Origin of the sequence: Brachybacterium paraconglomeratum, assembly GCF_039541415.1 — a bacterium.
GTDB lineage: Bacteria > Actinomycetota > Actinomycetes > Actinomycetales > Dermabacteraceae > Brachybacterium > Brachybacterium paraconglomeratum_A.
Window position 1 is genome coordinate 115,344 of the sequence record NZ_BAABGE010000010.1, and the last position, 55,906, is coordinate 171,249.

The window sequence follows — 55,906 nt, forward strand, 5'->3', positions numbered from 1 at the left end:
GGGCAGGGGATAGGTGCCCTCGTGCTCGATGGGGTTCGCGGTGGCGAGCACATGGAACGGGTTCGGCAGCATCCGAGTGGTGCCCTCGACGGAGACCTGCCGCTCCTGCATCGCTTCCAGCAGCGCGGACTGGGTCTTCGGCGGGGTGCGGTTGATCTCGTCGGCCAGCAGCAGTCCGGTGAACACCGGGCCGGGCCGGAACACGAACTCGCCGGTGCGCTGGTCGAACACCTCGGCGCCGGTGAGGTCCGCCGGCAGCAGGTCGGGGGTGAACTGGGCACGCTTGAAGGGCAGCCCGAGCGCCTGCGCGAAGGAGCGGGCGGCGAGGGTCTTGCCCAGGCCCGGCAGGTCCTCGAGCAGCACGTGCCCGCCGGCGAGGATGCCGGTGAGCACCAGCTCGAGGGACTCACGCTTGCCGACCACGGCGGTCTCGACGGCGTCCAGCACAGAGGCGGCGGCAGCGGTGGCCTCCTGGGGCGACATCGCCCGGGGAGTCACAGCAGCGGGGGAAATCAGGGTGGGGTCGGTCATCGGTCCCTCTCCTCGCGCGAGGCGAGCTCGGTCAGGCAGCGGTGCAGGGCACGTCGGTCGATGGGGCCGACGGGATGGCTCTCGGCATCGGGATGACGGGCGGTCTCGAGCAGCCGCTCCAGCCCGTTGCTGAGTGCCGGGGCGTCGGGGTCGCGGGCTCGTTCCACGGCGATCTCGTCGAGTGTGCGGGCGAGGCCGCGGCTGGTCATACGGCGGCTGGGCTGGGCGCCATGGGCGAGATCCTCGAGCCGGCGCACGCGCGTGTCCTGGGCATGGGGCAGTGCGTAGTCGGCGTCGAGATCGAGGGCGGGAGCGTGCAGCTGGTCGGCGCGGTCAGCGCCCTCATCGATGATCCACCAGATGGCGCCGCAGGCCAGGCCCACGGAGACCAGGATCGGCAGCGGCAGGTACAGCCCGAACAGGGTGCAGACGAAGTACAGCGCCAGGGCGAGCACCACGCCGATCGCCAGCTTCACCAGCAGCGGCAGCCAGGGGCGGATCATCGCGGATCCTCCCCGATGGTGTCCTGGCTCGACACGCCGACCTCGAGGTCCGTGGTCAGCCCGTCGAGCAGGATGAGCGCCTCGTCGCGGTCCGACTCCACCAGCGGCTGGGGGTCGAACAGCGCCCGCCGGTACAGATGCGAGAGCCGGTCCAGCGACGAACGGTCCAGGTCCAGGGCGCCGAGCACGGCCACGACGAACTCGAGCGTGGTCTGGGAGGGGTCGCGTCGCACCCCGGCCTCGGCGATCGCGCGCTCCAGCGCCAGCCAGGCCGCGATCACCGCGTCATGGGCGTCGACCACCGTGGACAGACTGGCGCGGGCATCCTCGAGTGCGGCCATCGCCTGCTCGGCGGTGAGCTCATCCTCCTCAGCGAATCCGGCGAGCGCGGGTGCTGGGCGGGCGAGCTTCCGCATCCGGTATGCCACCCAGACGGCGAGGGCGAGGAGGACCACGCCGAGCACCACCAGGGTGAGGATCAGCGCGGTGTTCGGGCCGTCGGGCTTCGGCGGCTGGGTGGGCAGGTCCTCGGTGGCCCAGTCCGGTTCGTAGTAGTCCTCGCGAGCGGGGGCGAACTGGTACTCGCCGTCGGTCTCACCCGTGTACACCGCGCCGGGTCCGCGGTCCGCGGCGGCACCGAGGGCGACCAGGCCGATCGCGCCGAGGGAGACCACCAGCAGCAGCACCGCGACCAGGCGCCGGGGGGCATCGGCGCGGGTGGTGCCCTCCGGGGCGCGGGCAGCGTCGGTGCTGGTGTCCGTGCTCATCGGAGGTCCTTCTGGGCCGCGGCCTCACCGGCAGGGCTCGCATGCGGGGAGGCGACGATCACGGACTGCTCGCCGCCGATGCGGGTGAGGATCAGGGTCGCGGATTCGTCGCCGAAGCGGCGCGGGCGCAGCTTGCGGCGCAGCTCCTCGGGCTCCACGGCGGTGCCGCGCTTCTTGATCTCCAGCACCCCCAGGCGATGCTCCCGCAGGTAGGCGGTGAGCCGCTTGAGGCCGAAGGGCATCACATCGTGCACGGTGTAGCCGCGGGCGAAGGGGGTGCTCACCAGGCGGTCACCGGTCAGATACGCGATCGTCTCATCCACGGTATGGGCTCCGAGATGCTCGGCGAGGGCGCCGATCAGGCCCGCCCGGATCACGGCGCCGTCGGGCTCATAGAAGTGATCGCCGAGCGGGCCCGGAGTCGGATCGGGGGCGGAGTCGACGCCTCGGTCCAGGCGATGCGTGCCAGCGTGGTCGATGAGCAGGGCGGAGGAGAGCACGCCCTCGCGGGCGAGCGGCCCGCACCAGGCGGCCGCCTCGAGCACCTGCCCGTGGAAGGACAGCCACTGCACCTCGACCTCGCGCGGCAGGGCCTCCCGCGCCACGGCAGGACCGAGCTTCGCACCGAGCGGTCCCAGCCCGTCGGCGCTGCCGAGCCGGCGAGCCAGGTCCAGCACGGCGGACAGCGGCGGTTCATATTCCTCGGGGTCGTGCAGGCGCCGGGTGCCGCCGCGGGAGGAGGCCCGGCGTGCGGGATCCAGCCAGATGCCGTCCGTGGAGGCGGGGTCGTGGGCCGCGGCGTCGCCCAGCTGGGCACGGGCGTTCGGGAAGGGACGCAGGTTCACGGTGGCCACGGCGACCGCCGCGGGATCGCGATCCACCGCCGTCACCTCGAGCCCGAGGCCCGCCATCGCCATCGCATCGCCGCCGATGCCGCAGCCGAGGTCTGCGACGCTGCCCACTCCGGCCTGCTGGAAGCGCTTGGCGTGCCGCGCCGCGATCGGCAGGCGCGTGGCCTGCTCGAGGCCGTGCGGGGTGAAGAGCATGGAGGAGGCGAACTCTCCGAACTTCTCCGCAGCCCGTGCCCGCAGCCGTGACTGGGTCAGCACCGAGGAGACCAGCTCGGGGGAGTGGCCGGCCTCGCGCAGCTGCGTCGAGGCCCGCAGCACGTCATCCTCGCGATAGGGAGGCAGAGAATTCAGCAGCGCCCAACCGCTGGGATGCAGCACCGGCTCCAGAGCACGGAGGGCGGCGTCGGCATCATCGGCGGAAGGTACAGGCATGAGAAAAGGGTACCCGCTGGACATGTGTCCGGTCTCACCGTGGGGAGCCTGCGGGCACCCGACGGGTCAGGCGCCGACCTCGAGCACCAGCTTCCCGCGGGTGTGGCCCTCCTGGAGCCGCGCATGCGCCTGGTCGATCTGGCTCATCGGCAGCACCTCGGAGACCTCGAGCGGATAGCGTCCCGCGCGGATGCCCTGAGCCAGGCGGTCCAGCCGCTCCCGGCTCTGCACGATCGACGGCACCCGTGCCTCGATGCCCCGCTCGAGCGCCGGGGTGAGGTCCGCGAGCGTGGGCAGGGCGACGATCCGGCCGCCGGGGGCGAGCTGGTCGAGGCTGGGCAGGAAGGTCGCGTGGTAGTGGGTATCGAGCACGACGTCGACCCCGCGACCGTCGGTGAGGCGCTGCAGCTCGACACCCCAGTCAGCCGTGTCATAGGGGATGGGCGTCGCGCCGAGCTCGCGGATCCGCTCGGCGTTCGTGGACCGCCCGGTGGCGTAGACGGTGGAGGCCCCGGCTTCGAGCGCCATCGGGATCAGCAGCTGTCCCACTCCGCCGCTGCCGCCGTGGATCAGCACGGTCTCACCCTCCCCGATCCCGGCAGTGTCCCGCACGGTGGCGATCGCGGTGAGTCCCACCAGCGCCAGTCCCGCCCAGCGCGGCAGGTCCTCCTCGGGGATCTCCCCGGGCACGGGGGCGAGGTCGTCGGCCGAGATCGCGATGACCTCGGCGGCGACCCCGCGGTGATCGCCGGGGCCGCGCATCCCGAACACCCGGGTGCCCTCGGTGAGGCCGCGGGAGCCCAGTTCGGCCTGGTCGAGCCCAGAGCCGGCCCCGATCACGGTGCCGACCATCTCCCGGCCGGTGCCCGCGGGCAACGGCAGATCCTTCGCGCGCCCCGAGGAGCCGTCGCGGATCTTGAAGTCCAGCGGGTTCAGCCCTGCGAACAGGACCTTCACCAGCACCTCGTCAGGTGCGGGCTCGGGGGTGGGGGCATCGGTGTGCAGGGTCAGGACTTCTGGGCCGCCGAAGCGGTCGAAACGAATCTCACGCATGGACCCATCATGCACCCCGCACCTGGCAGTGGCCACGGCAGAAGGTCGAAGGTCGGGCAGAGGGAGGCCGACGATGGGGGATCATGGAGCGATCGCCTGCCCGGACACTTCCCCTGGAGGACCATGAGCGCCCACAGTCTCTCGCCGTGGCAGTGGCGTGCGCTCCTGACCCGCGAGATCACGTTGCCGCTCGAGACCGAGCAGGTGCCGCTCCAGCAGGCGAGAGGCAGGTATCTCGCCGCTGAGGTTCGCAGCCCCGAGGCGATGCCGGCCCTGCCCATCGCCGCGATGGACGGCTTCGCCGTGCGTCGTGCGGATCTGAAGGCGCCGGGCGCCACCACCCTGCCGGTGAGTTCCGAGATCCCCGCCCGGCCCGGCCAGGTCCCGGCGCTGCTGCCCGGAACCGCCGCCCGGATCATGACCGGCGGCGCGGTCCCCGCCGGGGCCGACGCGGTGGTCGAGGTCGAGGCGACGGACGCCGACCCCTTCGGGCCCGTCCCGGCCGCCGTGACCCTCACCCTCGCGGCCCTGCCGGCCGCTGGACGTCACGTGCGCTTCCCCGGCGAGGAGGTCGCGGAGGGCGAGCTGCTCGCCGCCGGCGGCGACCAGGTGGGGGCAGGACTGGTGGGCCTGGCCCGTGCGCTCGGTATCGCCCAGCTGCCGGTGCGCCGCCGATACCGGGTGACCGTGGTGGTCACCGGGGATGAGCTCGCGGACGCGGCGACCGCGATCGGCAGCGTGCGCGAATCCAACGGCACGATGCTCGCCGCGGCGGTCGAGGCCGACGGCGCACAGGCGCTGCCCTCCCTGCACAGCGGGGACGACCACACTCAGCTGCGCGAGACGCTCGCCCGGGCCGCGGCGGAGTCGGACCTCGTGCTCACCACCGGCGGGATCGGCCACGGCGCCTTCGACGTGGTCAAGACCCTGCTCGGCGAGCGCGGCAGCAACACCTCCCGCTTCGAGCATCTCGCGCTGCGCCCCGGCGGACCGCAGGGGTGGGGAGTGCTGGACGGTGGGGTGCCCGTCGTCCACCTGCCCGGCACCCCGGTCGGGGCGCTGGTCGGCTATCACCTGTTCCTCCGACCGCTGCTGGTGCGGGAGAGTGCCGCTCCGCGCCGGATGCTGCTCGGCGACACCTCCGCGGACCGGGGACAGCGCCGACCCGGCACCGTGCATGCGCTGCCCGGGAGGCTGCGCCTGGAGGCCGACGGCCGAGAGGTGGTCGACCTGCTGCCCGGGCGGCGCCTGGCCCCCTTCGGGCGGGCTGACGCGATCGTGCTGCGCGGAGATGCGAGTGCTGCGGGTGCTGGAGCTGTGGCAGGAGCCGACGCCGCGGACGGCACGGTCGCTGTGCTCAGGATCTGAGCTGCACCTGCACTACCGTGGCTGCATGCCTGCCACCAGCCCAGCTCCCGTCCACGACCCGGGAGGCATCCTCCACCTGCGCCCGCACGGGGCGACCGTGCTCTGCGCGGTCGTCGGGCTGCTCGGCCTCGGCCTCGCCGTCGATGCGGTGGTGCGCGCAGGCTGGCAGGGCGCGCTGACGCTGCCGGTGCTGCTGCTGATCTTGGCACTGGTATGGATGGTGCTGTGGGCACCGCGGGTGGTGCTCCATGAGGACTCCGTCGAGGTGCGCAACATCGTGGTCACCCACCTGATCCCCTTCGCGGTGATCGAGGAGGTGCGGGTCGGCGCGATGCTGCGCCTCGAGGTCGCGGGCCGTGGCAGCACGACGAAGACCATCACCGCCTGGAACGCACCGGCGCTGAGCAGGGACGCACCCTGGCGCCGGCAGGCACAGATCCATGAACAGGATCTGCGCGGCCGCCGGCTCACCCCTCAGGAGCGTCTCGTCAACGACCAGCAGTCCAGCCGTTCCGCAGTGATCAAGCTGCGCTGGGAGCGCTGGCAGGATTGCAAGGAAGGGCAGCCGGGACGTCCCCCGCAGGGCAGCGCAGAGGACACCAGCGCGGTGATGACCACCCGGCCGAACACCGTGCAGCTCGTGGTGGTGGCGGTGTGCGCGGCGCTCGCCGTGGCGCGCATCGTGCTGTGAGCTCGGCGCGGCTGTGAGTACTGCAGTGCTGTGAGTACAGCGGTGGTGTGAGTACTGCGGACTGCAGACTCGGGTAGGCCGAGAACGGCAGCGAACGCAGTCAGGACAGAAACGCAGTCAGGACAGAACAGAGGAAGGGCCGGACCGCCGTAGTGGTCCGGCCCTTCTGCGTGAGGCTCAGGTAATCAGGCTGCTACTGCTGCCTGATCTCCTTTCCCTCGCAAGCTCGCGATACGTCGATCAGGCCTTGATACCGACCTGGGTCCAGTCGGTGGTCTCGAACTGCGAGGCACCGGTGTTCACGACGCCGTTCTTCACCGCGAAGATGATCGGAGTCGCGTAGAAGGGGATGACCACGAAGGACTCGGCGATGATCGTCGAGATCTCATTGGCGACCTTGCGACGCTCCTCCTCATCGAAGGCACCCTTGATCTGCTCATTGAGCGGCCCGAGGCGATCGTCGGCGAAGCCGGTGTAGTTCTGACCCGACTCGAGCGGGTACATGAGGTTCACCGAGGAGGTCTCGGGGAAGGCGGTGCCCACCCACGAGAAGGTCACCATGTCGAAGGACTTCGGCATGACGTAGTCGGGGAAGTAGCCGTCGGACGGCACCGTCTGCAGCTCGACGTTGAAGCCGATCGCATTGAGGTTCGTCTGCACCTGGCGGGCACGGTCGGAGTTCGACTTGGTGTCCGCCGGGATGATGACGCTGAGGTCCAGCCCCTTGCCGTCCTTGGTGCGCTTGTCGCCCTCGAGCGCCCAACCGGCCTCGTCGAGGATCTTGCCCGCAGCCTCGGGGTCGAAGGTGAGGCTGCCCATGGACTCGTAGGAGTCCTGGTAGCCGTCCTGGCCGGGCATGTAGACGAAGTTGTCGACCAGCACGATCGGGGCCTCGAGCGGGCCCACCACGGCGCGGCCGATGGCGTCGCGGTCGATGCCACGAGCCATCGCCTCGCGGACCTTGACGTCCTCGAGGAGGCCGTCGCCGCCATTGACGTTGATCGTCAGGTGCGTCCAGGTCAGGCCGTTGGTGGCCTGGATGGTTGCATCCGAACGGGTCTTCGCCTGGCTGAGCACGTCGCCGGTGCCGACTTCGAGCCAGTCGATCTCGCCGTTGGCGAAGGACTGGGGCTGGGTGGTCTGGTCGACGACCTGGAAGATCACCGTCTCCAGCTTCGGAGCTCGACCCCACCAGTTCTCGTTGCGCTCGAGGGTGACCACGCCGCCGCCCTGATCCAGGGTGCCGACCTTGAAGGGGCCCTTGCCCGGGGCTGGGGCGTCGGCGTAGCCGGTGTTGAAGTTCTCCGGGTCTGCGAACACCGAGGCCGGGGCCTCGGGGTGCAGGACGGTGATCCAGTCGATGAACGGGCTGGCGTAGACGATCTCCGCGGAGTACTCGTCATCGGTCTGGGTGATCGACTCGATCTGGTCCCAGCCCACGGTGGAGACGACGAGGAACTCCTCGTTGGTGCCGTTCAGCGCCTTCCACTGCGCGATGAGGTCCTCGACCACGATCGGGGTGCCGTCGTCCCACTTCCCGTTCGGGTTGAACTTGACGGCGATGGTCTGCGGGTCCTCGGAGGTCATCTCTGCGGACTCGATGTAGTCCGGGTTCAGCGACTTCTCACCGGTCTCGGAGAGGATGAGCTCGCCGCCACCTCCGCAGGGGTCGGCGATGTCGGAGGTGTCGGCGTTGTTGCCGTCGACCTGGCTGCGGTTCCAGTTGGCCGGGAAGGTGAGGATGGCCTTGCGCAGGGATCCACCGTCGGGGACCTGGTCGTACTCCATGCGCTCCCAGGCGGTCGAAGGCAGCTCCCCCTGTTCCTCCGCAGCCTTGTCGTTCTCCTCAGCAGCCTGTGACTGCTGCTCCTCCTCAGTGGCCTGACCGCCGCACGCGGCAAGGGCCGCGGCGGAGCCGATGACGCCGGTTCCGGCGAGGAAAAGACGACGAGTGCTCGTGATCTTCATGGGTTTCTCTCTTCCTGGGTGAGATGTGCTGCTCGGCACGGGGTCTCGGGTTCGTGGGATGGGTACTGCGGTTCTGGGGGCGGTGGACGCGGTGCGTCAGTCGCCGGGGGCGGGGGACAGGGCGGAAATGTCTGCATCATCGAGGCGATAGATCTCATCGACGTGATGGCAGGCCACCTTGGACTTCCCGTGCACGGTCGCCACCGGATCCTCGCCGAGGCACCGTGCCTGGCGGGTCTCGTCGAGCATCCGGAACAACGGGCAGCGCGAGGCGAAGTTGCAGCCGGGGATGTCCTCGGTGGGGCTGGGGAGATCACCGGTGAGCAGGATCCGTCGGCGCTCACGCTCGATCGTCGGATCCGGCACCGGCACCGCGCTCATGAGTGCGCGCGTGTAGGGGTGACGAGGACTCTCGTACACCTCCTGCACCGGGCCGTACTCGACGATCCTGCCCAGGTACATCACCGCGATCTTGTCGGCGATCTCCCGGACGATCGCGAGGTCGTGCGCGACGAACAGATAGGACAGCCCCATCCGGTCGCGCAGATCCTCGAGCAGGTTGACGACTCCGGCCTGGACCGAGACGTCGAGCGCGGAGACCGGCTCGTCGAGCACCAGCACCTTGGGGTTGGTGATCAGCGAGCGGGCGATGCCGATGCGCTGGCGCTGACCGCCGGAGAACTCGTGCGGGTAGCGGTCGGTCATCTCCGGATCCAGGCCCACCAGCTCGAGCATCTCCACCACTCGGCGGTCGCGCTCGGCGCGGGGAACCCTGTGGACCGTGAGCGGCTCCGCGATGATGTCGCCGACGGGCATGCGCGGGTCGACTGCGGCCATCGGGTCCTGGAAGACGATCTGCACGTCCTGGCGCATCGCCAGCCGTTCAGCGCGCGAGAGAGTGCTGACGTCCCTGCCGGTCACCTCGAGGCTGCCGCGCTGCGGGCTGACCAGCTCCATGATCTCGAGCGCGGTGGTGGACTTGCCCGAACCGGACTCGCCCACCAGGCCGAGGGTCTCGCCCGGCAGGACCTCGAAGTCCACGCCGTCGACCGCCTTGACCTTGCCGACCACGCGGCGGAACACCGAGCCCTTGTACAGCGGGAAGTGGCGGATCAGATCCTCTGCCCGGACCACCGGCTCCAGGCCGGTGGAGTCCTTGACCGCACGCTCCTCGTGCGCGGGGCGCGGGAAGATGTCCGAGGGCTTCAGGGTGCCCGCCGCGATCTCGTCGGACCGGTGGCAGGCGACCTCGCGGCCGTCGCCGAGATCCGCGAGGAGCTCCGGCTCGGTGGTGCGGCAGCGATCCTGAGCAGCGGGGCAGCGATCCGCGAAGGGGCAGCCCACGGGCAGGTTCGCGAGGTTCGGCGGTCGCCCCTCGAGAGGCACCAGCCTCTCCTTGCCGGCGGTGAGCATATTCGGCACCGAGCGCAGCAGGCCCATGGTGTACGGCATCCGCGGGGAGTGGAAGACCTCCTCGACAGGACCCTTCTCGACGAGCTTGCCCGCGTACATCACCGCCACCCGGTCCACATTGCCGGCGACCACGCCGAGGTCGTGGGTGATCAGCACGACGGCAGCGCCGGTGACCTCCTTCGCCTTCTGCAGCACTTCGAGGATCTGCGCCTGGATGGTGACATCTAGTGCGGTGGTCGGCTCGTCGGCGACGATCAGCGTGGGGTCGTTCGCCATCGCGATCGCGATCATCGCGCGCTGTCGCATGCCGCCGGAGAACTCATGGGGGAAGGCCTTGACGCGGCGCTCCGCCGCAGGGATCCCGACGATCTTCAGCAGCTCGACGGCGCGCTTCTCGGCGCTGCGCTGGGGGAGGCTCTTGTCGTGGAGGGTCAGCGCCTCCACGATCTGCTGGCCCACCGTGTACACGGGGGTGAGCGCCGAGAGCGGGTCCTGGAAGATCATCGCCATCTCACGGCCACGTAGCTTCGACAGCGCACGGTCGCTCATCCCCAGCAGTGACTCGCCGCGGAAGGTGATGTCGCCGGTGATCTTCGCGGAGGAGGGGAGCAGCCCCATCACCGCGAGGGAGGAGACGGATTTGCCGGAGCCGGATTCGCCGACGATCCCGAGGAACTCGCCCTCGTCCACGGTGTAGTCGACGCCGCGCACCGCGCGGACACCGCCCTTGGCATTGGGGAAGGTGACGGTCAGGTCCTTGACCTGGAGCAGTGGCTCAGGCACGGTTCACCTCACTGGTGGGGTCGATGGCGTCGCGCAGGGCGTCTCCCACGAGCGCGACACCGGTCAGCAGAGCGACCAGGAAGGACGCGGGGATGATGAACAGCCACGGCCGGGAGACTGCAGCGCCGGTGCCGTCCTGCAGCAGGGTGCCCAGAGAGACGTCCGGAGCCTGGATGCCCAGGCCGAAGAAGGACAGCGAGGTCTCGGCGAGGATCGCGCCGGCGACGCCGAGGGCACCATCGATGATCAGCAGCGAGGCGACGTTGGGGATGATGTGGCGACGCAGGATGGTCGGAGTGCTCACACCCATGTAGCGGGCGGCCTTGACGTACTCGCGCTCCTTGAGCGACTTGGTCTGGTTCTTCACGATCTGGGCCATGATCATCCAGCTGAACAGGCCGATCGCGATGACCAGCAGGCCCCAGGCGGGCATGAAGCCGAGCCACTGGATCGCGCCGGGAAGGTTGCTCGGATCAGCGATCGCGGGGGAGACGATCATCAGCACGTAGAAGACCGGCAGCACCAGCAGCAGGTTGATCAGCCAGTTCGTGAACATCTCGAACGGCCCGCCGAGGTAACCGGCCAGCGAGCCCATGACCGCCGCCACCAGCGTGGCAGTGGGGGCGGCGAGGAAGCCGATCAGCAGCGAGGTGCGCAGCGCCGAGGTCATCGAGGCGTACAGGTCCACTCCGATCGCATCGGTCCCGAAGAAGTGCTGCCCGCTCGGCGGGGAGTTGAAGTTGTAGGAGTCCTGCTGGCCCTGGGTGTAGATGTTGAAGAAGTCGCCGAAGAGGGCGAAAGCCACGATCGCGGCCACGATCGCGCCGCCGATGTAGAAGTTCGGCTTGGTCTTCAGGCGGCGCCAGACCAGGCGGCCACGGGAGATCGGGCGGTGCGGCTTCTGGGCCGAGCCGTCGGGCGCATCGGCGATCAGGCTCGCCGTGGGCTCGATGTCCTTGGCGAGATCGGCGCTGGAATCAGCGGGCTGCTGTGCGTTCATCGACATGTCAGACCCTCACTCTCGGGTCGAGCGCCGCGTACAGCACTTCGGACAGGGTGGAGCTGAACAGCAGCAGGATCGCGGTGAAGCAGACGTTGCCGGCCAGCGCATTGACGTCGGAGGTCTGCACGGCGACGATGCCGTACTTCCCCATGCCCTCCCACGAGAAGATGATCTCGAGGAAGGCGGAACCGGCCACCAGCGTGCCGAAGCTGTAGGCGAAGTAAGTGGACATCGGGATCAGTGCGACGCGCACGCCGTGCTTGATCAGGGCGTGGCTGCGGGTGGCACCCTTCGCCCGGGCGGTGCGGATGAAGTCGCTGCCCAGCACGTCCAGCATCAGCGAGCGCTGGTAGCGGGAGTAGCTGGCCGCACCGAACAGCATCAGCGCGATCGTGGGCAGGAGCAGGTGCACGAACCCATCCCACACCTGCGGGAAGAACCCTGTGATGCCCGGCGTGTAGGACCCCGTGAAGCGGATCACCTGGACGCCCAGCAGCTGGTTGAGGTTCGTCGCCAGGATCATCAGGATCACGCCGCCGACGAAGGTCGGGGTCGAGATCAGGACGAAGGAGGCGTAAGAGACGAACTGGTCGGACGCCTTGTACTGGCGCACCGCACCCCAGACGCCGAGCGAGACACCGAGGATCGCCGCCAGCAGCGCGCCCAGCAGGAGCAGGCGGAGGCTGGTGCCAGCGCGACCGATGATCTCGTTGATGACCCAGTTGCCCTGGAGGTCCTGACCCAGCTTCTGCGAGAGTGGCTCGAACAGGACGCGTTCGATCCACCACCAGGTGCGCAGCAGCACCGGGTCCTTGTCGTTGACGCCATAGGCGCTGAGGATCCCGTCGATCGACTCCTCGGGGATCGGAGGGTTGACCCCGAGGTAGCGCCGGCGCGGGAAGAAGAAGAGGCTCGCGGCGATGTACGAGAACACGGTCGCGATCACCGTGAGGATCAGGTAGTTGACGAACCGCCGCAGAATGTACTGGGTCATGCACGCACTCCCGAGATGTGAATCGGGACCGTCGCACAGGAGACCTCGAGCGGCTGGGTGCCCTGACGGCGGCTCAGATGGCTCCAGGCAGACGAAGGTGATCGCATCGTCAGGATTCCTCACATGATCGGTGCTCGGTCCGCAACTGTGCGGATCCTCTGAGCAGGTTTCTGCACTGTAGGTCACTCGGACGCGCATCTTCGCGCTGAGATCGGCTCCATGGCCGAATCGTTATCCGCCTGCCACAGTGCGTGGCCGTGGGGGAGACTACCTCACATGGTGGAAAGACATGGAGTTTTCGAGAGGTCTGTGCATGCCTCAGGTTCCCAGGGAGTCACTTCGGCCGGGTCAGTGGCCGGAGCGGAGCCAGGACGCCGAAGCGGTCTGCCGGATATCGGTGACCGGGCGGTCGCACCGGCACCGGAGGGGGCGGCGGGGCTCTCGGAACGCTACGTCCGCCAGATCCGGCTGCCGCAGCTCGGCGCTCTCGGGCAGCGCCGACTGGCCGCGTCGCGCGTGGCGGTGATCGGTGCCGGCGGCCTCGGGGCGCCGGTGCTGTCGTATCTGGCCGCGGCCGGGATCGGGGAGATCACGGTGTTCGATCCGGATACCGTCGACGCGACCAACCTGCACCGGCAGGTGCTCTTCGGTGACGCGGATGTGGGCCGTTCCAAAGCGGTCGCCGCGGCGGAACGGCTGCAGGAGCTGAATCCGGAGATCTCGGTGCGGGCCGCCGTCGACACCGTCACCCCCGCCAATGCGCTCCAGCTGCTGGCCGGGCACGATCTCGTGCTCGATGGCACCGACAACTTCCCCACCCGCTATATGGCCTCCGACGCCTGCGAGATCCTCGACCTCCCCCTGGTGTGGGGATCGATCCTGGCGTTCTCCGGGCAGGTCAGCGTCTTCTGGGGAGCGGAGGGCCGAGGGGTGACCTACCGGGACGTGCATCCGGTGCCGCCCCGGCCCGGGGAGGTGCCCAGCTGCTCCGAGGCCGGGGTGCTGGGGATGCTGTGCGGGGTGATCGGCGCGACCATGGCGATGGAGGCGGTCAAGGTCCTGGCCGGGCTCGGGGACGTGCTCTTCGGTCGCCTCGCTCTTTACGACGCGCTCCGTGCCCGCTGGGACGAGCTGCCGCTGGCCCGGAACCCTGAGCGTCCGGCGGTGCGGGAGATCGAGGACGTGATGGTGACCTGTGGGCTGCCGGGGCCGACAGGTCCCGCGACCGATGAGCTCGCGGTCGCTGAGCTGCCGGCGCTGCTGGCGGCCGGGGTGCGGGTGATCGACATCCGGGAGGCGCACGAGCTGGAGGGCGGGATGGTGGCTGGCGCCGAGCATGTGCCGATGGCCGAGCTGCTGGCGCAGGAGGAGTCCTCAGGCGGTGCAGGAGCGCTCGATGGTGCGGTGCTCTACTGCGCGGCCGGGTCGCGCTCGGCGAGCGCGCAGCGGGTGCTGGCCGGCAGGGGAGTCTCTGTGCGTTCGCTGAGCGGCGGCTTCGGGGCCGTGGCGGGCAGCGAGATCGAGGTGACGGTGCCGGGCTGAGCGTGAGCGGGCTCAGCCGCCGGCGAAGGGCGGGAGCACGTCCATCCGGTCGCCGTCGGCGAGGAGCTGGTTGCGGTCAGTGCAGGCTACGGCGTTGATCAGGAAGCTCGAGCGGTCGATCACCCGGGCCGCCTCGGCGGAGACGCCGACGAGCAGGGCGTCCACGGCGCCCTGCACCGACGCTGCCTGCACGGTGGTGGCGTCGGCCCCATATTCGGCGGCAGCGCCCGCGAACAGTCGCACCGCGATGCGCGGGGCGGGGGAGTCCTCGGCGATGCGCTCCGGGTTCCCGTCGGTGTCGATGTCGATGCTGGTCATCTCGTCCTCTCTCAGCCGCCGATGGCGCTCATCGGGCGCTCCGGCTGCACGAAGTCCTCGCGGTCCATGCCGTGACCGGCCTTCTTGCCCCATTGGGCGGCGCGCCAGATCCTGGCGATGGTCTCGTCCTCGGCGCCGGAGCGCAGCGCGCCGCGCAGGTCCGTCTCCTCGCGGGAGAACAGGCAGGTGCGCACGCGTCCCTCGGCGGTGAGTCGGGTGCGGCGGCAGTCGGCGCAGAAGGGGCGGGTGACCGAGGCGATGATCCCTACCCGGCCGCGGTGGCGGCCGGTCGCGCGGTCCTCGACCTCGAACAGCTCCGCCGGGGCGCCGTCCCGGGCCTCGGCCACCGGGGTGAGGACGTAGCGGGGTGCGAGCAGCGCGTGCATGTCGCCCGCGGTGAGCATCGAGCTGCGATCCCAGATGTGGTCCGCATCCAGCGGCATCTGCTCGATCACGCGCAGCTGCAAGTCCCGGTCCAGGCACCAGTCCAGCAGATCGGGCAGCTCATGGTCGTTGACGCCGGGCAGCAGCACGGCATTGACCTTGATCGGATCGAGCCCGGCCTGCCGGGCGCCGTCGATACCCGCCAGCACCCGGTGCAAGAGCGGGCGCCGGGTCAGCCGCTCGAAGGTCTCGGAGACCACGGAGTCCAGGGAGACGTTGATCCGGTCCAGACCCGCCTCGCGGAGGGACGCGGCGCGATGGTCCAGGCCGATCGCATTGGTGGTCAGCGAGATATTCGGACGCTGCGGGAGCGCGGCGACGCCCGCGATGATCTGCTCGAGATCGGGGCGGGTCAGCGGCTCGCCGCCGGTGAAGCGCACCTGGTCGATGCCCAGGCGCTCCACCCCGATCCGCACCAGGCGCACCACCTCGTCCACGCTCAACAGCTGATCCTTCTTCAGGAACGTCATCCCGGACTCGGGCATGCAGTAGGTGCAGCGCAGGTTGCAGAAATCCGTGAGCGAGAGGCGGAGGTCCGTCGCCTCCCGACCGAAGCGGTCGGCGAGGGCGGGAGTGTCGGGACGGTCCGAGACATCGGGCAGCTCGGTCGCGGTCTCGTCGGTCCTGCGCGGTGTCGGCATCCCGAGCGAGATGCGGCGCGATGCCATCTGCTCACCCCTTTCCGGCATGGCCCGGCGACGCCGGGATCTCGCTCCAGGATAGGGGGCGCACCTGCACGGTGGTAGGGACCCCCGGCGCACTCCGGCATGCCTTGGCGCGCCCGGCGAGTTCAGCGGCACCGGGCCGAGACTCTGAGCGCCATACTGGAGGGGCGTCACGCAGACGCTCGAACGTGCTGACGGGAGCGAGAACGAGATGTCCGGTGCCCAGCGGATCACCCTGGTCGATCATGTGGCGGATGCTGTCGCCCTGCTCGGCGCCGTCCGCACCACCGAGGTGATCCCGGTGGACGGTCGCGCGGTGGGGAGGGTGGCCGTCCGCGAGCAGCGCGCGCTCGTGGACGTTCCCGGTCATGACAACTCTCAGATGGACGGCTTCGCGCTCGCGGCGCGGGATCTCCAGAGCCCCGGTGCGCGCGTGATGCTCCCGCTGGGGCCGACGATCGCCGCCGGCGATGAGCCTGCTGAGCTCGCCCCCGGCACCGCGCGGGCGATCATGACCGGCGCCCCCATCCCGGCCGGCGCGGAGCTGGTGATCCCGGTCGAGGAGAGCGCCGAGGGGCGCTTCACCGCTGCCGACGAGGTCTCCGAGACCGGTTCAGCACACACCGTCACGCTCACCCCCACCTCCGTTGCGGCCGGGCGCTTCGTGCGCCGCCGCGGATCCGACACCCGCCGCGGGGACACGGTGCTGCGGGAAGGCCGGCTGCTGACCCCCGCTCGGATCGCCCACCTGGCCGCCTGCGGAGTGGGGGAGGTGGAGGTGGACGTCCCGCTGCGCGCGGTGGTGCTCTCCACCGGCTCCGAGGTGCAGTCCCGAGCTTCTCTGGCCGGCGCAGCTCCTGCCCCCGGCAGCCTCTTCGACGCCAACGGTCCCGGGCTGGCCGCCGCGCTCACCGAGGCGGGCGCCGAGGTGGTCCACGTCGGTGCGGTGCCGGATGACGCCGGTGCCCTGCTCGCGCATCTGCGCCGGGTGATCCAGACGCTGAATGTCGACCTCGTGGTCACCAGCGGAGGGGTGAGCATGGGCGCCTTCGAGGTGGTGCGCCACGCGGCCGACCATGACGGCGTCACCCTCGCCTTCCCCACGGTCGCCTTGCAGCCGGGCGGGCCGCAGGGCATCGGCTTCGTGGAGGTGGACGGACGCCGGGTTCCCTGGCTGGCCTTCCCCGGCAATCCGGTCTCCGCGCTGCTGAGCTGCGAGCTCATCGCCCGGCCCGCGCTCGGCGCTCCCGCTCGCCGCCGGTTGCACCTGCCGGTCCAGCTCGAGGCGGAGGAGTCCTCACCGGCTGCGCTGGATCAGTACCGTCGGGCCCGGGTGCTGCCCTCCGGCCGGGTGCGCCTGGTGGGCGGGGCCTCCTCCCACCTGATCGGAGGCTATGCGGCCGCCGATGCGCTGGTGCTGATTCCGAGCGGCACTGCGGCGGTGCGCGACGGCGACCTCCTCGAGACCCTGCTGATCCCTGGAGGAGACTCATGAACGCCAGCGCTGTGAACGGTCCCGCGGTGAATGACGGACCCGCAACTCATGACCTCCCTGCGGATGGTGCCGCGGGCGATCTGTCCCATGTGCGAGCAGACGGCTCCGCCCACATGGTCGACGTGACCGACAAGGCCATCACCTCCCGCGAGGCGAGTGCCCGCGCCGTGCTGCGCACCCGGCCCGATGTGGTCGCCCGCATCGCCGAGGGGGACCTGCCCAAGGGAGAAGCCCTGGCCACATCCCGGATCGCCGGGATCATGGGCGCCAAGCGCACCCACGAGCTGATCCCGCTGTGCCACCCGCTGCCGCTGTCCGGGGTGGAGCTGGACCTGGTGCCCCGCGAGGACCGGGTCGAGATCACCGCACGCGTGCGCACCAAGGGCGTCACCGGGGTCGAGATGGAGGCGCTCACCGCAGCGACAGTGGCCGCGCTGACGCTCTACGACATGATCAAGGCTGTGGACCATCTGGCGACGATCGAGGGCATCCAGGTGCTCGCGAAGTCCGGTGGCAAGAGCGGGGACTGGACGCGGGAGACGGCGACGAGATCAGGGACGGACCACTGATGGTGAAGCAGATCCCGGCCCGCCGCACCGATGAGGACTGCACGGCGCGCGAGGAGGACGAGGCGGCGCCGCTGCTGACCGGCAGCGCCCGCGTGATCATCGCGTCCACTCGGGCGGCCGACGGCACCTATGAGGACCGCACCGGTCCGCTGCTGAAGCAGTGGCTCAGCGAACGGGGTCTCCAGCAGGTCCAGGTGCGCATCGTCAGCGACGGGCCCGACGTCGGCGCTGCGCTCGCCGAGGCGATCGCGGAGGGGATCGACATCATCGTCACCTCCGGCGGCACCGGCATCAGCCCCACCGACGTCACCCCGGAGCAGACCGCCCCGCTGATCGAGCGGGAGATGCCCGGCATCCTCGAAGCAGTGCGCCGGCTCGGCGCACAGAAGGTCCCGACTGCGCTGCTCAGCCGCGGCCTGGCCGGCATGGCCGGGCGCAGCTTCGTGGTGAACCTGCCCGGTTCCCGCGGGGGAGTGCAGGACGGCATCGAGGTGCTCGACCCGATCCTCGACCATCTGCTCGAACAGCGCGACGGAGGCGATCACGCATGACTCCTGAGAACGGCATCGAACCCAGCCTCCCCGCGAGCGACCCGACCACCTCGGCCGATCCGACCCGCGGCCTGACGCCATTCGACACCGCGCGTCTCGTTGCTGCGCTCGACGGTGCAGAGGCGGAGCCGCTGCGCATCGCCGGGGACCCCGCGATGGGTGACGGCGCTGAACGGGCCCGGCTCGCCGAGATCCGCCAGGAGCAGATCACGGTGACCCAGATGATCCAGGCTGTCTCCGATCCGCGCTGCGGCGCCGTGGTCACCTTCGATGGAGTGGTGCGCGACCACGACGGCGGTCGGGGGGTGGAGCGGCTGGAATACTCCGCCCATCCCACCGCTGGTGCGGTGATCGCCGAGGTGACCCGCGAGATCGCGGAGCGCTATCCCGACACCCTCATCGCCGTCGCCCACCGCGTCGGCCCGCTCGAGATCGGCGACTCCGCGCTCGTCTGCGCCGTCGCCGCACCGCACCGCAAGCAGGCCTTCGTCGCCTGCGATGAGCTGGTCGACACCGTCAAGCAACGGGTCCCGATCTGGAAGCACCAGCTCTTCGACGACGGCGAGAGCGAATGGGTCGGCGCACTGGGCTGAGCCCGGCCAGCAGGATGGGCCCGTCGGCGCATCCCCCGGGCTTCACCTGCCGGACACTCGCGATGGTTACCGTGCTCCCATGCGCATCCTGCACCTGACCGACACCCATCTCTACGGCGACCCGTCGGCGCGCCATTACGACCGCATCGACACCACCGCCGCCCTGCGGGGTGTGCTGACCCGCCTCGAGGGCCTGCGCGACATCGACGTGGTGATCCACACCGGGGACGCCTCCGAGGACGGCACCGCCGAGAGCTACCGCCTGCTGCACGAGCTCCTGGATCCCTTCGCGGCATCGCTCGGGGCACCGCTCGCCGTGGTGATGGGAAACCACGACGTCTCCAGCGTCTACAGCGACGAGATCGACCCCGGCCAGCACGTCGCCGCCCGCCAGGACCGGGTGGTGCCCCTGAGCGGGGGAGGGCGCGTGGTGGTGCTGGACTCGAGCGTCCCCGGCGCCGGGTACGGGCATCTCGAGGCGGCACAGCTCGACTGGCTGCGGGACGTGCTGGCCGACCCTGCCGAGGCCGGGACGGTGCTCGCGGTCCATCATCCGCCGCTGGTGGGTGCGACTGCCCTGCTGCGCGGACTGGACCTCGAGGGACTCGACGAGCTCGCCGCCGTACTCGAAGGGACCGACGTGCGCATCGTGCTCTCCGGCCACTATCACCACGCGATGAACGGGGCGATCGCCGGGATCCCGGTCCACGTCGCCCCGGGGATCACCAACGTGGTGGACCCGGTCACCGCCGCCACCAGCGAACAGGCGCTGGCGCTGTCCGGGGCGAGCGTGATCGAACTCGACGAGGGAGCACCCCGGGTGTTCAGCTCCGTCTTTCCGAACCAGGGGGACACGGCGGGGGACGCTGAACTCCCGGTCTACCGCTTCAGTCCTGAGCAGGTCGCGAAGATCGTGGAGGCCGCCGGGCGCTGAGGCTCAGCGACCGGAGCCGCCTCCAGCGCCGGCCACAGGCATGCGAAAGCCCCTGCAGACTCGTTCTGCAGGGGCTTCGTGATGCTGCTCCGGAAAGGTCAGCGGCTCATGCCGAGCGGGCTGATGCCCTGGCTGCTGCGTGCCCGGGCCACGGCGGCGAAGTCCGCGCCGAGGCGGTTGTTCGGGACGGCGTTGTGACGCTCGACGTCCTGACCCTGCATGCGCTCGGAGAGTCGGCCCAGTGCGGAGTTGAGAGTGCGGAGGAAGTTCATGATCGGGGTCCCCTTCGGTTCGGAGTGAGGTGATCGGCCGGGCCCTGGATCGCAGGTGCCACGGCGTCATCGATACTTCTGTTATACAACGCGGGCGGACGCCTTGGCACGCGATGGCTCCCGACAAGTTGCCAGCTTCACAAGAAGTGTGTGACCTGGTGCTCTTTAGGTCCACACGAGAGGTTTTCTTCCATGCGTGACTGGCTGTTGGAGCGGTTCCTGGGCAGGATCTTCGGGCACGGTGATCGACTGCCTCGATGGGTCCGTCAGCTCCTGGACGAGACCTTCCTGTGGGTCGCCATCGGGCAACTGCTGCTGGCCCTGGGCGTGCGCCCGGCGAGCGTGCGCCGCCTCTCCGTGGTCCAGACGACCCTGGAGGAGGCCAGGGAGGTCTTCGGCCGGGCCGGATACGAGATTCCCCGTCTCGAAGGTATCGAGACCGATCAGGATCTGGAGCGCATCGGAGACGCGTGGAACCACCTCGAGTCCCAGCAGCTCACCGAAGAGCAGCTCGGCGCCATCCTGCCGGCCCCGCACGCCGTGCGCTGGGTGCGGGAGGCGGGCAACGTCGTGCTCGACCTCCTCGAGGAGGTGCTGGATCGAATGCGGGCCCTCAGGATCCGCCCGGAGCTGATCGGCCTCGACCGGCGCGAAGTGCGGTCTGTGATCCTCGAACTGCGCGACGTGCTCGCGGACGCTGAGCTCGATGCGGCCGCCGCAGAGGGCTATATGAACCTCGCCCACCACCTCGAGACGCTCGAGGCCGATGGAGGCATCCTCGCCACGACGCAGCTCGAGACCAGACCTCGCATCCCACGCCTCGGCGAGGTGGGGCGACTGGTCGGAGTGATCTGATCGCTCCCGCGCGAGACCCTCCGCCGCCTGCTGCCGCTGCGCCTGCTCTCCTCGAAGCTCGTGCTGACCACCGCGATCACCAAGGGGCTGCAGCAGCTTCGGCAGCACTGGATCCCGCCGGGGGAGCGACCCGATCCGGTGGTGGATGAGGCGGCGGCAAGCGATCAGGACGTCCAACGCCATAGGCGTCGCGCCCGTACAGCATTCTTCCAAGAGGTCGACGAGCGGGATGCGAGGCCCGGGGTGCGGCGGGCACTGATCGCGTGGACGGTGACGCTCTGGGGACTGAACCTGGTGGTCGGCGGCTGGATCCTGCTCTGGATTCTGGGTGCGTGGGGGATCGACCTGCTGGGAATCGTCGGACGGTCCGCGGAGCTCCCGCCACTCTGGTCCGGACCGACCATGCTGGTGCTGCTCGCTGTCGTGCCTCTTTCCTGGCTCACTGCGTGGTTCTCCCCGATCGATCAGATCGAACTGCAGCAGCCTCGACGGCGCACCGTCGCCGATGCCACGCGCGCTCGCCGGGCACGGGTATGGGCGGCGCGTTGGGGCGAAGTGATCACCAGCCTGCTGATCCCCCTTCCACTCCTGGTCGTTTTCCTGATCGATCCGAAGGACACCTTCCCGTGGGCAGGCTTCGGCTCGTGGCGGAATGAGGCAGGAGACCTCGGGTGGTGGGCGGTATGGGCGCTGGCACTGCCCTGGGTGGCGATGGTGGGCGGCGTCATCAGCGGCGGACCACGGGGAAGTGCCCGGGCGAAGACCTTGTGGCCGGAGCCGGAGCCGGAGCCGGAGCCGGATTCCGAGACCGTGAGGGAGCCGGAACAGGGTCGCGGACCGACCATCATTTAGCACTCGTCTTGCATGAGTGCCAGCGAGCGATCTAGAGTGTGCCTCGTTGGCAGTCAACGGCCGAGAGTGCCAGAGACTGCCGCAGTGGGATCTTCCCCCGGTCGGCACCGCGACGACGATCGGAACCGGATCCCGTTACCCAGAACTCAAGCAGAGTCATTTCTCTTCATGAAGGAGTGAGCCGCATGTCGGTCTCCATCAAGCCCCTCGAGGATCGCGTCGTCGTCAAGCCGCTCGAGGCAGAGCAGACCACCGCCTCCGGCCTGGTCATCCCGGACACGGCGAAGGAAAAGCCCCAGGAGGGCGAGGTCGTCGCCGTCGGCGCCGGTCGCTTCGACGACAACGGTCAGCGCGTCCCCATGGACGTCAAGGTCGGCGACAAGGTCGTCTTCTCCAAGTACGGCGGCACCGAGCTGAAGTACGGCGGCGAGGAGTTCCTCGTCCTCGGCGCCCGCGACATCCTCGCAATCATCGAGAACTGAGCGGACTGAGCTTTATGGCCAAGGAGATCATCTACAACGAGGAAGCCCGTCGGGCCCTCGAGCGTGGCGTCGACAAGCTCGCCAACACTGTCAAGGTGACGCTCGGCCCCCGCGGCCGCAACGTCGTCCTCGACAAGAAGTGGGGCGCACCCACTATCACCAACGACGGCGTGACCATCGCCCGTGAGATCGAGCTCGAGGATCCCTACGAGAACCTCGGCGCTCAGCTCACCAAGGAGGTCGCGACCAAGACCAACGACGTGGCCGGTGATGGCACCACCACCGCCACCGTCCTCGCCCAGGCCATCGTGCACGAGGGCCTGCGCAACGTCACCTCCGGTGCTGCCCCGGCAGCGCTGAAGCGCGGCATCGAGAAGGCCGTCGAGGCGCTCTCCGAGAAGCTCGGCGAGATTGCCACGCCGGTCGACGGGAAGGCCCAGATCGCCTCCGTCGCCTCCGTCTCGAGCCAGGACACGGAGATCGGCGACCTGCTCGCCGAGGCGTTCGACAAGGTCGGCAAGGACGGCGTCATCACCGTGGAGGAATCCTCCACCACGGCGATGGAGCTCGACTTCACCGAGGGCATGCAGTTCGACAAGGGCTACATCTCCCCGCACTTCGTCACCGACGCAGACCGCCAGGAGGTCGTCCTCGAGGATGCTCTCGTGCTGCTGCACCAGGGAAAGATCTCGGCCGTCGCCGACATCCTGCCGCTGCTGGAGAAGGTCGTCGAAGGCGGCAAGCCGCTGTTCATCATCGCGGAGGATGTCGACGGCGAGGCACTGTCCACGCTGGTCGTCAACAAGATCCGCGGCACCTTCAAGGGTGCAGCGGTCAAGGCCCCCGCGTTCGGCGATCGCCGCAAGGCGATGCTGCAGGACATCGCGGTGCTCACCGGTGCCCAGGTGGTCACCTCTGACCTCGGTCTGGATCTCAAGACCGTCGGCACCGAGGTGCTCGGCCAGGCCGGCCGCGTCGTCGTCACCAAGGATTCGACCACGATCGTGGGCGGCTCCGGCGATGACCAGGCCGTCACCGACCGGGTCTCGCAGATCCGCGCCGAGATCGAGAACACCGACTCCGACTGGGATCGTGAGAAGCTCCAGGAGCGCCTCGCGAAGCTGGCCGGCGGTGTCTCCGTGATCAAGGTCGGGGCTCACACCGAGGTGGAGCTCAAGGAGAAGAAGATGCGCATCGAGGACGCGGTCTCCGCGACCCGCGCTGCCATCGAAGAGGGCATCGTGGCCGGTGGCGGAAGCGCCATCGTCCAGGCGTCCTCCGTCCTTGAGGACGGCCTCGGCCTCGAGGGCGACGAGGCTGTCGGCGTCCGCGCCGTGGCCCGCGCCGTCGTCGAGCCGCTGCGCTGGATCGCCGAGAACGCCGGCCTCGAAGGCTACGTCGTGGTCGAGAAGGTCCGGGAGGCCGCTCTCGGCACCGGCCTGAACGCTGCGACCGGCGAGTACGTCGACCTGGTCGCCGCCGGCATCATCGACCCGGTCAAGGTCACGCGCTCCGCTCTGCGGAACGCCGCCTCGATCGCCGCCATGGTGCTGACCACCGAGACCCTCATCATCGACAAGCGCGACGACGAGAACGAGTGATCGACGAGCTGTGAGCGCAGGTCGTCCGCGAGGAACGAGCGGCCGGCAGGCGCGAACGGCAGGAGATCGCTCAGTCGGATCGAGAGTGATCGACGAGCTGTGAGCGCAGGTCGTCCGCGAGGAACGAGCGGCCGGCAGGCGCGAACGGCAGGAGATCGGTTCGAGAGTGATCGACGTGGGTCGGCGCCCAGCATTGCGCTGAGCAGGCCCGCAACGAAGGGGCGGACAGTCCGGGGAGACCCGGGCAGTCCGCCCCTTCGTCATGCCCGCACGGGTACCGCGAGCCCAGCGGACGTGAGCAAGGTCCATCGCGCCCCCATTGTCGTTCAGACAATTATCAACTACCGTGATCCCGCCGGGTACCGGTGGGACGTCGCCGACCCACACACCACCCGGATCCCCGTCGCCGCTTGCGGCACGAGGTCGTGTGCACTCCTCCGGTACCGCACCTGTCCACGACCCGTAAACGGAAGAACGCGTGCCCGAATCCAGCACCCCGCCCACCCCTCAGGATGAGCCAGAGAAGCTGCCCTCCTCGAACTCGAGCCTTCCCCGGGATCCGGGTCGGAGCGCCGAGGCGGACGTGCCAGAGCCGCAGCTGCCGCTCGACGGTGAGCGGAAAGCTGCGAACATCGCCCGCGGCAAGCTCGGAGCGAGCACTCGTCAGGAGGCGCGTGCGGAGCGGGAGTCCCGGCGCGCCCCGGTGAAGAAGGAGGACCTCCAGCGGGGGCCGGAGGACCTGACCCGGGATGAACGCCGCGTCGAGGAGGCACCGAAGCTCCCCGCCGCACGCGGTCCGCGCGTGAACTGGGTGGTCTTCCTGTCCTCTTCAGCGATCATCCTCGGCTTCTCGCTGTGGACGATCCTCGCTCCGCAGATGGCGGCGGACACCATGCTCTCCGCGGTCACCTGGATATCCACCAACCTCGGCTGGTTCTACGTCCTCACCGTGTCGTTGGTGATCATCTTCGTGCTGTGGGTGGCGTTCTCGAAGGAGGGCAGCGTACGGCTCGGACCGGACCACTCCCGTCCCGAGTACAGATTCATGACCTGGCTGGCGATGCTCTTCGCGGCCGGCGTCGGCATCGACATGCTCTTCTACTCGGTCACCGGGCCGATCTCGCACTACCTGAGCCCCCCGAACGTCTCCCCGGAGTCCGCGGCCGCACTGCAGGACTCCGTGGTGTGGACGATGTTCCACTATGGCGTGGCCGGCTGGGCCATGTACGCGCTGCTGGGCATGGCGATGGGGTACTTCGCCTACCGCTGGGGGATGCCGCTGTCCATCCGCGCTGCCCTCTACCCGCTGCTGGGCAAGCGCGTGCGCGGGGCCGCGGGTGACGTCATCGACATCTTCGCCCTGGTCGGCACCGTCTTCGGTGTCGCCACCTCGATGGGCATTGGTGTGGTGCTGCTGAACGTCGGCTTCTCGTGGCTGTTCGGACTGCAGCAGGGTCTCGGACTGCAGATCGCCCTGGTCATCGTCGCGGTCGTGATGACCATCGCCGCCTGCACCTCCGGGGTGGACAGGGGCATCCGACTGATCTCGGAGCTGAACCTCTACAGCGCCGGGGCCATGCTGCTGTACATCCTGGTCACCGGCCAGACCTCCTTCCTGCTCAACGCCATCGTGGAGAACATCGGCCGCTTCGTGGCGACTCTGCCCGAACGCACTCTGCAGACCATGGCCTACGAACCCGGGGGCTCGGACTGGATGGCCGGTGCCACCCTGTTCTTCTGGGCCTTCTGGTTGGCATGGGGACCGTTCGTCGGCATGTTCCTCGCGCGCATCTCCCGCGGCCGCACCCTGCGTGAGTTCGTGCTCGCCGCGATCACCGCCCCGGTGCTGTGCGACCTGCTGGTGGTGACCATCTTCGGCAACAGCGCCCTGGCCGTCGTCCTCAAGGACACCCCCGCCAGCCGGGCCTTCGCCAAGCTCGCCGTGGAACAGCCGGAGCAGGGCTGGTACGCCCTGCTGGAGATGTTCCCCGGCGCCGCCTTCCTGATCGGCCTGGCCACGCTCTCGGGGCTGCTGTTCTACCTCACCAGCGCGAACTCCGGCGCACTGGTGATGGCGAACTTCTCCTCGACCATCCCCGACCCCGCTCAGGACGGTGCGAAGTGGTTGCGCATCTTCTGGGCCGTCCTGACCGCGCTGCTAACGGTCGCCATGCTCACCGCAGGTGGGGTGACCACCATGGAGTACGCAACGCTGATCTTCGGGCTGCCGGTCACCGTGGTCGCGTATCTCGTGATGGCGAGCTTCTCGAAGGCACTGAGGATGGAGCGTGCAGATCGTGAGGGACGGGTGCTGCGCCGCCCCGACGTCGCGGTCCACGGCGGATTCGCACCTGAGAAGTCCTGGCGTCAGCGCCTGGCGAACCTCCGCTCCTATCCGAGCGACCGTTCGGTCGCACAGTTCTCGGAAGAGATCGTCGCTCCCGCCCTCGAGGACGTGTCCCGGGAGTTCAGGGAGCAGGGATATGACGCGCAGACCCGTCAGGTCACCGATGCGGCCACCGCGGTCATGATCAACACGCTCGTCATCCGGATGGGCGAGGAGCGGGACTTCCTCTACCGGGTGGCGCCGGTGGAGACGCCCGTACCGACCTTCGGAGCGCGGGTCGCTCGGGATCGCACCACCTACCAGCGCCTGGATGTCTTCACGCAGACGGGCGCCGAGGGCTACGACGTCACCGGCCTCACCCGGCAGCAGATCATCAACGATGTGCTGGACCGCTATGAGAACCACATCCAGTACCTCAGCTATGCGGCGGAGGTCGGGGGACCCAGCGTTCTCACCCCCAGCACCCTCGGCGCAGTCCCCACCCATTCCCCCACCGCGGAGTGAGGGGCTGCGGCCATCACTGCTGGTCGGGTGCGGGGGTACCACGGCCTCCGGGGTGCGGCGAGCTGCGTCGGAATGACGGCACCACGGCTTAAGATGGGCTGAGTCACAGCCAGGTCTACGGTCGGAGGGAAAAGTGGTGATCAGTACACCGGATGCCGTGACCCCGGCGCAGGACGGAGACCTCCCCACCCGGACCTACGGGCCGCCCGCCTCCGTGGTGATCGGCTCGCTGGTGGTGGGCTTCGTGTTCCTGGTGGTGCTCGAGTTCCTGGTCATCATCAGCTTCGTCGGCCAGCGTCTCTGGAACGACCCGGCGATGATGCATGACCTGCTGTTCACCCTGCCGCTGCTGATCTGGGTGGTGATCGCAGTCGCCGTGACGGTGACGATGCTGCGAGTGATCACCTCCTGGCTGCAGATCGACGAGAACGGCTTCGTGCTGCGGAGCCTGTTCCGGCGCACGCGGACGACCCGCTGGGATGAGGTCGGGCAGGTCATCGCGGCGCGTGACATCGACCGCGGCGCGAGCGCCGCCGAAGCGCTCGACGCCCCCGAGACCGCCTACGACGGCGTCTACGTCATGGATCGCCAGGGCCGCCGCCTCCTCGCGGTCTCGAGCCGCTTCTTCGGTCAGCGCGCCCAGGAGATGACCCTCCGCCGTGCCCGGGAGGCCGGGGTGGGGATCGTGCATATCGATGCCATCACCCCCGCTGAGCTGAAGCGGCAGGCGCCGCAGGCGATGAGCTTCGTGGATCGCCATCCCAACCCGCTGCTGCTGGCGCTGCTGCTGTTCTACGTCGGCCACAACGTGCTGACCTTCGTCGTGTGGGGGCTGTGAACGCAGCTCCGGGCAACGCCGGGACCGGCGATGCCTCCCGTCCCGGGCGGGCGGCGCGGCGGCGTGCCCGTCGGCCCCCACCACCGCTCCCTCAGCGCAAAGGCCTCGATGCGGTGCACTGGCGGGTGCCGCAGGACGCGCCCTCTGCCGGCGCCGCGCTCGAGATGCTCAGCAGAAGATTCCCGGCGCTCATCGACCCGGCAGCCACCCCGCTTCCGGCCCGGTTCGCCGCGGGGGAGATCGTCGACCCCGACGGCCGGGCCTGGGGCGCGCAGGAACTCCTCAGCCCCGGTGACGAGCTGTGGTTCCATCGCGAGCTGCGCCCCGAGCAGGTTCCCGACATCGAGCTGAGGATCCTGCACCGCGATGGGCATCTGCTGGTGCTCGACAAGCCCCATGACATGGCCACCATGCCGCGCGGCATGCACATCCTGGCCAGTGCGCTGGTGAGGCTGCGGCGCGAGACCGGCATCGAGACGCTGGTCCCGCTGCATCGACTGGACCGGCGCACAGCCGGGGTGCTCGCCTTCGGGATCCGCCCCGAGGAGCGCTCCGCCTACCAGCAGCTGTTCGCCCGCGCGGAAGTGGAGAAGGAGTACGAAGCGCGGATCATCCGCTCCGTATCCTCGACCCTGCCACGCCGGCCGGGCGAGAGCTGCCAGCTGCGGGATCACCTGGTCAAGCGCCGGGGAGAGCTGACCTCGCAGGTGCTGTCCGGGGTGCCCAACGCCGAGAGCGAGCTCGAGGTGATCGCTGCAGCGACAGAGCGGGACGGGGAGGCCGCGGAGGCCGGCGACGCGGAGGAGTCCGGCGGAGTGCTGAACGTGCTCCTGCGTCCGCGCACCGGTCGTACCCATCAACTGCGCGTCCAGCTCGCCTCCCGCGGGGCGCCGATCCTGGGCGAGGACCTCTACTGGCCCGCTCAGCGGCCCCGCCCGTCCGAGCAGGTCTGGCCAGAGGGTCTGCCTCTGCAGCTGCTTGCGCGCCGTCTTCGTTTCATGGATCCGATCACCGGAGCGCAGCGGGACTTCCGCAGCTCCCAAGCGCTGGGGATGGGGTCTCGTACCCTGGGGCCGTGACCGATCCCCGCTTCCCCGAGTCCGCCGACTCGGCGCCCGCACCCCGGCGCACCCGAGCAGGCGCCGTGATCGTCGGCCCCACCGTGCGGGCCCGCTACACCCCCGGCGCCCTGATCGGCCTGCCGCTGGTCTCGCTGCTGCTGAGTCCCTTCGCCGGGGCAGGAATCCAGGAGTGGCGCCGCTCGCGACTGCGTGCCGGACAGGACGGCCTGCTCGAGCAGCTGCTGGATCCAGCCTGGGTGCAGCTGCTGTTCGGTGCACTGCTGCTGTGGGCGCTGTTCGCGCTGTGGGCGCTGGTGCCGCTGCTGCTGACCCAGCGGGTGGTGCTGCTGGATGAGGAGCAGGGGAGCGTTGTCCTGCGCAAGGGCCTGCGCATCATCCAGCGGGAGCCGCTGTCGAGCGTCGATCATGCGGTGGGGGAGGCGGAACGCGGGGGGATGGCCCTGATCGGGATCAGGGGGCCGGGCGGAGCAGGTCAGCCCGTGCAGCAGTGGGTGATCCCCGAGGTGGGCTGGGATGCCGCCTCGTTCGACGGACTGCGCACCCTGCAGGGTGCGGCCGGTCTGCGCCACTCCCCGCCCCGGGCCGAGCTGCAGCGGGAGAGTCGCCGGGCACGCCGGGCCCGCTCCCACCGGGAGCTCGCGGAGCGCCTCGGCATGCCGTGGCGTGAGGAGTACGAGCACGACGACGCCGCTTTCCAGGCGGAGTTCGATCGGGTGCGCCGGGTGCTCGGCGGCAAGGAACCCGCCCAGGACGGGGACCCACAGCCCTGAGGGCTGCTCAGAGGTGCCCTGACCCGGGGAGCGCTGCCCCGGGCCTTGCTCAGAAGAGAGCGCGGAGGATCAGGACCACCGCGGCGCCGATGCCGGCGGCGGCGGGCAGGGTGATCAGCCAGGCCAGGAAGATCGGCCGCATCAGCTTCCAGTTGGCCGCACGGTTCACGATCCCGACGCCGAGCACGGCGCCGATCAGGATGTGCGTGGAGGAGACGGGCAGGCCCAGCACCGAGGCCAGCAGCACGATCGTGGCCGCGGCGAGCTCGGCGGCGAAGCCCGAGGAGGGGTGCATCGCGGTCAGCCCGGTGCCCACGGTGTGGATCACCTTGCGGCCCACAAACCACAGCCCGGAGACCAGCGCGACGCCGAAGGCCACCAGCGCTGCGGTGGGGACGGCGGCCTCCTGCGAGACGGTCCCGGTGCGCAGCACGTCGAGGACGGCGACGAAGGGGCCGATGGCATTGGCGATGTCGTTGGCGCCGTGGCTGAAAGCGAAAGCGCAGGCGGTGAAGACCTGCATCCAGCTGAACATGATGAAGGTCGCCCGGGAGATCGACTGCTTCTTCAGGGCGCGGGCGAACACGGTCGTGGCCATCCACGCGCCCAGGGCGAGCATCACCAGCAGCAGCACCCCGCTGCCGATCGAGAGATCCAGCCCCACGTTCTTCAGACCCTTGAACACGAGCATCGCCGCGAGCAGCACGGCAGCAGCGGCTGCGAGCGGGGGGACCCGCTTCTCGAGCGCGTGATAAGCGGCGCGGCGCTCGACCTTGCGGGCGGCCTTGCGCTGCTTCTTGGTCAGATGCGAGGCATATTCGGCCAACTCCGCGCCGGGTCCGCCGGGGGTGAGGTCAAGCGCCGCAGATTCGGCGAAGGCGAGCTGCTGCAGCTCAGAGACACGCTCGTGCCCGGACACGTGGCGGCTCTGGCCGTCTTCGGTGTCGTCCTCGTCGTCCTCGTCCTCGTCGTCGTCATCCTCGGAGTCATCGAACCCTCGTGATCCGAGGGCGATGGCCCGTGCCGACGGTGCCAGGATGTGGCGCTTGATGGCTCCGAACAGCAGGTAGGCGGAGACACCGCCCAGCAGCGGCGAGAGGACCCAGGAGATGGCGATCTTCCCGATCTCGCTCCACTGCACCATCTCGAAGCCGCCGGTGCCGGTGACCAGCCCGGTGGTGACGGCGGCGCCGACGATGCCGCCGATGATCGCGTGGGTGGTCGAGACGGGCCAGCCCATCCTGGTGGCGAGCAGCAGCCACACAGCCGCGCCCAGCAGAGCGGCCATCATGATGAAGGCGAAGGCCCGCGGGTCCGTGTCGGCGCTGATGTCGACGATGCCGCTGCGCACGGTCTCGGTGACCGAGCCGCCGGCGAGCACCGCACCGGAGACCTCGAAGACCGCGGCGACCACGAGCGCCTGCTTCATGGTCAGCGTCCCCGCTCCGACGCTGGTGCCGAAGGAGTTGGCGACATCGTTGCCGCCGATGTTGAACGCCATGAACAGCCCGAAGGCGATCGCCAGGATCAGCAGGAAGGCGTTGACATCGGTGCCGGTATGGGCGAACGCCCAGATGGTGAAGGCAACAGCAGTCGCCGCTGTCATCAGGCCGGCGCCGAGGTGCCAGTTGCGGTCGGGGCCGAGGAAGCCCCCGGTGACTGGAGCGTCAGGGGTCTTCTGGGCGGGTATGCCAGGCATCGTCGAGTTCCCGGGGGTGAGGAGGAGGGGGGAGAGGCCGCGCACCTGCAGATGCTCGGATCCCCCGACAGGGCCGTCGCCACTGTAGGCCGTCAAGGGCTTCAGGGTGAACATCCGAGGAACACCGGGGTGCGGAGAGCTGATGCTCGCGACGTCCAGATCTGGGGCGTCGACTGGTCGCGTGCTGCGGCAAGCTCTGCCGTGATCCCGCCCACCTCGCGCATCCGTGCAGGTCAACGAGTGAGAGGTGGGTCTTACCTGTGGTGGGCGAGACTGCACGACGGGCGCTTGCGCCGCTACCATCGGTACATGACGAGCGCGGATCCCTTCGGTTTCATCGGACTCACCTACGACGACGTCCTCCTGCTGCCGGGAGAGACGGATGTGATCCCCTCTGAGGCGGACACCTCCAGTCGTCTCACCCGGGAGATCTCCCTGAAGATCCCCCTGGCCAGCGCGGCGATGGACACCGTCACCGAGTCCCGGATGGCGATCGCCATGGCACGCCACGGCGGGATCGGCATCCTCCACCGCAACCTCTCCATCGAGGATCAGGCCCATCAGGTCGACCTCGTCAAGCGCACCCAGACCGGTCGCATCACCAACCCCGTCACCATCGGCCCCGAAGCCACTCTCGAGGACTTCGACGCCGTCTGCGGGCAGTTCCGAGTCTCCGGCCTGCCCGTGGTCGATGCAGACCTGCGTCTGCTGGGCATCTGCACCAACCGAGATCTTCGCTTCATCTCGGTCACCGAGTGGTCGACCACCAAGGTCGGCGACGTCATGACCACCGAGCTCTTCACCGCACCCGAGGACGTCACCCCGGAGCAGGCCACCGCCATGCTCCGGAAGAACAAGCGCGAGCGGCTGCCACTGATCGACGCTGACAACCGGCTCACCGGGCTCATCACCGTGAAGGACTTCGTGAAGTCCGAGCAGTTCCCCGATGCTTCCAAGGACAGTCAGGGCCGCCTTCTGGTCGGCGCTGGAGTGGGCTTCTTCGGGGACTCCCTCGAGCGCGCCGGTGCGCTGCGCGACGCCGGGGTCGACGTGCTGGTGGTCGATACCGCGAACGGCCATGCCCGCCTGGCGCTGGAGATGATCCGCACCATCAAGAGCGATCCGTACTTCGCGGACGTCCAGGTGATCGGCGGCAACGTCGCCACCCGCGCCGGCGCGCAGGCCCTGGTCGATGCCGGGGCCGACGCGGTCAAGGTCGGCGTCGGCCCGGGCTCCATCTGCACCACCCGCGTCGTCGCCGGTGTCGGCGTCCCGCAGGTCACCGCGATCTACGAGGCCTCCAAGGCCTGCGGTCCCGCCGGGGTCCCGCTGATCGGTGATGGTGGCCTGCAGTACTCCGGAGACATCGCCAAGGCCCTGGTCGCTGGCGCGGACACCGTGATGGTCGGCTCGCTGCTGGCCGGCACCGAGGAATCACCGGGTGAGGTGGTGCTGGTGGGTGGCAAGCAGTACAAGGCCTACCGCGGCATGGGCTCGCTGGGCGCGATGTCCTCGCGCGGCAAGAAGTCCTTCTCCAAGGACCGCTACTTCCAGGCTGACGTCCCCAGCGACGACAAGATCGTTCCCGAGGGCATCGAGGGCCGGGTCTCCTACAAGGGCCAGCTCGGTTCCGTCGTGCATCAGCTCACCGGCGGCCTGCACCAGTCGATGTTCTACGTCGGCGCGAACACCGTGCCCGAGCTCAAGGAGCGCGGCCAGTTCGTGCGCATCACCGCCGCCGGGCTCAAGGAATCGCACCCGCACGACATGGCGGCGATCGTCGAGGCGCCGAACTACAGCTCGCGCTGAGCAGTCCGGGCCGGGAGGCGGATGAGGCTCCCGGCCCGCTGAGGGGATCCGCTCAGTCCTCTGCGGTCGCCGCCTGGGCCGACGGATCACTCCCGTGCTGATAGCCGATCAGCCACAGCACCCCGAAACGGTCTCGCACCTGACCGTCGGAGGCGCCCCAGGGGCGGCGCTGCAGGTCATCGACCACCTCACCGCCTTCGGCCAGGGTCGCGAACCAGGTGCGCAGTGTGGTCGGCTCCGCATGGCCGAGCAGCGCGACCATCAATCCTTCGACCCGGAAGGGCTGGTCCTGCTCGCCCGTGTCGGAGAGATACAGATCGACCGGTCCGCGCAGGACTCCGTGGGCGACCGCCGCGGCTGGGCCGTCGGTGCGCTCGAACTGCGCGAAGGTGTGCACCTCGGTCTCGCCGCCGAAGACCCCCTGGTAGAAGTCCAGCGCGTCTTTGGCGGTGCCGGGCAGGTGGAGGTACAGGGCCGGTGCTGGCATGGTGGTCTCCTCGATCGCGCGACCGGATCGGGTCCGAGTTCGCTGTAGGGACGAGAGTAAGTGCCGTGGCTGGCTCGGGTCCATCCTTGAACGCCGTCCTGCGTGCTGTTCCTCCCTGCACTGCTCTTCCGTGCACTGTTCCTCCCTGCACCGTTCCTCCTCACCGGGTGCCCATCCACCGTCATGGTCCGCGAATGTCAGCCCTGATGCCTAGGCTGGGGGCATGAGCGCGAGCACCCCTTCCTGGACGGACCGGCCCCTGCTGGGCTTCGACACCGAGACCACCGGCACGAACGTGGCGACCGACAGGATCGTCACCGTCGCCCTGGTGCACTCCGTGGGCCCGGGGCGGGAGAACGAGACCGTCGCAACCTGGCTGATCGATCCCGAGATGGACATCCCCGAACCCGCGCAGCGCGTGCACGGGATCAGCACCGAGCATGCTCGCGCCCACGGCATGAAGTCCGCAGAAGCACTCGACGAGGTCGCCGAGATGATCGCCGACGCGCTGCGCCAGGATGTCCCGCTGGTCGCCTTCAACATCAGCTTCGACCTCGCGATCCTCGAGAACGAGCTGACCCGGCTCGGCCTGCCCACCCTCACCCAGCGGCTCGGGCATGACATCGCCCCGGTGCTCGATGGGCTCGTCCTGGATCGCGGTGTGGACCGCTACCGCAAGGGCAAGCGCACCCTGACCGATGTGCTCGCGCACTACGGGCTCGAGCAGGACGGCCGCCTCCATACGGCCGACGTCGACGTCTCCGCCACGCTGGACGTGCTGCGGGCGCTCACGGCCAAGTACCCGAAGCTCGGTGCCTCCTCGCTCGAAGAGCTGCACCGCGAGCAGATGGGCTGGCACCGCCGCTGGGCGGAAGGCATGAACGAATGGCTGACCAAGAAGGGCAAGACCCCGGACGTCAACACCGTCTGGCCGCTCTGAGGGCCGGCGTCGAGCCGGCGGAGGCAGGCCCGGAGCGGCGAATCAGTGCTCTTCTCAGTGCTCGTCGCCCAGGGCCGCCCACACAGCGGTGGTGCGCTGCCAGGCCACGCGGCTGAGCAGTGCGACGGCGCCGCCGATGAGCAGCAGCGGCCACCCGGGTTCGAGACCCGAGGGCTGTCCGTCCAGCAGGGACCACAGCCCCAGCAGGCCCATCAGCGCGATCGATGCCCCCACCCCGATCACCCACACGGCGTGCAGCGAGTGTGCATCCTCCAACTGCCAGGGCACCTCGCGCAGCGGCTGGCCCGCCGCCTCGCGGCGCCGTCGGGCGGTGACGAAGCCGAGCAGCTGCAGCAGGCGGGTCATGGAGAAGCCGCCCAGAGCGAGGGCGGCGGTCAGCACCGGGCCGCCCATCGGCCGTGCCTGCCCTGCCGCGGGAGACATCCGGATCAGCTCCACCAGCTGCTGGGAGAACAGGGCCAGACCGAGCAGCGTGACCAGGCAGGGCGCCAGCCATGAGCGGCCACGGTCCTGCGTGGCAGAGCTGCCGTCGGCGCCGGTGCCAGCGGGTTCGAGGAGCATTCCCTCGGCATCCAGCCGGGGGAAGGAAGGCGGAGAGTCGGCGTCCCCGTGCTCGGGTGCGAGGCCGCGGGGATGCTCGGAGCTCATCTGCCCACGGTAGCCCGCGACCCGCCCGAGCGCCCTCGGGCCCAGGGCGGTGCGGGCCGACGGTAGACTCCTCCATGTGATGAGCGAGATCGAGATCGGCCGGAACAAGCGCGGACGCCGCAGCTACAGCTTCGACGACGTGGCGGTGGTGCCGTCCCGTCGAACCCGCGACCCGGAGGACGTCTCCACCTCCTGGCAGGTGGACGCGTACCACTTCGACATCCCCATCTTCGCTGCGCCCATGGACTCCCTGATGTCCCCGGAGACTGCGATCGAGCTGGGTCGGCTCGGTGGCCTGGGCGTGCTCGACCTCGAAGGGCTGTGGACCCGCTACGAGGACCCCACCGCGCAGTTCGCCCGCATCGCCGACGCGGCGGACGAAGACGTCGTGGGGGAGATGCGCTCGATCTACTCCGAGCCCATCAAGCCCGAGCTGATCCGTGACCGCATCCAGCAGCTGCGCGATGCGGGGGTGACCGCCGCCGGCGCCCTGTCGCCGCAGCGCACCCAGGAGCATTGGAAGACCGTCGTCGACGCCGGCGTGGATATCTTCTTCATCCGCGGCACCACCGTGTCGGCGGAGCACGTCTCCTCCGACCGTGAGCCGCTGAACCTCAAGCGCTTCATCTACGAGCTCGACGTCCCCGTGATCGTGGGAGGCTGCGCGACCTACACGGCGGCACTGCACCTGATGCGCACGGGCGCGGCCGGCGTGCTGGTCGGCTTCGGCGGCGGTGCTTCCCAGACCACCCAGGAGACCCTCGGCATCACGGTGCCGCTGGCCAGCGCGGTGGCCGATGTCGCCTCGGCACGCCGGGACTACATGGATGAGTCCGGTGGACGGTACGTGCACGTGATCGCCGATGGCGGCCTGGGCCGCTCCGGTGACCTGGTCAAGGCGATCGCCTGCGGCGCCGATGGGCTGATGGTCGGTGCCGCGCTCGCGCGCGCCGAGGAGGCTCCGGGCCGTGGCCACCACTGGGGCAGCGAGGCGCATCATCCGACGCTCACCCGCGGCCACCGGGTTCCGGTGGGCACGTCTGCGCCGCTCGAGCAGATCCTCTTCGGCCCGTCGACCGGGGCCGACGGGAACACGAACCTCGTGGGCGCCCTGCGCCATGCGATGGCGACGACCGGTTACCTCGACCTCAAGGAGTTCCAGCGGGTCGAGGTCGTGACCACCGCGTGAGTCAGGCGGCCTCGACGAGGCTGCGATGAGTGAGGTCATCGGAGGACCGCGCGACACCCCGGCGCGGCGGGCCCCCCGCCGTGGGCCGTCCTCTGCTGGGGTGGGCTCGCCACCGGCGTCTGCCTGGTGTTGCTGTTCGCACCGTTCTACCCGTACGCCGGAACGCCGGGACTGATCCTGCAGCACCGGCTGATGATGGCGCTCGACGGCGCGGGGCCGCGCTTCCTCTCCGTCCGGGTCAGTGCCGCCCAGCGGTCTTCGACGCTCGTCTTCTCCGATGACGGCCGCGTGCTGGATCCGACAGATCCCGGTGCCGCGGTGATCACACGCAGCGTCTCAGAGCTGCGCGCGATGGCGCGCGCGGCCCGGATCCCGTGGCACACCGACTACGAGACCAGCGGGGGAGCGCGCGCATTCCTCGAGGTGCTGCGTGCGCTGAACACCGGCCCGGTCGGAGTGCATCGCGCCGAGGACGTGTGAGGTGAAGCTGTCGTGCCGGAGGCTGGTGCTGTCCAGGCTGACTCGGCTGACTCGGCTGACTCGGCTGACTCGGCTGACTCGGCGAGTCCGGCAGATCGAGCTGATCCGAGCGAGGTCACCGTCCCCGCTGAACTCGCGGCGTGCCCTGCCGGAGGCGAGGCTGATCTTCCGCCGGCCGCGGGGCCAGCGAGCAGCACCGGCTCGGTGTACACCCCGACCACCCTGTACCGCTCCTCGACGTGGGACAGCGACCCGGAGGAGGAGCAACGATGACCCTTCCCCGGGAACAGGTCCAGCCACAGGAGCACCTCCGCCGTTCAGTGCATTGGTCTTGCTATCTTCCGCTGACGCTCATGATCGCCTCGGTGATCACCCTCGTGGTGTACCTGCCGATGGCACCGTGGAGCCTTCGCTGGTCGCAGCTCGATTCCCTCCTTCCCTGGGTTCTTGCTCCTTCCACCGGTGCACTCTCGCTGGCCCTGGCGCTGCTGGTCCTCTTCTGGGTTCCGCCCCTGCTGCAATCATGGACCGGCGGCGCCCAGCCGCCGAGGCGAGAACCTGTCCGAGGCAGCACCGCAGAGGCCGCCTCGCCCGTCGATCGGGGGGACCTGCTCAGTGCCGAGGGGGAGCAGCTCGAGATCCCGGCCATGAGCTTCCGCGAGATGGGCTCCGAGCATCGCTGGGAGCTGGCAGAAGCGCTCGATATCCCCTGGCGTGACGAGCTGATCCATGATCACCAGAGCTGGGCGATCGCCTGCCTCGAGGCGGCGCAGCACCGGCCACCACGCCGTTCAGCTGAACACTTCCCGCTTCATGCGCGAAGCACGAGTCAGAGAGACTCGTTGTGCGGTGGCCCCTGCGGGCCGCGGGACCGGATGCGAGCGACGATGCCCCAGCTCAGCAGAGCCAGCGCTCCCACCAGCAGGACGCTGAAGAGGAGCACCGTCCCGCGCATCCCCAACGCCGTCACGGCGACGTCCTCGACCCCCGTGCAGCTCACCGTGATCTCTCGATCGGTGTCGACAGCGATGTAGCCGATCGGGGTGTACTCAGTGTCGACGATCGTCGCCGGTAGGTCGATCTGCTTCGGCGTCCAGGTGATTCCTTCCCCGCCGGAGGTGGTGCAGGCTGCGAAGGCCGCCTCGGAGGAGGGGACGTACACGTAGTAGCGGAAGGACTCGGAGGCCTTGATGGTGTCCGTGGTGGCACCGAAGGAGATCGGAGCGGCGGTCAGCGGGGCGAAGACGACGGCGGCAAGGGCTGCGATGAGCGCTGTCTTGAACAGCCCGGTGAGGGCGGCGACGCAGCCCACGCTGCCGAGGATGATCCGGATCAGGCCTCGTCTGCGGTATCGCGTCAGCGGGACATCGGTGTCCAGCAGTTCGTTCATCGTGGGCTCCCCCGAGGACTGTCGTGGCCGCTCGCGGCAAGGATACAAGGGGTCCGGCGCCCAGGGAGGCAGCGGCTGCAACGGAGGCAGCGCCTGGCAGAATGGCGTTCTGCAGGGGTACCCGGGGAAGGGGCATGGCCATGGAGTTCCTGTTCATCATCGTGATCGGCGTGATCTTCGTGGTGCAATTCGCCATGAAGCAGGCAGGCAAGGACAACGATTCGGGGCCGTCGCCGTGGGGCGAGGGCAGCTCGAAGAGATCGTCACGTCCGCGCATGCGTCCGCGCCCGCAGACCCCGCAGCCCAGGAGCCTTGAGGAGGCGTTGCAGCTCTCCGAGGACCGCCCCACGCCGCCCACCCTGCGCTTTGCGGGGCTTGACGATGACGATGACGAAGCGGGGGCACCGCGGCAGTCGGTCACTGCAGCGGCCCCGGGCGACGTGCCAGCGCCAGACGCCTTGCCAGCGCCAGACGCCGTGCCCGTGGTGGCGGAGATGCCGATGACGTCAGCGGAAGTCTCCTCCGAGAGCGACGAGGTTCCTGACCAGTCTCCGAGCATGACCGTCGAGGCGGAGCCGGGGGAGAAGGAGCCGATGGGGAGCGAGTCGGTGGAGAAGAAGGCGGAGGAGCCTGAGCCGGAGGAGAACGAGCCGGCGGAGCCTCAGTCGTTCCGGGTCGGGGCTGCTGAGGTGCTGCGCCCTGCGGAGACCTTCAGCCCGGCATACTCCGAAACCGTCTACACCCCCACCTCGGTCTACAGCAGCTACAACCCGACCTCCCTGTACACCAGCGGTACCTCGATCATGGGCAGCGATCAGCAGGAAGCCCCCGGAACGGACTCTGTCGACGACGCACAGGACCCCGGGACCGAGGAGAACCCGAAGAACGCGGGAGACCAGCGCTCCTGACGCAGCGCGGGGAACCAGCGCTCGCGACGCTGCGCGCAATCAATGTCTCTGCGCTGCGGTGCAGTGCGGCGCGGTGCGGGCCCGGCGTTCAGCCCTGCAGGGCTCCCGCCACCTCGGCCGATTGACGTGCGATCGACAGCTCCTCGTCGGTCGGCACGATCATCACCGTGACCCTCGAGTTCGAGGTCGAGATCACGCGCATCCCCTTGCCACGGGCAGCATTCGCCTCAAGGTCCAGCTCGATCCCGAAGCCCTCGAGCCCGGAGAGCAGGCGCTCCCGGACCATCGGCACGTTCTCCCCGATCCCGGCGGTGAAGGCGATGACATCCAGCCCGCCGAGCACGAAGGAGTACGAGCCGAGGTATTTGCGCAGCCGGTGCACGTACACGTCCATCGCAAGGGTCGCGGCCTCATCACCCGCGTCGACCGCCGCGGTGATGTCACGGAAGTCGCTCATCCCGCACATGCCCATCATCCCGGAGCGCTTGTTGAGGATGTCGTCGATCTCCTCCGCGCCGAGCCCCGCCTGACGGTGCAGGTGGATGTAGATCGACGGATCGATGTCGCCGGTGCGGGTCCCCATCACCAGCCCCTCGAGCGGGGTGAGCCCCATCGAGGTCTCCACCGCCGCCCCGCCCTTCACCGCGGAGGCCGAGGCACCGTTGCCCAGGTGCAGCACCACCTGACGCAGCTCGGAGACGTCATGCCCCTGCGCGGCGAGCTCGGCGGAGACGGCGTCAGCGACGTACTGGTGGCTGGTCCCGTGCGCGCCATAGCGCCGCACCCGGTACTGCGTGGCCAGCTCACGGTTCAGCGCGTAGTTCGCCGCCGCAGCCGGCAGCGCGGTGAAGAAGGCGGTGTCGAAGACGGCCACGTGCGGTACGTCCGGCAGCAGGGCCTGGGCCCCGTCGATCCCATCCACCGCGGCATAGTTGTGCAGGGGCGCGAGCTTTCCGAGGTCGTGGATGTCCCAGCGCACCTGCTCATCGATCAGGATCGGCTCCGAGTAGCGGGCCCCGCCCTGGACCACTCGGTGGCCGACCGCACGGATCCGGTCATCGGACAGCGACAGGCCCACCTCCTCGAAGAGGCGCTCGACGATCTTCATCGCCTGCTTGTGGTCCGGCACCGGCCCCTCGTAGGTTGATTCCCGCCCGCCCGCAGTGATCGTGGCGTTGCCCTGCTCCTGCCCGACCCGCTCGACGATGCCGTTCGCATCGACCGTGCCGTCGGCGGGCGACAGCAGCTGGAACTTCAGGGACGACGAGCCGGAGTTGATGACGAGGACGCGCGGGTCCGTGGGTGCTGCCATGGCGGGAGAGCTCCTGATCATTGGAGGGTGGTCGGTCAGTGTGCGGGGCGGCGTCGGCCTGTGCCGTCAGTGAGCCGGGGCGGCGGAGTCGGCCTGTGCCTGGATCGCGGTGATGACGACGGTGTTGATGATGTCGTCCACCAGCGCGCCACGGGAGAGGTCGTTGACCGGCTTGTTCAGGCCCTGCAGGACAGGGCCGATCGCGATCGCACCGGCGGAGCGCTGCACCGCCTTGTAGGTGTTGTTGCCGGTGTTGAGATCGGGGAACACGAACACCGTCGCCCGCCCCGCCACCGAGGAGTCCGGGAGCTTGGTCTTCGCGACCGAGGCATCGACAGCCGCGTCGTACTGGATCGGTCCCTCGACGTCGAGCTGCGGGCTGCCTTCGCGCACCAGGGCGGTGGCCTCGCGCACCTTGTCGACATCGGCGCCCGAGCCTGAGGTGCCCGTGGAGTAGGAGAGCATCGCGATCCGCGGCTCCACCCCGAACTGCTCGGCCGTCGCGGCGGACTGCACCGCGATGTCCGCCAGCTGCTCCGCGGTGGGGTCGGGGTTCACAGCGCAGTCGCCGTAGACCAGCACCCGGTCCTCGAGCGCCATCAGGAACACCGAGGAGACGATCTTCGCCCCGGGCTTGGTCTTGATGATCTCGAAGGAGGGCCGGATGGTGTGGGCCGTGGAATGGGCGGCACCGGAGACCATCCCGTCGGCCTCACCCATCTGCACCATCATGGTGCCGAAGTAGGAGACGTCCTGGACCTTCTCCCGGGCCTGCTCCAGGGTGACGCCCTTCTTGGCGCGCAGCCGTGCGTACTCCGCGGCGTAGCGCTCGACATGCTCCTGGTCATGCGGGGAGACGATCCGGGCCTCGGAGATGTCATGGCCGAGCTGCGCGGACTTCGCGCGGATGGTGTTCTCCTCGCCCAGCAGGATCAGATCGGCGACGCCACGGGCAAGCAGCGCCTCGGCGGCGGCGATGATCCGCGGCTCCTCACCCTCAGGCAGCACGATCGTCTTCTTCCCCCCGCGGGCGCGGGCGAGCAGCTCGAACTCGAACATCATCGGGGTGACGACCTCGCTCCTGCTCACCTCGAGGGAGCTCAGCAGCTCGGGGATCGGCAGGTGCTCGGCGACCGCGCGCCGCGCCGCATCCATCTTCTGCGGACTGTTCACGTCCAGCCTGCCGCGTGATCTCGCGATCGCCACTGCGGTGTCGAAGGTGGACAGGTCGGTCGCGATGATCGGGAGGTCCTGCTGCACACCCGAGATCAGCCGGCCCACCTCCTCGGGGACGTCATAGCCACCGGTCAGCACGATCGAGGAGAGCGCCGGGAAGGTGCCCGACTGCTGCGCCATCACCAGACCCGGAAGCAGGTCGTAGCGGTCCCCTGGGGCGATCACGGTGCAGTTCTCGGTGAGGCGGGAGAGCACGTTCGGCAGGCTCATCGCCGCGATCACGGTCCCGATCGCGACGCGATCCAGCCATTCCGGATTGCCCTGCAGGAGGGTCCCGCCGACGGCATCCTTCAGCTCCTGCACGGTGACGGCCATGATGACCGGGTTCTCCGGGATCGCGGCGACCAGGGTGGCGGGAACCTTCGCCGAGACCGCCTGATGGATCACGTCAAGGGAGCCGACCTCGGCACGGTTGACGACCACGGCGATCGGCAGTGCGTGATGGCCGCCGAACTCGCTGACGGACACTGCCGCGAGCGCCGCGATCTGATCGGGGCTGCGGTCCAGACCCGACAGCACCACCACCACGGGAGCACCCATGTTGGCGGCGACCTCCGCGTTGAAGGCGAGCTCGGTGGGATTGGCGAGGTCGTCATAGTCGGAACCGAGGACCACCAGCACCGAGTACCGCTCGGCCAGCTCGCGGTGGCGGGCGAGGATCCGCTCATGCGCGAGATCGGGATCCGAGATCACCAGCTGGTGATCCACCCCGATCGCGTCCTCATAGGACTGCTCGACCGCAGGATGGCTGATGAGGAGGTCGACGGCATAGTCGCGCGCACGGTCTGCCTTGACGACGGGGCGGAACACCCCGACGCGGTCAGAACGAGAGGCGAAGGCTTCGAGAAGACCGAAAGCCACCATCGACTTGCCGGTCATCCCCTCCGGGCTGGCGATATAGACACTGTGGGACACGCCCCACAGCATAGGCGCGTCACCTGCGCGGAGCGCGGGACCGAAGGCATCTCAGCGAGGTGACCGCACAGGAGAGGAGTGACGGGCCGCCCGAGAGAGGTGGCCCGAGAAGAGACAGGATGTGACGTGGTGCGAAAGGCACCGCCGCCCAGGGTCCTTCCGGGCGGTGGATCGTACGATGGACCCCATGCTCCGCGTCGCCCTTCGCCCCCGCTTCCTGGGCCTGCTCGCCCTGATGGTGGTGGCGACCCTCGTCTGCGGGCTGCTGGCGACCTGGCAGTGGGACCGCGCGCACCAGGCGATCACCGACAAAGCCGCCGGTTCCGAGCAGCTCGGCGATATCCGCGATGTGGTGGGGGTGGGCGACGCGGTCACCAACTCGATCGTCGGAGCCACCGTCACCGCCGTCGGCACCTATGTGCCGGACGAGCAGGTGATCGTTCCGGGCCGGAATATCGGCGGCACCGAGGCGGTGCTCGTGGTCTCCTCACTGCGCATCGAGCTCGAGGACGGCAGTCAAGGGCGACTCCCGGTGCTGCGCGGCTGGATCCCCTCCGCGGAGCTCACCGGCGAGGACGGTCAGGTCGATCCCGCGCTCGCTCCTGCGCCTCCGCAGGGCGAGGTCGAGATCTCCGGCCGACTCGAAGCCAGTGAGGCCGCCTCCGGTGGGGTGGTCGATGGGGTGGCCCGAGAGATCGCCACCCCGATGCTGGTCAACGAATGGGGCTCGCCGATGTTCGCCGGCTATGTCTCGCTCGATGAGCCCACCGGTGTGCTGCGCCCCGTCCCCGCCGCGGAGTCCGAGTTCTCCCGCGGCCTGGACTGGCAGAACATCGGATACTCCCTGCAGTGGGTCATGTTCGGTGCGTTCTTCCTCTATCTGTGGTGGCGCTCGGTGAGAACCGCTCATCTTGACGAGGTCGCCGATCGCCGCGAGGCCATGGAGCGGCTGCTGGCCGAGTCCGGCTCGAGCTCGCCCGCCTCACCTTCCGCTGCCTCGCCTGCTGTCGTCTCTGCCCGCTCCGACCACTCAGCTGCGAGCCAGCTCTCGTCGGCCGGCGTCGGCTCCTCCTCTTCCTCGGCCGCCACCGCGACGACCGAAAAACCCTCTGACAAGGACGTGTGACCCGTGCCCGCTCCCCGCCCCCTCGACGAAGTCGCCGCCAGGACCTCCTTCGCCCGCTTCCGCGTGGCTTCCATCGTGGAGGGCATCGCCCTGCTGGTGCTGGTCGCGATCATGATCATGCGCTACGTGGTGTTCGGCGGCGAGGGGCTGTTCACCTCGACCTCGGACACCTGGATCCAGATCTCCAAGACGTGGTCCCCGATCCACGGGCTGGTCTACATGGTCTATGTGGTCCTCGGCTTCGATCTCTGGATCAAGATGCGCTGGGGCATGCCGCGCATGCTGCTGCTGATGTTCTTCGGCGTCATCCCGGTGCTGTCCTTCTTCGGTGAGCGCTGGACCCACCAGAAGGTCGAGTCCGATCTCGCACGCCGCCCCACCATCCAGGACGAGGCCCGCGCCGGCGGCGACGCGCGCGGCTGACGCTCGCGTCAGCGCCTGTTGCCGAGCTCGGTCGTTGCCGGGCGTGACGAGAATCGTGCCGCCGGGAGGCGGACCACGGCGCCTCGCGCGGGGCCTCCGACGTAGACTCGGCCGGGTGAATGACACCGACCAGCGCCCCGTCCTCGTCGTCGACTTCGGCGCTCAGTACGCACAGCTCATCGCCCGCCGCGTGCGGGAGGCCCGGGTCTACTCCGAGGTCGTCCCGCATTCGATGCCCACCGAGAAGATCCTGGCCAAGCAGCCTCGCGCGATCATCCTGTCCGGCGGGCCCAGCTCCGTCTACGCCGAGGGTGCTCCGCGCCTGGACCCCGCCCTGCTCGAGGCCGGCGTTCCGGTGCTCGGGCTCTGCTACGGCTTCCAGTCCATGGCCGCGGCGCTGGACGGCACCGTCGCGCCGACGGGCGTGCGGGAGTACGGAGCGACCCGTCTGGAGAGCATCGACGGCTCCTCGCAGCTGCTTTCCGAGCAGGATGCGGACCAGAACGTGTGGATGAGCCACGGCGACTCCGTGACCGCCGCCCCGGCCGGCTTCCAGGTCGTCGCGACCTCCTCCGGCAGCCCCGTCGCTGCCTTCGAGAACACCGAGAAGCGGCTCTACGGCGTGCAGTGGCACCCCGAGGTTGGCCATTCCGACCGCGGCCAGGAGGTGCTCGAGAACTTCTTGCATCGCGGCGCTGGTATCGAGCCCGCCTGGACTACCGGCAACGTCATCGAGGAGCAGCTCGAGCGGATCCGCGCCCAGGTGGGCGAGGGCGCTGCGATCTGCGGCCTCTCCGGCGGCGTGGACTCCGCCGTGGCTGCCGCGCTCGTGCAGCGCGCGATCGGTGACCGGCTCACCTGCGTGTACGTGAACCACGGCCTCATGCGCCAGGACGAGTCCGCGCAGATCGAGCAGGCCTTCGGAGACTCCACCGGCGGCGCGAAGCTCGTCATGGTCGACGCCGAGGAGCAGTTCCTCACCGCGCTCGCCGGGGTCACCGATCCCGAGACCAAGCGCAAGATCATCGGCCGCGAGTTCATCCGCAGCTTCGAGCAGGCGCAGGCGGACATCCTGCGCGAGCAGGGCGTCGTCGAAGGCGAGGGCGCTGAGGCTCATGCCGAACAGAAGGCGTTCCTGGTCCAGGGCACCCTGTACCCGGATGTCGTCGAGTCCGGCGGTGGCGAGGGCGCGGCCAACATCAAGAGCCACCACAACGTGGGCGGTCTGCCCGAGGACCTCTCCTTCGAGCTGGTCGAGCCGCTGCGCGCCCTGTTCAAGGACGAGGTGCGCGCCGTCGGCTCCGAGCTGGGCCTGCCCGACGAGATCGTCTGGCGCCAGCCCTTCCCCGGGCCGGGCCTCGGCATCCGCATCATCGGCGAGGTCACCAAGGAGCGGCTGGACATCCTGCGCGCGGCCGACGCGATCGCCCGCGCCGAGCTCACCGCCGCCGGCCTGGACCGCACCATCTGGCAGTGCCCCGTGGTGCTGCTGGCGGATGTGCGTTCCGTGGGCGTCCAGGGCGACGGCCGCACCTACGGCCACCCGGTGGTGCTGCGCCCCGTCACCAGTGACGACGCGATGACCGCCGACTGGGCCAAGGTGCCCTACGAGGTGCTCAGCCGCATCTCCACCCGCATCACCAACGAGGTCAGCGAGATCAACCGCGTCACCCTCGACATCACCTCCAAGCCCCCGGGCACCATCGAGTGGGAGTGACCTCCCGCTAGCACCGCCCGCGCCCGCTGCCCGCCGAGCCGCCCTCGTGCCGCCCGACGAGCCCGTGAGCGTGACATAGGCGGGGGAATCCGAGCCGGATTCCCCCGCCTATGTCACGCTCGGTGGAAATGTGCGGGTCGCGCCCTCGAGTGCGAGTGACCCCGCTGGACCGACCATTCGGCTTGTCGCGCTCTTGCCGCCACGTCTCGCGCGGGGCTAGTTTGCCTCCATGCTGCTGAGGCACCGGGCTCCGTCGGTGTCGGCATGCGACGCTACGACGAGGTGGGGAGGGGCTCCGATGTCCGACGCCCAGACCGGCACGATCACCACGGAGGTCCCGGCCCGGCTCGACCGGCTGCCCTGGTCACGGTTCCACTGGCGGGTGGTGATCGGGCTCGGCAGCGTGTGGATCCTCGATGGCCTCGAGGTCACGATGGTCGGCAACGTTGCCGCCAGGCTCACCGAGGACGGCAGCGGGCTGGACATCTCCGCCGCCCAGATCGGCTTCGCGGGAGCGATCTACATCGCTGGGGCCTGCCTCGGCGCCCTGTTCTTCGGCCAGCTGACGGACCGGTTGGGGCGCAAGAAGCTGTTCATCTGGACCCTTGTGCTGTACCTGATCGCCACCGTCGCGACCGCCTTCTCCTTCTCTCCGTGGTTCTTCTTCCTCTGCCGGTTCCTCACCGGAGCGGGGATCGGCGGCGAGTACGCCGCCATCAACTCGGCGATCGACGAGCTGATCCCGGCGAAGGTGCGCGGGCGGGTCGACCTGGTGATCAACGGGTCCTACTGGTTGGGTGCCGCCGCCGGGTCGGCGCTGTCGCTGGTGCTGCTGAGCACCGCGCTGTTCCCCATGGATCTCGGCTGGCGCCTGGCGTTCGGCTTCGGGGCCGTGCTCGGCATCGCCGTCCTGGTGGTGCGGCGGCACGTGCCCGAGAGCCCCCGCTGGCTGTTCCTCCACGGCCGCGAGGACGAGGCCGAGCAGATCGTCGGCGGCATCGAAGAGGCGATCGAGGAGCGGCTCGGTGAAGAGCTCCCCGCCCCCGAGTCGTCGCTGACCGTGCATCCGCGCGCGGCGATCCCGTTCCGGGAGATCGCCGCGGTCGCCTTCCGGAAGTATCCGAAGCGATCGATCCTGTGCCTTGCCCTGTTCGTCGGCCAGGCGTTCCTCTACAACGGCATCACCTTCAACCTCGGGGTGCTCCTGACGTCCTTCTATGACATCGGTGCGGAGCTGGCGCCGCTGTTCATCATCTTCTGGGCGCTGTCGAACTTCGCGGGGCCGGTGCTGCTGGGCCACTTCTTCGACTCCGTCGGCCGGAAGCCGATGATCGCGCTCGCCTACCTGGGCAGCGCGGTGATGACCGTGCCGCTCGCGTGGGTGTTCGTCAGCCAGACGGGCGGGCTTCCCGCGTTCATGATCCTGCTGGTGATCACGTTCTTCCTGGCGTCCTCCGGAGCCAGCGCCGCTTATCTGACGGTGAGCGAGATCTTCCCGATGGAGACCCGGGCATTGGCGATCGCCTTTTTTTATGCGCTGGGCACCGCAGTCGGCGGCATCGCTGGCCCGCTGCTGTTCGGCAGCCTGATCGATACCGGTGAGCGACCGCCGGTGGCGCTGGGGTTCCTGATCGCCGCGGTGGTGATGGCGCTCGGCGGCGTGGCCGAACTGGTGTTCGGGGTCAAGGCCGAGGGGCAGAAGCTGGAGGATCTCGCGACTCCGCTCTCGGCCGAGGGGGCCGAAGACTCGGACCAGGAGGTCGACGGAGCGGAGCGGGAAGATCATGGGCGCGCCGACCGCGTCACGAGGCCGGGCGATGACCGCGGTGAAGGCGACGAAGGGCGGCGCCCGGCGGAGGAGAGCAGGTGATGCCGATCGGTTGCCTCGTGTTCGGCCATCGGCCCAGCTTCCGGGCCGAGGGCTCCACCATGTACTGGGAGTGCGAGCGCGGATGCGGTGAAGCCGACGGAGCGAAGACTTATCCCACACCTGCGCACGCGCAGCGCTACGCCACCGCTTTCGACCGCCGGGACAACGAACGGCTCGGGGAGCGCGCCCCTCTGCTGGGCATGTTCCCCTTGAGGATCTGGCGGTGGCTGAGCCATCGCAATGCCCCGAAGGTGTGATCCGCGCGAAGCGGTGACTCCCGAAGCGTGAAGATGCGGTTCAGGCCGTCGGCGGCTCGAGCAGGCGTGAGGGGTGGGTGTCGGCCGCGGAGTGCCAGGACTGGGTGCGCTCGTAGGTCTCCCAGCCCATCGCGCCGTAGAGACCGTCGGCGCCGGTGGGGGAGTCATCGTCGACCTCGAGGTCGACGTGCGTGCGGCCCCGCTCGATGGCGTCCTGGATCGAGGCGTTCAGCAGCGCTTTCGCGATGCCGTGACCGCGGGCGGAGCGGTGCACGCCGAGGTACTCGAGGTAGGTGCCCTCGCCCAGGGTCTCGGTCTTGGGGAGGACGGCGGCGACCAGGCCGCCGGCGGGCAGCCAGATGCCGTCGCGGTGGATCTCGGCGATCCACCAGTGGTCCCAGCCCGCCTCTTCCGGGTTCTCGATGAGGCGCTGGACGAATTCGGCGAAGGACTCCCGGTAGGAGTTGAAGTGGTCCGCGAAGGACTCCTCGAGCATCCGGTGCACGGTGCGCACATCCTGGGCGACCGGCAGCCCGGACTCGTGGCGATGGACCTGCCGCACCCTGGTGCCCTCGCGCGGCGCCGGCAGCGCCTCGAGCTCGGCGGGGTCGACGGGCCGGCGCATGTGCAGCCAGGTGCGCACCATCGTGTAACCGGCGGCGGTGAGCAGTCTGCCGCGGTCGGTGTCCAGCTCGTTCGCATCGGCATCGAGCTGGGTGCGCTCGATCCCGCGGGCGCGGGCGAAGGAGCCGCCCACCTCGACCGCCCAGTCCAGCAGGGCGGCGGCCAGGGCGTCGCGCTCGGGAGCATCCTCGGCGATCACGAACTGCACGTTGGTGCGGCCGGTGGCACGGTCCTCCAGCGCCACCCAGGCGAGCGGGGCCCGATCGAGGGAGGGGGAGCCGTCGGCGGCGACGGGGACCACCACGACCTCGCGGCGCGCCCAGGACTTCAGCCCCACCATGCGCGAGCGCATCCCGGCCTCGTCGGCCGAGCCGTCCGGGGTGTGGCGGCGGATGTCCGCGGTGACCAGGGCGACGACTGCTGGAACGTCGGCCTCGATCGGCACCCTGGTGGTCAGGTGGCCCTCCAGGGGCGCGGGCATCGTGGGCGGGAAGTGATCGGTCAGCAGCATCCGTCCATCTTTTCATGAGTCGGCCCGGTGCCGCGGCCCGGGTGCGAGCGGCCAACGGCCCGGTCCTGAGTCCGTGAAGACTCGGGGCCGGGCCGTTGTGCCGGTGAAGTCAGCGTTCGTCGGCCGTGACCGGTTCTCGCTCATCGGCAGCGCCTGCAGCGTCGAGCTGCTCCGGATCGATCACCGGGATCGGGCCGGTGCGCGGGTGGAGGTCCTGCGGCTCAGTGCCGGTGCCACTGAGCTCCGCGGCGGCGTCGACACCCGGCTGGGCGGCGAGCTCGTCGGCGGATTCGACGGTCTCACGCAGCGGCACATGCTTGATGAACAGCGAGAGCACCAGGGCGATGACCGCGAAGGGCACGGCGGTGAGGAACACCATGTGCATCGCCTCGCCCATGCCCATCCGGATCGGCTCGACGAGGATGTCGGGCAGCTGCGAGAGGGCGGAGGGATCCAGCGCCGCATTCTCGAGACCGGTCACATCTGCGCCGCCGGAGGCCTGCAGGTCGGCGAGGTCCTCCGCGGGCAGCGCTGCGATCTGATCGCTGATCGAGGTGGACATCGACGCGGTCATCACGGTGCCGAGCACCGCGATGCCCACGGTGGAGCCGATGTTGCGGAAGAACTGGATCGCGGCGGTGGCGGTGCCGAGCTCGCGCCGGGCCACCGCGTTCTGCACGATCAGCGTGTACACCTGCATCGACAGGCCGAGCCCCAAGCCGATCACGATCATCGCGAGGGTGAGGTGCCACTGGGTGTCGCCGTATTCGAGGGCGACCAGCAGTACATATCCGATCACCATGATGATGCCGCCGACGATGAGGAACGGCCGGTAGCGGCCGGTCTTCGAGATCAGCAGGCCCACGACGATCGAGGTGAGGATCATGGCGACTGACTGGGGGATCAGGATCATGCCTGACTGGGTGGCGGAGACTCCCATGACGCCCTGCGCATAGACGGGGATGTAGATGATCGCGCCGAACATCGCGACCGCGATCGCGAACGAGGCCGCGACCGACAGGGCGACGATCGGGCGCAGCAGCAGGTGCATCGGCAGCAGCGGCTCCTCGACCTTGGTCTCGATGACCACGAAGGCGATCAGGAACACCGCAGCGATGGCGTACATCCCGAGGATCACCGGGGAGGTCCAGGCGTAGTCGGCGCCGCCCCAGGTGGTGGCCAGCAGCGCGAGGACCAGGCCGGGGGTGAGGGTGAGGATGCCGGCGAAATCGACCTTGCCGTGCTGCTCGGACTTCTCCAGGTGGAGGAACTTCAGGATGAAGAGGAAGGCGGCGATCCCGATCGGGATGGTCAGGTAGAACAGCCAGCGCCAGCCCAGATGATCGGTGACCACACCGCCGATGAGCGGCCCGGCGATCGAGGTGACGCCGAAGACGGCACCCATGATCCCCTGATACTTGCCACGCTGACGCGGCGGGATGATGTCGCCGATGATGGTCTGGCTCAGCGGCATCAGCGTGCCCATGCCAAGGCCCTGCACGGCGCGGGCGAAGACCAGGAACCAGAAGCCCTGTGCCATGCCGGCCAGGATCGAGCCGATCATGAAGATGGCCAGTCCACCCAGGTAGAACCAGCGGCGGCCATAGAGGTCGGAGAGCTTGCCGACCACCGGCACGGACACGGCCGAGACCAGCATCGCGGCGGTCGCGATCCAGCTGTAGTGCTCGATGCCGCCGAGCTCGCCGACGATGCGGGGCATCGCGGGGCCGACGATGGTCTGCGAGAGGGAGGCGACGAACATGCCGAGCATGAGGCCGACGAAGACGAGCTTGCCCTGTCGGTCCAGGCCGGTGAAGGCAGGGGCTGGGGCGGCGCTGGAGGGTGGCGTGGCGGTGGGTGGGGTGCTCATGAGCTCCTCGGAGGAGTGGTGTGCTGACGGAAGGATGGAGAGGGCGCTGGAGGGCGTCCGCTGGCCGTAGCACGTCACTGGGCCTCGACCGGATCACTCTATCCAACACTTGCAGTCAATGCACTATTTCACTGAGTGCAGATTTTGTGATGTGCCGGACCTACGATGGTCTGGTGAACGAGACGACTGAACCCGACCAGAGCCTGGGACTGCGCGAGCTGAAGAAGCGTCAGTCCCGGCTCGCCATGCATCGCGCCGCCCTCGAGCTGGTGAGCGAGCACGGGCTCGGAGGGGTCACGGTCGAGGCGATCGCCCACCGCGCCGGGGTCTCCACGCGGACGTTCTTCAATCACTGGTCCACGAAGGAATCCGCGATCATCGGGGTCCTCAGCGCCGGGGACGCCGAGATCGCGGAGCGGCTGCGCCACCTGGCCGAGGAGCAGGGCCCGTTGCAGGCGCTGCGCACGGTGCTGCGTGAGGCGATCTCCTCCGCGCCCATCGATGCCGGGCTGCGAGAGCTGAAGAAGGAGGTCATGGCCAAGGAGCCGCGGCTGCATTCCCTCTCCACCGGCAATATGCTCTCGGTTCAGACGGAGATGGTCGAGGCGCTGACAGAGATTCTCGGGGGAGAAGACGCTCGGGAGCAAGCGATGCTCTCCGTGCAGATCGGCTTCGCCATCACCCGCACCGCCTTCGCCGTCTCGATGGCGCGCGGCATCGACCTGGGCATCGCTTTCGACGAGGTGCTGGACCGCTATGACGAGGCCGACGGGGTCTTCTGACCCTGCGCGCCAGCGGGTCGCTGCCGCACCAGGCGCCCGTGCCCGCTCTCCCAGCCGCGGCCGTCCTCAAGCCGCTCGGCGACCAGGCGCTCGAGCCGCGTCCGACGGGGCAGGCCGGCGGCGTCATAGGGCGGGCGCTGGCCGAACACGAAGAAGGCCGCGCCCTCATCCGAGCGCTCCGAAGAGAGCAGCTCCCAGCGCCGCGCGAAGGCGCCGAGGTTCGAGTCCGCACCGAGCTCCTCGGTGAGTACCGGGTTCACCAGCCAGGAGTCGCAGAGGAACTCATGGCCGAACGGCACCGCACCGGGCGGGCGTGCGGTGTCGAGATCCGCGTAGTGGGTGGAGAAGTACGCGGTCGCCTGCGAGAAGGATTCCTCGACCGCCGTGGGATCCAACGGACCGGTGGCGGGTATGTGGGCGCCGATCACCCAGCGTTCGTTCTCGGTGCCTTTCTCCGTGCGATGCAGATCGAACTGGAGGCGACCCAGGTGCACGAGGCGTCCTCGCCAGTTCAGTGCCATCCACGCCAGCTGGTGCAGTCCCAGCCGCCCGCTGCTGCGGCGATGGACCCGCATCTGCTGACCGAGGTCCGCGAGCACCTCCCAGGACTGCTCGGTGCTCAGCCCGCGCTCCCGATGCCAGGCCCGCACCGTCGACGTGCTCACCACCAGGGCAAGGATCGAGAGCAGGCCTTCCCCCGGTGCGAGGCGCCGCTGCAGCGCGTTGTGCTGCTCCTTCACGGTGTCGAGAGCAGCCGCGGGAGCCTCGAGCCCGGCGCTCACCCGCAGCAGGTTCGCGGCGCGGGTGATCTCCGCGAGGATCTCCGGATCCGCCAGGGCCGGGCCGATCAGGGCGCTGAGCTCGGAGTGATCGTCACCGGTGATGCCCAGCAGCTCCAGCAATGCGGGAGTCGAAGGAGCGCTCAGCATCTGGGCGACGGCAGCCGACGGCAGCTCCTCGGTGGCGCGGACGGCCTGCGGCGGATCGCCGAGAACCTCGAACGGGGAATCACGGCGGACACTCATGGGCACACGGTAGCGCCCGGCGGCACCTGGATGTGAGCTGGGCCGCTACGATTCCAGTGTCGAGACCACGCATCCGTCGGCCTGCGCCGACGCAGGAGGAGCCAGAGCATGAGCACCGAGATCCCCGAAACCGCTGAGACCCCCACGGGTGCGGAGACCGTCGAGACCATCGAGAGCCCCGCTGCGCAGCTCAGCCCCTCGGCCCTGGCCGTGCGCGACGCCTATGCCTTCGACGGCGGTCGGATCCATCTCGGCGCGATGATCGAGGGCGAGGAGCCGAATCCGGCCGTGGCCGTGAACCTGTCGGTGAGGATGCTGAACCGTCATGGCCTGATCGCAGGCGCCACCGGCACCGGCAAGACCCGCACTCTGCAGGTGATCGCCGAGCAGGCCGCCCATGCCGGGGCCTCCGTGTTCGTCGCCGATATGAAGGGCGACCTCTCCGGCATCGCCGTTCCCGGCCCGGCATCCGAGAAGCTCTCCGCCCGCGCCGCGGCCCGAGGCCAGGAGTGGATCTCCCGCGCTGCCCCCACCGAGTTCTTCAGCCTCGGCGGCCAGGGCGAGGGCGTGCCGATCCGCACCACCGTGAGCACCTTCGGGCCGGTGCTCATGGCCAAGGTGCTTGAGCTGAACGAGACCCAGGAGAGCTCGCTGGGGCTGATCTTCCACTACGCGGACACCCAGGGCCTGGGCCTGCTGGACCTCAAGGACCTCCGTGCCCTGATCCAGTTCCTCACGTCCGACGAGGGCAAGGGCGAGCTCAAGGGCATCGGCGGAATCTCCACCGCGACCGCCGGCGTGATCCTGCGCAGCCTGACCGCCTTCGAGGCCTCGGGGGCGGATGTCTTCTTCGGTGAGCCCGCCTTCGACACCGAGAAGCTGCTGCGCAAGGCCGAGGACGGCACCGGGATCATCTCCTGCCTCGAACTGCCGGGCGTCGCCTCACGGCCCGCACTGTTCTCGACCTTCATGATGTGGATGCTCGCCGAGCTGTACCAGGACCTTCCCGAGGTGGGCGACGCCGAGGTCCCCAAGCTGGTGTTCTTCTTCGATGAGGCGCATCTGCTGTTCAAGGACGCCTCCAAGGCGTTCCTCGACCAGGTCGTCCAGACGGTGCGGCTGATCCGCTCCAAGGGGGTGGGCATCTTCTTCATCACCCAGACCCCGAAGGACGTCCCCGGGGACGTGCTCGCCCAGCTCGGCAACCGGGTCCAGCACGCGCTGCGCGCCTTCACGCCCGACGACGCGAAATCCCTCAAGGCCACCGCCAGCACCTTCCCGACCTCCGAGCATGATCTGGTCGAGGTGATTCCCGCGCTCGGCACCGGCGAGGCGATCGTGACGGTGATGAGCGAGGACGGGGCCCCCACGCCGGTGGCGATCACCGCCGTGCGCGCGCCGGAATCCTCGATGGACCCGGCGGGGGAGGGTGTCATCGCCGCCGTGGTGAAGGCCTCGCCGCTCACCGCGGAGTACGGGACCGTCGTGGATCGGGAATCCGCCTACGAGATCCTCACCGCCCGGGCCGAGAAAGACGCCAGGGCCCTCGAGGAGGGGGCCGACGAAGGCGCTGAGCAGGGGGAGAAGGAGTCGAGCGCCTCCCAGCGGAAGGCGTCCACGAAGAAGGACGAGGGTGGGTTCTTCGAGAAGCCGGCCGTGAAGTCGTTCTTCCGCTCCGCGGGCACTGTGCTGGGCCGGGAGATCACCCGCAGCCTGTTCGGCACCAAGCGCCGCCGCTGAGCGAACGGCCCTGCCGCCGCACGGTGGGGCCAGTCGCTGGCCTGCTGGCACCGCGCCGACCGGCCCCGGCGCGCCAGCGCCCGGACATGACGAGAGCCCCTGGCAACAGCCGGGGGCTCTCGGTGCATCCGGTCCCGTGGGGACCCGGATCAGGCTGAGCTCAGCTCACTTCTTGCCCTGATTCGCGACGGCCTCTGCGGCGGCCTTCGCGGCGACGGGGTCGAGGTAGCGGCCACCCTTCTCGACGGGCTGGAAGTCCTCGTCCAGCTCGTACACCAGCGGCTGGCCGGTGGGGATGTTCAGGCCGGAGATCTCTTCGTCGGAGACGCCGTCGAGGTACTTCACCAACGCGCGCAGCGAGTTGCCGTGGGCGGCGATGAGCACAGTCTTGCCCTCGACGAGGTCAGGCTTGATTCCCTCCTCCCAGTACGGCAGGAAGCGCTCGACGACGTCCTTGAGGCACTCGGACTTGGGCAGCTGGTCGCCGAGGCCCGCGTACTGGGGGTCCTGGTCCTGGCTGAACTCGGTGCCGAACTCGATCTCGGGCGGCGGGGTGTCGTAGGAACGACGCCAGGCCATGAACTTCTCCTCGCCGTACTTCTCACGGATCTCGGACTTGTTCATGCCCTGGAGCGCACCGTAGTGGCGCTCGTTCAGTCGCCAGTCGCGCTTGACGGGGATCCAGTGGCGGTCGGCGGCATCGAGGGAGAGGTTCGCGGTCATGATCGCGCGGCGCTGCAGCGAGGTGTGCACGACGTCGGGCAGGATGCCGGCGTCCTTCAGCAGCACTCCGCCGTTGGCGGCCTCAGCCTCACCCTTCTCGGTGAGGTGGACGTCCACCCAGCCGGTGAACAGATTCTTCGCATTCCAGTCGCTCTCGCCGTGGCGGAGCAGCACGAGTGTGTAGGTCATGGTCACAGCCTAACGGCGCGGGGGAGAGGGCGCAGTTCTTGCCCATCGGTTGCCCGCCTCGCAGGGCGCGGGGCGGACGTTAGGCTCGATCCCATGCTCAGCACTGCTTCCGGCGCACTCTCCGACGTCCCTGTGGTCCTGCTCGATCTCGACGGCACGATCGTGGACTCCGGACCCGGCATCTTCGCGGCGCTCGAGCACGCCTTCGCGGCCTGCGACGAGCAGCTCCCCGAGCCCGCCGTGCTGCGCACCTTCATCGGTCCGCCGTTGACGACCTCTTTCCGCGGCGTGCTCGGGATGAGCGCCGAGCGCGCGGAGGAGCTCCGCCTCGCGTACACCGAGCACTACCAGTCCCACGGCCTGCTGGAGGCGCTGCCCTATCCGGGCATCCCGGAGCTGTTGGACGGGCTCGCGGCGTCCGGGCGCACCGTAGCGGTCGCGACCAACAAGCCGGAGACCACGGCGCGGCGCCTGCTCGAGCAGCAGGGCCTCGCGGACCGCTTCGCGTTGATCGGCGGCACCGACCGCGCCTCGGGCAGGAGCGACAAAGCGGCGGTGATCGGCAGCGTTCTCGAGCGCCTGGGCCTCGCGGCCGGGGCGGCGGGCAGGGCGCGGACCGTGATGATCGGGGACCGGATCCACGACGCCGAGGGTGCCTCGGAGCACGGCGTGCCCGCGCTGCTGGTCGGCTGGGGATACGGCGGGCCTGTCGAGCAGGCGGCCGACGTCCCATGCGTCGCGACCGTCGCCGAGCTCTCGGCGCTCCTGCTGGGCTGAGCTCCGCTGCGGGCGCTCAGGCCTCGAGGAGGATCGTGAAGGGGCCGTCGTTGGTGAGGCCCACGCGCATCATTGCGCCGAAGCGTCCGGTCGCGACGGTGACGCCGCGCTCGCGGATCGCCTCGACCACCTGCTCCACCAGTGGCTCGGCGACAGGCCCTGGGGCT

The 55,906-nt window shown here is 69.4% G+C and carries 52 protein-coding genes (2 of these 52 only partly in view); 29 read left to right on the plus strand and 23 right to left on the minus strand.

Annotation, left to right across the window (positions count from 1 at the left end):
• The 5 genes from ABD893_RS15130 to ABD893_RS15150 all read right to left on the minus strand — a co-directional run.
• Positions 1-531: the 5' portion of an AAA family ATPase gene (locus ABD893_RS15130; RefSeq protein WP_425548385.1), read on the minus strand. Its footprint begins 492 nt before the window's first position; the window shows 531 of its 1,023 coding nt (coding positions 1-531); its start codon is at positions 529-531; its stop codon lies off the left edge, out of view.
• Positions 528-1,034, minus strand: coding sequence for a hypothetical protein (locus ABD893_RS15135; RefSeq protein ID WP_345082146.1), 507 nt, complete (start codon positions 1,032-1,034; stop codon positions 528-530). The genes ABD893_RS15130 and ABD893_RS15135 overlap by 4 nt, the downstream gene beginning before the upstream one ends.
• Positions 1,031-1,801, minus strand: a complete 771-nt coding sequence (locus ABD893_RS15140; protein ID WP_345082149.1) for a DUF4129 domain-containing protein — start codon at positions 1,799-1,801, stop codon at positions 1,031-1,033. Before ABD893_RS15140 ends, ABD893_RS15135 begins: the two co-directional genes overlap by 4 nt.
• Entirely contained in the window at positions 1,798-3,084 is a 1,287-nt protein-coding gene (locus ABD893_RS15145) for a class I SAM-dependent methyltransferase (protein WP_345082152.1), read from the minus strand. The genes ABD893_RS15140 and ABD893_RS15145 overlap by 4 nt, the downstream gene beginning before the upstream one ends.
• A 66-nt stretch (positions 3,085-3,150) precedes the next feature.
• Positions 3,151-4,137 (minus strand): NADP-dependent oxidoreductase, encoded by a 987-nt coding sequence (locus ABD893_RS15150; RefSeq protein WP_345082155.1) that lies wholly within the window; start codon positions 4,135-4,137, stop codon positions 3,151-3,153.
• Between the two features lie 123 nt (positions 4,138-4,260).
• Here ABD893_RS15150 and ABD893_RS15155 point away from each other — a divergent pair, with 123 nt between their 5' ends.
• Complete coding sequence (locus tag ABD893_RS15155; RefSeq protein ID WP_345082158.1) at positions 4,261-5,505, plus strand: molybdopterin molybdotransferase MoeA; 1,245 nt, start codon at positions 4,261-4,263, stop codon at positions 5,503-5,505.
• A gap of 25 nt (positions 5,506-5,530) precedes the next feature.
• On the plus strand, positions 5,531-6,196 hold the full coding sequence (locus ABD893_RS15160; protein WP_345082161.1) for a PH domain-containing protein: 666 nt from the start codon (positions 5,531-5,533) through the stop codon (positions 6,194-6,196).
• A 240-nt stretch (positions 6,197-6,436) separates the two neighbouring features.
• Here the strand turns inward: ABD893_RS15160 and ABD893_RS15165 are convergent, their stop codons facing one another.
• From ABD893_RS15165 to ABD893_RS15180, 4 genes are all read right to left on the minus strand, one after another.
• Positions 6,437-8,164: an ABC transporter family substrate-binding protein gene (locus tag ABD893_RS15165; protein WP_345082164.1), complete on the minus strand. Its 1,728-nt coding sequence runs from the start codon at positions 8,162-8,164 to the stop codon at positions 6,437-6,439.
• Positions 8,165-8,260: 96 nt separating this feature from the next.
• Entirely contained in the window at positions 8,261-10,360 is a 2,100-nt protein-coding gene (locus ABD893_RS15170) for an ABC transporter ATP-binding protein (RefSeq protein ID WP_345082167.1), read from the minus strand.
• Positions 10,353-11,360 (minus strand): ABC transporter permease, encoded by a 1,008-nt coding sequence (locus ABD893_RS15175; RefSeq protein WP_425548394.1) that lies wholly within the window; start codon positions 11,358-11,360, stop codon positions 10,353-10,355. The genes ABD893_RS15170 and ABD893_RS15175 overlap by 8 nt, the downstream gene beginning before the upstream one ends.
• Before the next feature lie 7 nt (positions 11,361-11,367).
• The gene (locus ABD893_RS15180; RefSeq protein ID WP_345082173.1) at positions 11,368-12,357 is read right to left on the minus strand and encodes an ABC transporter permease; all 990 of its coding nucleotides are present in this window, start codon (positions 12,355-12,357) and stop codon (positions 11,368-11,370) included.
• A 351-nt stretch (positions 12,358-12,708) separates the two neighbouring features.
• Between ABD893_RS15180 and ABD893_RS15185 the strand changes: the two genes are divergently transcribed.
• Positions 12,709-13,899, plus strand: a complete 1,191-nt coding sequence (locus tag ABD893_RS15185; RefSeq protein ID WP_345082176.1) for a ThiF family adenylyltransferase — start codon at positions 12,709-12,711, stop codon at positions 13,897-13,899.
• Between the two features lie 12 nt (positions 13,900-13,911).
• On the opposite strand, the gene ABD893_RS15190 is transcribed toward ABD893_RS15185, so the two are convergent.
• Both ABD893_RS15190 and moaA read right to left on the minus strand, forming a co-directional pair.
• Positions 13,912-14,217, minus strand: a complete 306-nt coding sequence (locus ABD893_RS15190; RefSeq protein WP_345082179.1) for a MoaD/ThiS family protein — start codon at positions 14,215-14,217, stop codon at positions 13,912-13,914.
• Between the two features lie 11 nt (positions 14,218-14,228).
• Complete coding sequence (moaA, locus tag ABD893_RS15195) at positions 14,229-15,329, minus strand: GTP 3',8-cyclase MoaA (protein WP_345082182.1); 1,101 nt, start codon at positions 15,327-15,329, stop codon at positions 14,229-14,231.
• A gap of 208 nt (positions 15,330-15,537) precedes the next feature.
• Here moaA and ABD893_RS15200 point away from each other — a divergent pair, with 208 nt between their 5' ends.
• The 5 genes from ABD893_RS15200 to ABD893_RS15220 all read left to right on the plus strand — a co-directional run bounded on the left by ABD893_RS15200 (position 15,538) and on the right by ABD893_RS15220 (position 19,468).
• Positions 15,538-16,821, plus strand: coding sequence for a molybdopterin molybdotransferase MoeA (locus ABD893_RS15200; protein WP_345082185.1), 1,284 nt, complete (start codon positions 15,538-15,540; stop codon positions 16,819-16,821).
• A 113-nt stretch (positions 16,822-16,934) separates the two neighbouring features.
• Positions 16,935-17,390, plus strand: coding sequence for a cyclic pyranopterin monophosphate synthase MoaC (gene moaC, locus ABD893_RS15205; RefSeq protein ID WP_345082963.1), 456 nt, complete (start codon positions 16,935-16,937; stop codon positions 17,388-17,390).
• Positions 17,390-17,941 (plus strand): MogA/MoaB family molybdenum cofactor biosynthesis protein, encoded by a 552-nt coding sequence (locus ABD893_RS15210; protein ID WP_345082188.1) that lies wholly within the window; start codon positions 17,390-17,392, stop codon positions 17,939-17,941. Before moaC ends, ABD893_RS15210 begins: the two co-directional genes overlap by 1 nt.
• On the plus strand, positions 17,938-18,534 hold the full coding sequence (locus ABD893_RS15215) for a molybdenum cofactor biosynthesis protein MoaE (RefSeq protein ID WP_425548386.1): 597 nt from the start codon (positions 17,938-17,940) through the stop codon (positions 18,532-18,534). Before ABD893_RS15210 ends, ABD893_RS15215 begins: the two co-directional genes overlap by 4 nt.
• Before the next feature lie 79 nt (positions 18,535-18,613).
• Positions 18,614-19,468, plus strand: a complete 855-nt coding sequence (locus ABD893_RS15220) for a metallophosphoesterase family protein (protein ID WP_345082190.1) — start codon at positions 18,614-18,616, stop codon at positions 19,466-19,468.
• A gap of 98 nt (positions 19,469-19,566) precedes the next feature.
• Here ABD893_RS15220 and ABD893_RS15225 read toward each other — a convergent pair whose 3' ends face one another.
• On the minus strand, positions 19,567-19,740 hold the full coding sequence (locus tag ABD893_RS15225; protein ID WP_345082193.1) for a hypothetical protein: 174 nt from the start codon (positions 19,738-19,740) through the stop codon (positions 19,567-19,569).
• A gap of 192 nt (positions 19,741-19,932) precedes the next feature.
• On the opposite strand from ABD893_RS15225, the gene ABD893_RS15230 reads away from it, so the two are divergent.
• The 8 genes from ABD893_RS15230 (at position 19,933) to ABD893_RS15265 (ending at position 29,071) form a co-directional block, all read left to right on the plus strand.
• Positions 19,933-20,595, plus strand: coding sequence for a hypothetical protein (locus ABD893_RS15230; RefSeq protein WP_345082197.1), 663 nt, complete (start codon positions 19,933-19,935; stop codon positions 20,593-20,595).
• A 60-nt stretch (positions 20,596-20,655) separates the two neighbouring features.
• On the plus strand, positions 20,656-21,447 hold the full coding sequence (locus ABD893_RS15235; protein ID WP_345082200.1) for a hypothetical protein: 792 nt from the start codon (positions 20,656-20,658) through the stop codon (positions 21,445-21,447).
• A 185-nt stretch (positions 21,448-21,632) separates the two neighbouring features.
• Positions 21,633-21,929: a co-chaperone GroES gene (gene groES, locus ABD893_RS15240; RefSeq protein ID WP_345082203.1), complete on the plus strand. Its 297-nt coding sequence runs from the start codon at positions 21,633-21,635 to the stop codon at positions 21,927-21,929.
• Between the two features lie 14 nt (positions 21,930-21,943).
• Positions 21,944-23,530 carry a chaperonin GroEL gene (gene groL / locus ABD893_RS15245; RefSeq protein WP_345082206.1) on the plus strand — a complete coding sequence of 529 codons (1,587 nt, stop codon included), beginning with the start codon at positions 21,944-21,946 and terminating at the stop codon, positions 23,528-23,530.
• A 583-nt stretch (positions 23,531-24,113) separates the two neighbouring features.
• Positions 24,114-26,381, plus strand: coding sequence for a choline BCCT transporter BetT (gene betT, locus ABD893_RS15250; protein ID WP_425548395.1), 2,268 nt, complete (start codon positions 24,114-24,116; stop codon positions 26,379-26,381).
• A 136-nt stretch (positions 26,382-26,517) separates the two neighbouring features.
• Positions 26,518-27,219, plus strand: a complete 702-nt coding sequence (locus ABD893_RS15255) for a hypothetical protein (protein WP_345082212.1) — start codon at positions 26,518-26,520, stop codon at positions 27,217-27,219.
• Positions 27,216-28,298: a pseudouridine synthase gene (locus ABD893_RS15260; protein WP_345082215.1), complete on the plus strand. Its 1,083-nt coding sequence runs from the start codon at positions 27,216-27,218 to the stop codon at positions 28,296-28,298. The genes ABD893_RS15255 and ABD893_RS15260 overlap by 4 nt, the downstream gene beginning before the upstream one ends.
• Entirely contained in the window at positions 28,295-29,071 is a 777-nt protein-coding gene (locus tag ABD893_RS15265; protein ID WP_345082217.1) for a hypothetical protein, read from the plus strand. Before ABD893_RS15260 ends, ABD893_RS15265 begins: the two co-directional genes overlap by 4 nt.
• Before the next feature lie 49 nt (positions 29,072-29,120).
• On the opposite strand, the gene ABD893_RS15270 is transcribed toward ABD893_RS15265, so the two are convergent.
• Positions 29,121-30,770, minus strand: coding sequence for an inorganic phosphate transporter (locus ABD893_RS15270; RefSeq protein ID WP_345082969.1), 1,650 nt, complete (start codon positions 30,768-30,770; stop codon positions 29,121-29,123).
• Positions 30,771-31,079: 309 nt separating this feature from the next.
• Between ABD893_RS15270 and guaB the strand changes: the two genes are divergently transcribed.
• Entirely contained in the window at positions 31,080-32,579 is a 1,500-nt protein-coding gene (gene guaB, locus ABD893_RS15275; RefSeq protein WP_345082220.1) for an IMP dehydrogenase, read from the plus strand.
• Positions 32,580-32,631: 52 nt separating this feature from the next.
• On the opposite strand, the gene ABD893_RS15280 is transcribed toward guaB, so the two are convergent.
• Positions 32,632-33,066, minus strand: coding sequence for a VOC family protein (locus ABD893_RS15280; protein WP_345082223.1), 435 nt, complete (start codon positions 33,064-33,066; stop codon positions 32,632-32,634).
• Between the two features lie 223 nt (positions 33,067-33,289).
• Between ABD893_RS15280 and ABD893_RS15285 the strand changes: the two genes are divergently transcribed.
• Positions 33,290-34,006 (plus strand): exonuclease domain-containing protein, encoded by a 717-nt coding sequence (locus tag ABD893_RS15285; protein ID WP_345082226.1) that lies wholly within the window; start codon positions 33,290-33,292, stop codon positions 34,004-34,006.
• 54 nt (positions 34,007-34,060) lie between these two features.
• Here the strand turns inward: ABD893_RS15285 and ABD893_RS15290 are convergent, their stop codons facing one another.
• Positions 34,061-34,675 carry a hypothetical protein gene (locus tag ABD893_RS15290; RefSeq protein ID WP_345082229.1) on the minus strand — a complete coding sequence of 205 codons (615 nt, stop codon included), beginning with the start codon at positions 34,673-34,675 and terminating at the stop codon, positions 34,061-34,063.
• 79 nt (positions 34,676-34,754) lie between these two features.
• Between ABD893_RS15290 and ABD893_RS15295 the strand changes: the two genes are divergently transcribed.
• Both ABD893_RS15295 and ABD893_RS15300 read left to right on the plus strand, forming a co-directional pair.
• Entirely contained in the window at positions 34,755-35,864 is a 1,110-nt protein-coding gene (locus ABD893_RS15295; protein WP_345082232.1) for a GuaB3 family IMP dehydrogenase-related protein, read from the plus strand.
• A 126-nt stretch (positions 35,865-35,990) separates the two neighbouring features.
• On the plus strand, positions 35,991-36,344 hold the full coding sequence (locus ABD893_RS15300; RefSeq protein ID WP_345082235.1) for a hypothetical protein: 354 nt from the start codon (positions 35,991-35,993) through the stop codon (positions 36,342-36,344).
• Positions 36,345-37,173: 829 nt separating this feature from the next.
• On the opposite strand, the gene ABD893_RS15305 is transcribed toward ABD893_RS15300, so the two are convergent.
• Positions 37,174-37,734, minus strand: a complete 561-nt coding sequence (locus tag ABD893_RS15305) for a hypothetical protein (protein WP_345082237.1) — start codon at positions 37,732-37,734, stop codon at positions 37,174-37,176.
• 134 nt (positions 37,735-37,868) lie between these two features.
• On the opposite strand from ABD893_RS15305, the gene ABD893_RS15310 reads away from it, so the two are divergent.
• Positions 37,869-38,642: a hypothetical protein gene (locus tag ABD893_RS15310; RefSeq protein ID WP_345082239.1), complete on the plus strand. Its 774-nt coding sequence runs from the start codon at positions 37,869-37,871 to the stop codon at positions 38,640-38,642.
• A gap of 88 nt (positions 38,643-38,730) precedes the next feature.
• Here the strand turns inward: ABD893_RS15310 and ABD893_RS15315 are convergent, their stop codons facing one another.
• Both ABD893_RS15315 and pta read right to left on the minus strand, forming a co-directional pair.
• Complete coding sequence (locus tag ABD893_RS15315; RefSeq protein ID WP_345082242.1) at positions 38,731-39,954, minus strand: acetate/propionate family kinase; 1,224 nt, start codon at positions 39,952-39,954, stop codon at positions 38,731-38,733.
• Positions 39,955-40,020: 66 nt separating this feature from the next.
• On the minus strand, positions 40,021-42,117 hold the full coding sequence (pta, locus tag ABD893_RS15320) for a phosphate acetyltransferase (protein ID WP_425548387.1): 2,097 nt from the start codon (positions 42,115-42,117) through the stop codon (positions 40,021-40,023).
• Positions 42,118-42,292: 175 nt separating this feature from the next.
• Here pta and ABD893_RS15325 point away from each other — a divergent pair, with 175 nt between their 5' ends.
• The 5 genes from ABD893_RS15325 to ABD893_RS15345 all read left to right on the plus strand — a co-directional run bounded on the left by ABD893_RS15325 (position 42,293) and on the right by ABD893_RS15345 (position 47,498).
• The gene (locus ABD893_RS15325) at positions 42,293-43,231 is read left to right on the plus strand and encodes an SURF1 family protein (RefSeq protein ID WP_345082248.1); all 939 of its coding nucleotides are present in this window, start codon (positions 42,293-42,295) and stop codon (positions 43,229-43,231) included.
• A gap of 3 nt (positions 43,232-43,234) precedes the next feature.
• Positions 43,235-43,654: a DUF3817 domain-containing protein gene (locus ABD893_RS15330; RefSeq protein WP_345082251.1), complete on the plus strand. Its 420-nt coding sequence runs from the start codon at positions 43,235-43,237 to the stop codon at positions 43,652-43,654.
• A 115-nt stretch (positions 43,655-43,769) separates the two neighbouring features.
• Positions 43,770-45,371 carry a glutamine-hydrolyzing GMP synthase gene (gene guaA, locus ABD893_RS15335; protein ID WP_345082254.1) on the plus strand — a complete coding sequence of 534 codons (1,602 nt, stop codon included), beginning with the start codon at positions 43,770-43,772 and terminating at the stop codon, positions 45,369-45,371.
• Between the two features lie 298 nt (positions 45,372-45,669).
• Positions 45,670-47,241, plus strand: a complete 1,572-nt coding sequence (locus ABD893_RS15340; RefSeq protein WP_345082257.1) for an MFS transporter — start codon at positions 45,670-45,672, stop codon at positions 47,239-47,241.
• On the plus strand, positions 47,241-47,498 hold the full coding sequence (locus tag ABD893_RS15345) for a hypothetical protein (RefSeq protein ID WP_345082259.1): 258 nt from the start codon (positions 47,241-47,243) through the stop codon (positions 47,496-47,498). Before ABD893_RS15340 ends, ABD893_RS15345 begins: the two co-directional genes overlap by 1 nt.
• A gap of 40 nt (positions 47,499-47,538) precedes the next feature.
• On the opposite strand, the gene ABD893_RS15350 is transcribed toward ABD893_RS15345, so the two are convergent.
• On the minus strand, positions 47,539-48,633 hold the full coding sequence (locus ABD893_RS15350; protein WP_345082262.1) for a GNAT family N-acetyltransferase: 1,095 nt from the start codon (positions 48,631-48,633) through the stop codon (positions 47,539-47,541).
• Between the two features lie 109 nt (positions 48,634-48,742).
• On the minus strand, positions 48,743-50,503 hold the full coding sequence (locus ABD893_RS15355; protein WP_345082265.1) for an MDR family MFS transporter: 1,761 nt from the start codon (positions 50,501-50,503) through the stop codon (positions 48,743-48,745).
• A gap of 173 nt (positions 50,504-50,676) precedes the next feature.
• Between ABD893_RS15355 and ABD893_RS15360 the strand changes: the two genes are divergently transcribed.
• Positions 50,677-51,285: a TetR/AcrR family transcriptional regulator gene (locus ABD893_RS15360; RefSeq protein ID WP_345082270.1), complete on the plus strand. Its 609-nt coding sequence runs from the start codon at positions 50,677-50,679 to the stop codon at positions 51,283-51,285.
• Here ABD893_RS15360 and ABD893_RS15365 read toward each other — a convergent pair.
• Positions 51,258-52,310 carry an acyltransferase domain-containing protein gene (locus tag ABD893_RS15365; RefSeq protein ID WP_345082273.1) on the minus strand — a complete coding sequence of 351 codons (1,053 nt, stop codon included), beginning with the start codon at positions 52,308-52,310 and terminating at the stop codon, positions 51,258-51,260. The genes ABD893_RS15360 and ABD893_RS15365 overlap by 28 nt on opposite strands.
• A 108-nt stretch (positions 52,311-52,418) precedes the next feature.
• Here ABD893_RS15365 and ABD893_RS15370 point away from each other — a divergent pair, with 108 nt between their 5' ends.
• The gene (locus ABD893_RS15370) at positions 52,419-54,050 is read left to right on the plus strand and encodes a helicase HerA-like domain-containing protein (protein WP_345082276.1); all 1,632 of its coding nucleotides are present in this window, start codon (positions 52,419-52,421) and stop codon (positions 54,048-54,050) included.
• Between the two features lie 165 nt (positions 54,051-54,215).
• Here ABD893_RS15370 and ABD893_RS15375 read toward each other — a convergent pair whose 3' ends face one another.
• Positions 54,216-54,962, minus strand: coding sequence for a phosphoglyceromutase (locus tag ABD893_RS15375; RefSeq protein WP_345082279.1), 747 nt, complete (start codon positions 54,960-54,962; stop codon positions 54,216-54,218).
• Between the two features lie 93 nt (positions 54,963-55,055).
• On the opposite strand from ABD893_RS15375, the gene ABD893_RS15380 reads away from it, so the two are divergent.
• Positions 55,056-55,739, plus strand: coding sequence for an HAD hydrolase-like protein (locus tag ABD893_RS15380; RefSeq protein ID WP_345082282.1), 684 nt, complete (start codon positions 55,056-55,058; stop codon positions 55,737-55,739).
• 16 nt (positions 55,740-55,755) lie between these two features.
• Here the strand turns inward: ABD893_RS15380 and dtd are convergent, their stop codons facing one another.
• A protein-coding gene (gene dtd / locus ABD893_RS15385; protein WP_345082284.1) for a D-aminoacyl-tRNA deacylase crosses the window boundary here: on the minus strand, positions 55,756-55,906 show its 3' portion. It continues 275 nt past the right edge of the window; only the last 151 of its 426 coding nucleotides appear in the window; its start codon lies beyond the right edge, outside the window; its stop codon occupies positions 55,756-55,758.

Bases quoted from the DNA above. Each gene is read 5' to 3' on its own strand.
- ABD893_RS15135 (WP_345082146.1), bottom strand. From the start codon at position 1,034: ATGATCCGCCCCTGGCTGCCGCTGCTGGTGAAGCTGGCGATCGGCGTG.
- ABD893_RS15140 (WP_345082149.1), bottom strand. From the start codon at position 1,801: ATGAGCACGGACACCAGCACCGACGCTGCCCGCGCCCCGGAGGGCACC.
- ABD893_RS15145 (WP_345082152.1), bottom strand. From the start codon at position 3,084: ATGCCTGTACCTTCCGCCGATGATGCCGACGCCGCCCTCCGTGCTCTG.
- ABD893_RS15150 (WP_345082155.1), bottom strand. From the start codon at position 4,137: ATGCGTGAGATTCGTTTCGACCGCTTCGGCGGCCCAGAAGTCCTGACC.
- ABD893_RS15155 (WP_345082158.1), top strand. From the start codon at position 4,261: ATGAGCGCCCACAGTCTCTCGCCGTGGCAGTGGCGTGCGCTCCTGACC.
- ABD893_RS15160 (WP_345082161.1), top strand. From the start codon at position 5,531: ATGCCTGCCACCAGCCCAGCTCCCGTCCACGACCCGGGAGGCATCCTC.
- ABD893_RS15165 (WP_345082164.1), bottom strand. From the start codon at position 8,164: ATGAAGATCACGAGCACTCGTCGTCTTTTCCTCGCCGGAACCGGCGTC.
- ABD893_RS15175 (WP_425548394.1), bottom strand. From the start codon at position 11,360: ATGAACGCACAGCAGCCCGCTGATTCCAGCGCCGATCTCGCCAAGGAC.
- ABD893_RS15180 (WP_345082173.1), bottom strand. From the start codon at position 12,357: ATGACCCAGTACATTCTGCGGCGGTTCGTCAACTACCTGATCCTCACG.
- ABD893_RS15190 (WP_345082179.1), bottom strand. From the start codon at position 14,217: ATGACCAGCATCGACATCGACACCGACGGGAACCCGGAGCGCATCGCC.
- moaA (WP_345082182.1), bottom strand. From the start codon at position 15,329: ATGGCATCGCGCCGCATCTCGCTCGGGATGCCGACACCGCGCAGGACC.
- ABD893_RS15200 (WP_345082185.1), top strand. From the start codon at position 15,538: ATGTCCGGTGCCCAGCGGATCACCCTGGTCGATCATGTGGCGGATGCT.
- moaC (WP_345082963.1), top strand. From the start codon at position 16,935: ATGGTCGACGTGACCGACAAGGCCATCACCTCCCGCGAGGCGAGTGCC.
- ABD893_RS15210 (WP_345082188.1), top strand. From the start codon at position 17,390: ATGGTGAAGCAGATCCCGGCCCGCCGCACCGATGAGGACTGCACGGCG.
- ABD893_RS15215 (WP_425548386.1), top strand. From the start codon at position 17,938: ATGACTCCTGAGAACGGCATCGAACCCAGCCTCCCCGCGAGCGACCCG.
- ABD893_RS15220 (WP_345082190.1), top strand. From the start codon at position 18,614: ATGCGCATCCTGCACCTGACCGACACCCATCTCTACGGCGACCCGTCG.
- ABD893_RS15225 (WP_345082193.1), bottom strand. From the start codon at position 19,740: ATGAACTTCCTCCGCACTCTCAACTCCGCACTGGGCCGACTCTCCGAG.
- ABD893_RS15230 (WP_345082197.1), top strand. From the start codon at position 19,933: ATGCGTGACTGGCTGTTGGAGCGGTTCCTGGGCAGGATCTTCGGGCAC.
- groES (WP_345082203.1), top strand. From the start codon at position 21,633: ATGTCGGTCTCCATCAAGCCCCTCGAGGATCGCGTCGTCGTCAAGCCG.
- groL (WP_345082206.1), top strand. From the start codon at position 21,944: ATGGCCAAGGAGATCATCTACAACGAGGAAGCCCGTCGGGCCCTCGAG.
- ABD893_RS15270 (WP_345082969.1), bottom strand. From the start codon at position 30,770: ATGCCTGGCATACCCGCCCAGAAGACCCCTGACGCTCCAGTCACCGGG.
- guaB (WP_345082220.1), top strand. From the start codon at position 31,080: ATGACGAGCGCGGATCCCTTCGGTTTCATCGGACTCACCTACGACGAC.
- ABD893_RS15280 (WP_345082223.1), bottom strand. From the start codon at position 33,066: ATGCCAGCACCGGCCCTGTACCTCCACCTGCCCGGCACCGCCAAAGAC.
- ABD893_RS15285 (WP_345082226.1), top strand. From the start codon at position 33,290: ATGAGCGCGAGCACCCCTTCCTGGACGGACCGGCCCCTGCTGGGCTTC.
- ABD893_RS15290 (WP_345082229.1), bottom strand. From the start codon at position 34,675: ATGAGCTCCGAGCATCCCCGCGGCCTCGCACCCGAGCACGGGGACGCC.
- ABD893_RS15295 (WP_345082232.1), top strand. From the start codon at position 34,755: ATGAGCGAGATCGAGATCGGCCGGAACAAGCGCGGACGCCGCAGCTAC.
- ABD893_RS15305 (WP_345082237.1), bottom strand. From the start codon at position 37,734: ATGAACGAACTGCTGGACACCGATGTCCCGCTGACGCGATACCGCAGA.
- ABD893_RS15310 (WP_345082239.1), top strand. From the start codon at position 37,869: ATGGCCATGGAGTTCCTGTTCATCATCGTGATCGGCGTGATCTTCGTG.
- ABD893_RS15315 (WP_345082242.1), bottom strand. From the start codon at position 39,954: ATGGCAGCACCCACGGACCCGCGCGTCCTCGTCATCAACTCCGGCTCG.
- pta (WP_425548387.1), bottom strand. From the start codon at position 42,117: ATGCTGTGGGGCGTGTCCCACAGTGTCTATATCGCCAGCCCGGAGGGG.
- ABD893_RS15325 (WP_345082248.1), top strand. From the start codon at position 42,293: ATGCTCCGCGTCGCCCTTCGCCCCCGCTTCCTGGGCCTGCTCGCCCTG.
- ABD893_RS15340 (WP_345082257.1), top strand. From the start codon at position 45,670: ATGTCCGACGCCCAGACCGGCACGATCACCACGGAGGTCCCGGCCCGG.
- ABD893_RS15345 (WP_345082259.1), top strand. From the start codon at position 47,241: ATGCCGATCGGTTGCCTCGTGTTCGGCCATCGGCCCAGCTTCCGGGCC.
- ABD893_RS15350 (WP_345082262.1), bottom strand. From the start codon at position 48,633: ATGCTGCTGACCGATCACTTCCCGCCCACGATGCCCGCGCCCCTGGAG.
- ABD893_RS15355 (WP_345082265.1), bottom strand. From the start codon at position 50,503: ATGAGCACCCCACCCACCGCCACGCCACCCTCCAGCGCCGCCCCAGCC.
- ABD893_RS15365 (WP_345082273.1), bottom strand. From the start codon at position 52,310: ATGAGTGTCCGCCGTGATTCCCCGTTCGAGGTTCTCGGCGATCCGCCG.
- ABD893_RS15370 (WP_345082276.1), top strand. From the start codon at position 52,419: ATGAGCACCGAGATCCCCGAAACCGCTGAGACCCCCACGGGTGCGGAG.
- ABD893_RS15375 (WP_345082279.1), bottom strand. From the start codon at position 54,962: ATGACCTACACACTCGTGCTGCTCCGCCACGGCGAGAGCGACTGGAAT.
- ABD893_RS15380 (WP_345082282.1), top strand. From the start codon at position 55,056: ATGCTCAGCACTGCTTCCGGCGCACTCTCCGACGTCCCTGTGGTCCTG.